The 57,395-nt window shown below is 65.8% G+C and carries 49 protein-coding genes and 2 tRNA genes (1 of these 51 running past the window's edge); 20 read left to right on the top strand and 31 right to left on the bottom strand.

Features of this window, described 5'->3' with window-relative positions; genetic code table 11:
• The 14 genes from ACFPAH_RS10910 to ACFPAH_RS10845 all read left to right on the top strand — a co-directional run.
• A protein-coding gene (locus ACFPAH_RS10910) for a nucleotide sugar dehydrogenase (RefSeq protein WP_379744608.1) crosses the window boundary here: on the top strand, positions 1–1,083 show its 3' portion. It extends 246 nt beyond the left edge of the window; the window shows 1,083 of its 1,329 coding nt (coding positions 247–1,329); its start codon lies off the left edge, out of view; it ends in the stop codon at positions 1,081–1,083.
• Positions 1,084–1,104: 21 nt separating this feature from the next.
• Positions 1,105–2,166, top strand: a complete 1,062-nt coding sequence (locus ACFPAH_RS10905) for a Gfo/Idh/MocA family protein (RefSeq protein WP_379744606.1) — start codon at positions 1,105–1,107, stop codon at positions 2,164–2,166.
• A gap of 2 nt (positions 2,167–2,168) precedes the next feature.
• Positions 2,169–2,774 (top strand): acyltransferase, encoded by a 606-nt coding sequence (locus ACFPAH_RS10900; RefSeq protein WP_379744604.1) that lies wholly within the window; start codon positions 2,169–2,171, stop codon positions 2,772–2,774.
• An 11-nt stretch (positions 2,775–2,785) separates the two neighbouring features.
• The gene (locus ACFPAH_RS10895) at positions 2,786–3,913 is read left to right on the top strand and encodes a DegT/DnrJ/EryC1/StrS family aminotransferase (protein WP_379744602.1); all 1,128 of its coding nucleotides are present in this window, start codon (positions 2,786–2,788) and stop codon (positions 3,911–3,913) included.
• Positions 3,910–5,160, top strand: a complete 1,251-nt coding sequence (locus tag ACFPAH_RS10890; RefSeq protein WP_379744600.1) for a lipopolysaccharide biosynthesis protein — start codon at positions 3,910–3,912, stop codon at positions 5,158–5,160. The genes ACFPAH_RS10895 and ACFPAH_RS10890 overlap by 4 nt, the downstream gene beginning before the upstream one ends.
• A complete protein-coding gene (locus tag ACFPAH_RS10885) occupies positions 5,157–6,428 on the top strand; it encodes a hypothetical protein (protein ID WP_379744598.1) in 1,272 nt (423 codons plus the stop codon). Before ACFPAH_RS10890 ends, ACFPAH_RS10885 begins: the two co-directional genes overlap by 4 nt.
• Entirely contained in the window at positions 6,334–7,434 is a 1,101-nt protein-coding gene (locus tag ACFPAH_RS10880; RefSeq protein ID WP_379744596.1) for a glycosyltransferase family 4 protein, read from the top strand. The genes ACFPAH_RS10885 and ACFPAH_RS10880 overlap by 95 nt, the downstream gene beginning before the upstream one ends.
• A 274-nt stretch (positions 7,435–7,708) precedes the next feature.
• Positions 7,709–8,404 (top strand): hypothetical protein, encoded by a 696-nt coding sequence (locus ACFPAH_RS10875; protein ID WP_379744594.1) that lies wholly within the window; start codon positions 7,709–7,711, stop codon positions 8,402–8,404.
• Positions 8,401–9,183 carry a hypothetical protein gene (locus ACFPAH_RS10870; RefSeq protein WP_379744592.1) on the top strand — a complete coding sequence of 261 codons (783 nt, stop codon included), beginning with the start codon at positions 8,401–8,403 and terminating at the stop codon, positions 9,181–9,183. The genes ACFPAH_RS10875 and ACFPAH_RS10870 overlap by 4 nt, the downstream gene beginning before the upstream one ends.
• On the top strand, positions 9,171–10,415 hold the full coding sequence (locus ACFPAH_RS10865) for a glycosyltransferase family 4 protein (protein ID WP_379744590.1): 1,245 nt from the start codon (positions 9,171–9,173) through the stop codon (positions 10,413–10,415). Before ACFPAH_RS10870 ends, ACFPAH_RS10865 begins: the two co-directional genes overlap by 13 nt.
• Before the next feature lie 3 nt (positions 10,416–10,418).
• Complete coding sequence (locus ACFPAH_RS10860; protein WP_379744588.1) at positions 10,419–11,600, top strand: DegT/DnrJ/EryC1/StrS family aminotransferase; 1,182 nt, start codon at positions 10,419–10,421, stop codon at positions 11,598–11,600.
• Complete coding sequence (locus tag ACFPAH_RS10855; protein ID WP_379744586.1) at positions 11,597–12,187, top strand: sugar transferase; 591 nt, start codon at positions 11,597–11,599, stop codon at positions 12,185–12,187. Before ACFPAH_RS10860 ends, ACFPAH_RS10855 begins: the two co-directional genes overlap by 4 nt.
• A gap of 11 nt (positions 12,188–12,198) precedes the next feature.
• Positions 12,199–12,798, top strand: a complete 600-nt coding sequence (locus ACFPAH_RS10850) for a phosphatase PAP2 family protein (protein WP_379744584.1) — start codon at positions 12,199–12,201, stop codon at positions 12,796–12,798.
• A gap of 39 nt (positions 12,799–12,837) precedes the next feature.
• On the top strand, positions 12,838–14,040 hold the full coding sequence (locus tag ACFPAH_RS10845; protein ID WP_379744582.1) for an acyltransferase family protein: 1,203 nt from the start codon (positions 12,838–12,840) through the stop codon (positions 14,038–14,040).
• A 1,057-nt stretch (positions 14,041–15,097) separates the two neighbouring features.
• On the opposite strand, the gene ACFPAH_RS10840 is transcribed toward ACFPAH_RS10845, so the two are convergent.
• Positions 15,098–17,380, bottom strand: coding sequence for a polysaccharide biosynthesis tyrosine autokinase (locus ACFPAH_RS10840; protein WP_379744580.1), 2,283 nt, complete (start codon positions 17,378–17,380; stop codon positions 15,098–15,100).
• A 25-nt stretch (positions 17,381–17,405) separates the two neighbouring features.
• Positions 17,406–18,398, bottom strand: a complete 993-nt coding sequence (locus tag ACFPAH_RS10835) for a polysaccharide biosynthesis/export family protein (protein ID WP_379744578.1) — start codon at positions 18,396–18,398, stop codon at positions 17,406–17,408.
• Positions 18,399–18,912: 514 nt separating this feature from the next.
• Here ACFPAH_RS10835 and ACFPAH_RS10830 point away from each other — a divergent pair.
• Positions 18,913–20,193 carry a family 1 glycosylhydrolase gene (locus ACFPAH_RS10830; protein ID WP_379744576.1) on the top strand — a complete coding sequence of 427 codons (1,281 nt, stop codon included), beginning with the start codon at positions 18,913–18,915 and terminating at the stop codon, positions 20,191–20,193.
• Between the two features lie 5 nt (positions 20,194–20,198).
• Here ACFPAH_RS10830 and ACFPAH_RS10825 read toward each other — a convergent pair whose 3' ends face one another.
• A complete protein-coding gene (locus ACFPAH_RS10825) occupies positions 20,199–21,155 on the bottom strand; it encodes an MBL fold metallo-hydrolase (RefSeq protein ID WP_379744574.1) in 957 nt (318 codons plus the stop codon).
• Between the two features lie 233 nt (positions 21,156–21,388).
• On the opposite strand from ACFPAH_RS10825, the gene ACFPAH_RS10820 reads away from it, so the two are divergent.
• Positions 21,389–22,495 carry a M28 family peptidase gene (locus ACFPAH_RS10820; RefSeq protein ID WP_379744572.1) on the top strand — a complete coding sequence of 369 codons (1,107 nt, stop codon included), beginning with the start codon at positions 21,389–21,391 and terminating at the stop codon, positions 22,493–22,495.
• Between the two features lie 191 nt (positions 22,496–22,686).
• Positions 22,687–23,136 (top strand): hypothetical protein, encoded by a 450-nt coding sequence (locus ACFPAH_RS10815; RefSeq protein ID WP_379744570.1) that lies wholly within the window; start codon positions 22,687–22,689, stop codon positions 23,134–23,136.
• A gap of 43 nt (positions 23,137–23,179) precedes the next feature.
• On the opposite strand, the gene ACFPAH_RS10810 is transcribed toward ACFPAH_RS10815, so the two are convergent.
• The 6 genes from ACFPAH_RS10810 to ACFPAH_RS10785 form a co-directional block, all read right to left on the bottom strand.
• Positions 23,180–23,256: transfer RNA gene (locus ACFPAH_RS10810), tRNA-Arg, on the bottom strand.
• A gap of 66 nt (positions 23,257–23,322) precedes the next feature.
• A tRNA-Pro gene (locus tag ACFPAH_RS10805) sits at positions 23,323–23,399 on the bottom strand.
• Positions 23,400–23,509: 110 nt separating this feature from the next.
• Positions 23,510–24,847 (bottom strand): phosphoglucosamine mutase, encoded by a 1,338-nt coding sequence (glmM, locus tag ACFPAH_RS10800; protein WP_379744568.1) that lies wholly within the window; start codon positions 24,845–24,847, stop codon positions 23,510–23,512.
• Positions 24,848–24,869: 22 nt separating this feature from the next.
• Positions 24,870–25,706 (bottom strand): dihydropteroate synthase, encoded by an 837-nt coding sequence (gene folP, locus ACFPAH_RS10795; RefSeq protein ID WP_379744566.1) that lies wholly within the window; start codon positions 25,704–25,706, stop codon positions 24,870–24,872.
• A 158-nt stretch (positions 25,707–25,864) separates the two neighbouring features.
• The gene (gene ftsH / locus ACFPAH_RS10790; RefSeq protein WP_379744564.1) at positions 25,865–27,751 is read right to left on the bottom strand and encodes an ATP-dependent zinc metalloprotease FtsH; all 1,887 of its coding nucleotides are present in this window, start codon (positions 27,749–27,751) and stop codon (positions 25,865–25,867) included.
• Between the two features lie 189 nt (positions 27,752–27,940).
• A complete protein-coding gene (locus tag ACFPAH_RS10785; protein WP_379744562.1) occupies positions 27,941–28,627 on the bottom strand; it encodes an RlmE family RNA methyltransferase in 687 nt (228 codons plus the stop codon).
• Positions 28,628–28,669: 42 nt separating this feature from the next.
• On the opposite strand from ACFPAH_RS10785, the gene yhbY reads away from it, so the two are divergent.
• Positions 28,670–29,140: a ribosome assembly RNA-binding protein YhbY gene (yhbY, locus tag ACFPAH_RS10780; RefSeq protein WP_379744560.1), complete on the top strand. Its 471-nt coding sequence runs from the start codon at positions 28,670–28,672 to the stop codon at positions 29,138–29,140.
• A gap of 117 nt (positions 29,141–29,257) precedes the next feature.
• Here yhbY and ACFPAH_RS10775 read toward each other — a convergent pair whose 3' ends face one another.
• The 16 genes from ACFPAH_RS10775 to alr form a co-directional block, all read right to left on the bottom strand.
• Complete coding sequence (locus ACFPAH_RS10775; protein WP_379744558.1) at positions 29,258–29,716, bottom strand: DUF4149 domain-containing protein; 459 nt, start codon at positions 29,714–29,716, stop codon at positions 29,258–29,260.
• Positions 29,716–30,195 carry a transcription elongation factor GreA gene (greA, locus tag ACFPAH_RS10770; RefSeq protein WP_379744556.1) on the bottom strand — a complete coding sequence of 160 codons (480 nt, stop codon included), beginning with the start codon at positions 30,193–30,195 and terminating at the stop codon, positions 29,716–29,718. The genes ACFPAH_RS10775 and greA overlap by 1 nt, the downstream gene beginning before the upstream one ends.
• Before the next feature lie 196 nt (positions 30,196–30,391).
• On the bottom strand, positions 30,392–33,622 hold the full coding sequence (gene carB, locus ACFPAH_RS10765) for a carbamoyl-phosphate synthase large subunit (protein WP_379744554.1): 3,231 nt from the start codon (positions 33,620–33,622) through the stop codon (positions 30,392–30,394).
• Positions 33,615–34,805, bottom strand: coding sequence for a glutamine-hydrolyzing carbamoyl-phosphate synthase small subunit (carA, locus tag ACFPAH_RS10760; RefSeq protein WP_379744552.1), 1,191 nt, complete (start codon positions 34,803–34,805; stop codon positions 33,615–33,617). The genes carB and carA overlap by 8 nt, the downstream gene beginning before the upstream one ends.
• 433 nt (positions 34,806–35,238) lie before the next feature.
• Entirely contained in the window at positions 35,239–35,652 is a 414-nt protein-coding gene (locus tag ACFPAH_RS10755; RefSeq protein WP_379744550.1) for a GlcG/HbpS family heme-binding protein, read from the bottom strand.
• A gap of 18 nt (positions 35,653–35,670) precedes the next feature.
• Positions 35,671–36,576: a patatin-like phospholipase family protein gene (locus ACFPAH_RS10750; RefSeq protein WP_379744548.1), complete on the bottom strand. Its 906-nt coding sequence runs from the start codon at positions 36,574–36,576 to the stop codon at positions 35,671–35,673.
• Between the two features lie 103 nt (positions 36,577–36,679).
• On the bottom strand, positions 36,680–37,972 hold the full coding sequence (gene phoR, locus ACFPAH_RS10745; RefSeq protein ID WP_379744546.1) for a phosphate regulon sensor histidine kinase PhoR: 1,293 nt from the start codon (positions 37,970–37,972) through the stop codon (positions 36,680–36,682).
• Positions 37,973–37,990: 18 nt separating this feature from the next.
• Positions 37,991–38,674 (bottom strand): response regulator, encoded by a 684-nt coding sequence (locus ACFPAH_RS10740; RefSeq protein WP_379744544.1) that lies wholly within the window; start codon positions 38,672–38,674, stop codon positions 37,991–37,993.
• A gap of 5 nt (positions 38,675–38,679) precedes the next feature.
• Positions 38,680–39,372, bottom strand: coding sequence for a phosphate signaling complex protein PhoU (phoU, locus tag ACFPAH_RS10735; protein ID WP_379744542.1), 693 nt, complete (start codon positions 39,370–39,372; stop codon positions 38,680–38,682).
• 26 nt (positions 39,373–39,398) lie between these two features.
• Positions 39,399–40,205 (bottom strand): phosphate ABC transporter ATP-binding protein PstB, encoded by an 807-nt coding sequence (pstB, locus tag ACFPAH_RS10730; protein WP_379745985.1) that lies wholly within the window; start codon positions 40,203–40,205, stop codon positions 39,399–39,401.
• Between the two features lie 63 nt (positions 40,206–40,268).
• Complete coding sequence (gene pstA / locus ACFPAH_RS10725) at positions 40,269–41,126, bottom strand: phosphate ABC transporter permease PstA (protein ID WP_379744540.1); 858 nt, start codon at positions 41,124–41,126, stop codon at positions 40,269–40,271.
• Complete coding sequence (gene pstC / locus ACFPAH_RS10720) at positions 41,123–42,139, bottom strand: phosphate ABC transporter permease subunit PstC (RefSeq protein WP_379744538.1); 1,017 nt, start codon at positions 42,137–42,139, stop codon at positions 41,123–41,125. The genes pstA and pstC overlap by 4 nt, the downstream gene beginning before the upstream one ends.
• A 91-nt stretch (positions 42,140–42,230) precedes the next feature.
• The gene (pstS, locus tag ACFPAH_RS10715) at positions 42,231–43,268 is read right to left on the bottom strand and encodes a phosphate ABC transporter substrate-binding protein PstS (RefSeq protein WP_379744536.1); all 1,038 of its coding nucleotides are present in this window, start codon (positions 43,266–43,268) and stop codon (positions 42,231–42,233) included.
• A 633-nt stretch (positions 43,269–43,901) separates the two neighbouring features.
• Entirely contained in the window at positions 43,902–44,222 is a 321-nt protein-coding gene (locus ACFPAH_RS10710; RefSeq protein WP_379744534.1) for a PilZ domain-containing protein, read from the bottom strand.
• Positions 44,223–44,329: 107 nt separating this feature from the next.
• Positions 44,330–45,709 (bottom strand): DNA repair protein RadA, encoded by a 1,380-nt coding sequence (gene radA / locus ACFPAH_RS10705; protein WP_379744532.1) that lies wholly within the window; start codon positions 45,707–45,709, stop codon positions 44,330–44,332.
• The gene (alr, locus tag ACFPAH_RS10700; RefSeq protein ID WP_379744530.1) at positions 45,702–46,808 is read right to left on the bottom strand and encodes an alanine racemase; all 1,107 of its coding nucleotides are present in this window, start codon (positions 46,806–46,808) and stop codon (positions 45,702–45,704) included. Before alr ends, radA begins: the two co-directional genes overlap by 8 nt.
• Positions 46,809–46,948: 140 nt before the next feature.
• On the opposite strand from alr, the gene lplT reads away from it, so the two are divergent.
• Complete coding sequence (lplT, locus tag ACFPAH_RS10695; protein ID WP_379744528.1) at positions 46,949–48,211, top strand: lysophospholipid transporter LplT; 1,263 nt, start codon at positions 46,949–46,951, stop codon at positions 48,209–48,211.
• A gap of 80 nt (positions 48,212–48,291) precedes the next feature.
• On the opposite strand, the gene ACFPAH_RS10690 is transcribed toward lplT, so the two are convergent.
• The 4 genes from ACFPAH_RS10690 to tsaB are packed head-to-tail and all read right to left on the bottom strand — an operon-like array spanning position 48,292 to position 51,368.
• The gene (locus ACFPAH_RS10690; RefSeq protein WP_379744526.1) at positions 48,292–49,275 is read right to left on the bottom strand and encodes a DUF1853 family protein; all 984 of its coding nucleotides are present in this window, start codon (positions 49,273–49,275) and stop codon (positions 48,292–48,294) included.
• Positions 49,256–50,176, bottom strand: coding sequence for a uracil-DNA glycosylase (locus tag ACFPAH_RS10685; RefSeq protein WP_379744524.1), 921 nt, complete (start codon positions 50,174–50,176; stop codon positions 49,256–49,258). The genes ACFPAH_RS10690 and ACFPAH_RS10685 overlap by 20 nt, the downstream gene beginning before the upstream one ends.
• Positions 50,173–50,646, bottom strand: a complete 474-nt coding sequence (rimI, locus tag ACFPAH_RS10680; protein ID WP_379744522.1) for a ribosomal protein S18-alanine N-acetyltransferase — start codon at positions 50,644–50,646, stop codon at positions 50,173–50,175. Before rimI ends, ACFPAH_RS10685 begins: the two co-directional genes overlap by 4 nt.
• Positions 50,643–51,368 carry a tRNA (adenosine(37)-N6)-threonylcarbamoyltransferase complex dimerization subunit type 1 TsaB gene (tsaB, locus tag ACFPAH_RS10675; protein ID WP_379744520.1) on the bottom strand — a complete coding sequence of 242 codons (726 nt, stop codon included), beginning with the start codon at positions 51,366–51,368 and terminating at the stop codon, positions 50,643–50,645. The genes rimI and tsaB overlap by 4 nt, the downstream gene beginning before the upstream one ends.
• 95 nt (positions 51,369–51,463) lie before the next feature.
• Here tsaB and ACFPAH_RS10670 point away from each other — a divergent pair, with 95 nt between their 5' ends.
• On the top strand, positions 51,464–51,889 hold the full coding sequence (locus tag ACFPAH_RS10670; protein ID WP_379744518.1) for a thioredoxin family protein: 426 nt from the start codon (positions 51,464–51,466) through the stop codon (positions 51,887–51,889).
• Positions 51,890–51,907: 18 nt separating this feature from the next.
• On the opposite strand, the gene ACFPAH_RS10665 is transcribed toward ACFPAH_RS10670, so the two are convergent.
• Both ACFPAH_RS10665 and ACFPAH_RS10660 read right to left on the bottom strand, forming a co-directional pair.
• On the bottom strand, positions 51,908–54,223 hold the full coding sequence (locus ACFPAH_RS10665; RefSeq protein WP_379744516.1) for a xanthine dehydrogenase family protein molybdopterin-binding subunit: 2,316 nt from the start codon (positions 54,221–54,223) through the stop codon (positions 51,908–51,910).
• Complete coding sequence (locus tag ACFPAH_RS10660) at positions 54,189–57,338, bottom strand: EAL domain-containing protein (protein WP_379744514.1); 3,150 nt, start codon at positions 57,336–57,338, stop codon at positions 54,189–54,191. Before ACFPAH_RS10660 ends, ACFPAH_RS10665 begins: the two co-directional genes overlap by 35 nt.
• Between the last annotated feature and the right edge of the window lie 57 nt (positions 57,339–57,395).

Raw genomic sequence — 57,395 nt, 5'->3', positions numbered from 1 at the left:
TTCGAAGCGACCGCCGATTTCACGCGCGCCGGCGAGCCCGACGCGCTCATCATCTGCGTGCCGACGCCACTCAACGCCTACCGCGAGCCGGACCTGTCCTTCGTGCTCGATACCACCGACGCCCTGCTGCCCTTCGTGCGCCCCGGCCAGCTGGTCTCGCTCGAGAGCACCACCTATCCGGGCACCACCGAGGAAGAACTGCGTCCGCGCCTGGAGTCGCGCGGCCTGGTGGTCGGGCGCGAGGTCTTCCTCGTGTTTTCCCCGGAGCGCGAAGACCCGGGCAATCCGCATTTCGACACCCGCACCATCCCGAAGGTGTGCGGCGGCAGCACCGCGGCCTGCCTCGAAGCCGGCGTCGCCCTGTATGGCGCGGCGATCGACCGTGTCGTCCCGGTCAGCTCGACCCGGGCGGCCGAGCTGACCAAGCTGCTCGAAAACATCCACCGCGCAGTGAACATCGGCCTGGTCAACGAAATGAAGATCATTGCCGACAAGATGGAAATCGACATCCACGAAGTCATCCGCGCAGCGGCCACCAAACCCTTCGGTTTCACCCCGTACTACCCGGGGCCCGGGCTGGGCGGGCACTGCATCCCGATCGACCCGTTCTACCTCACCTGGAAGGCGCGCCAGTACGGCGTGCACACCCGCTTCATCGAACTGGCCGGCCAGATCAACAGCGACATGCCGCACTGGGTGATCGGCAAGGTGACCGACGCGCTCAACCAGCGCGGGCGCTCGGTGATGGGCAGCCGCGTCCTGGTGCTGGGCATCGCCTACAAGAAGGACGTCGAGGACATGCGCGAATCGCCCTCGGTCGAACTGATGGAGATCCTGCGCGACAAGGGCGCCCAGGTCGACTATTCGGACCCGCACGTTCCCGTCTTCCCGCGCATGCGCGAGCACCGCTTCGAGCTCTCGAGCGTGACCCTGACGCCCGAGGCGCTCGCCTCCTATGACCTGGTACTGCTGGCCACCAGCCACAGCGCTTTCGACTACGACATGATCCGCCGCTACGCCAACCTGATCGTCGACACCCGCGGCGTGTACCTCGAACGCCTGCCGCACGTCGTCAAGGCCTGAGTTCGTTCACCGGAGAAGATCATGCGTAACTATCCCCCTGCCATTCTCGACCGCAAGATCCGCTTCGCCCTGGTGGGCTGCGGCCGTATCGCCAACAACCACTTCGGCGCGATCCGCCAGCACAGCGAACGCTGCGAGCTGGCCGGCGTCTGCGACATCGACCCGCGCGCGCTGGCCCAGGCCGCCGACAAGACCGGGGCCGAAGCCTATACCAGCCTGGACCAGATGCTGGCGCGCTGCGACGCCGATGCCTTCATCGTCACGACGCCCTCCGGCCTGCACCCCGAACAGGCGGTTCAGATCGCCCGTGCCGGCCGCCATGTGATCACCGAGAAGCCGATGGCCACGCGCTGGGAAGACGGCAAGCGCATGGTGAGCGCCGCCGATGCGGCCGGCGTGCGCCTGTTCGTCGTCAAGCAGAACCGCCGCAACGCCACCCTCCAGCTGCTCAAGAGCGCGGTCGAGAAAAAGCGCTTCGGCCGGATCTACATGGTCAACCTGAACGTGTTCTGGACCCGTCCCGAGGAGTATTACAACAGCGCCAAATGGCGCGGCACCTGGGAATTCGACGGCGGCGCCTTCATGAACCAGGCCAGCCACTACGTCGACCTGATCGACTGGATCGTCGGGCCCGTCGAAAGCCTGCAGGCCTATACGGCCACGCTGGCGCGCAACATCGAAGTCGAGGATACCGGCGTGATCAGTTTGCGCTGGCGCAACGGCGCGCTCGGCTCGATGAACGTCACGATGCTGACCTACCCGCGCAACATGGAAGGCTCGATCACCATCCTCGGCGAGCACGGCACGGTACGCATCGGCGGCGTCGCCGTCAACGAGGTGCAGCAATGGGAGTTTGCCCAGCCCGACCCCGACGACGAGCTGGTGCGCGACGCCAGCTACCAGACCACCTCGGTCTACGGCTTCGGCCATCCGCTCTACTACGACAACGTCATCAAGGTGCTGCGCGGCGAAGCGGAACCGGAAACCGACGGCCGCGAAGGACTCAAGTCGCTCGAGGTCCTGGTGGCGGCCTACATGTCGGCGCGCGACGGCAAGCGCGTGGCCCTGCCGCTGGAGTACTGATCATGGACCGCCACGGCATCGCTGCAACGGTCCACCCCAGCGCCATCGTCGACGAGGGCGCTACCCTCGGCGCCGGCACCCGGGTCTGGCATTTCGCCCATGTCTGCGCCGGCGCCCGGGTCGGCGACGCCTGTTCACTCGGCCAGAACGTTTTCGTCGGTAACGACGTCCGCATCGGCAACCACGTCAAGATCCAGAACAACGTCTCGGTCTACGACGCGGTCACGCTCGAGGACGACGTGTTCTGCGGGCCGAGCATGGTGTTCACCAACGTCCACAATCCGCGCGCTGCCGTCGAACGCAAGAACGAATACCGGCGCACCCTGGTACGGCGCGGCGCGACGATCGGCGCCAATGCCACGATCGTCTGCGGCGTCACGGTCGGCGAATACGCCTTCATCGGCGCCGGCGCGGTCGTCACGCACGACGTTGCGCCCTTTGCCCTGATGGCCGGCGTGCCCGCGCGCCAGATCGGCTGGATGAGCCGCTTCGGCGAGCGCCTGCCCCTGGGCCTGGACGGCAACGGCGAAGCCCTGTGCCCGCATACCGGCGACCTCTACCTGCTGCACGACGGCGCCTGCATGCTCGTTCCCGCAGCTCAACCCTAAAAGTCCCCATCATGGAATTCATCGACCTGAAAGCGCAGTACCGCGCCTCGAGCGAGCTGATCAACAAGCGCATCAACGCGGTGCTCGAGCACGGCCAATACATCCTCGGGCCCGAAGTGGCCGAACTCGAGGCCCGGCTCGCCGCCTATACGGGCGCGCGCCACTGCATCACGGTTGCCTCCGGCACCGAGGCGCTCCTGATCGCGCTGATGGCGCTCGGCCTGCGCCCCGGCGACGAAGTCATCACCACGCCCTTCTCCTTCATCGCCACGGCCGAGGTCATCGTGCTGCTGGGCGCGGTACCGGTGTTCGTCGACATCGACCCGGCCACCTGCAACATCGCCCCCGGCCTGATCGAAGAGCGCATCACCCCGCGGACCCGCGCCATCATGCCGGTCTCGCTCTACGGCCAGCCGGCCGACATGGAAGAAATCAATGCGATCGCCAGCCGCCACAACCTGGCGGTGATCGAAGACGCGGCCCAGAGTTTCGGCGCCACCTACCACGGGCGCAAGAGCTGCAACCTGTCGACGGTCGGCTGCACCAGCTTCTTCCCCAGCAAGCCGCTGGGCTGCTATGGCGACGGCGGCGCCCTCTTCACCAGCGACGATGCGATCGCAAGCGCGGCACGCGAGATCCGCGTGCACGGCCAGTCGCGCCGCTATGTCCACACCCGCATCGGTGTCGGCGGGCGCATGGATACGCTGCAGTGCGCCATCGTCCTCGCCAAGCTCGAGCGCTTCGACTGGGAAATCGCCCAGCGCCAGCGCGCCGCCGACAGCTACGAAGCCTTGCTGTCGGGGCGCGTCCAGCTGGTCGGCCAGGCGCGCGACCGCAGCAATGTCTTCGCTCAGTACACGGTCGTCGTCGAGGAGCGCGAACGCGTGCAGGCCGAGCTGCATGCGGCCGGCATCCCGACCGCCGTCCACTATCCGGTGCCGATGCACCTGCAGCCGGCTTACGCGCACCTGAGCACGGCCGATGCCTGCCCGGTGGCCAGCAGCATGGCGGCGCGCGTCCTCAGCTTGCCGATGGGTCCGTACCTGTCCGACAGCGAGGCGCGCCAGGTGGCGCAGGCCCTGCTGCGCGCCCTGCGTATCCCGATCCCGGCCGCCGACCTGGCTCCTGCAGCCGTATGAAGCTGCGCTTGCCGACCTTCTGGAAGCATGTGATCACGGTGCTGGGCGGCGCGCTCGGGGCCCAGGCCCTGCCGCTGCTGGCCGCACCGCTGATCACGCGCCTGTGCACGCCCGCCGAGATGGGCGCGTTCAGCCTGTGGCTGGCCGTGGTCGCAGTGGCGGCCGTGGGCGCCACGCTGCGCATGGAGACGGCAATGATCCTCGACCACGAAGCCGAACAGCAGCGCACCTGCTTCGGCGTCGTGTTCTATACGGCCACGGTCACGGCCCTGCTCGTAACAAGCCTGGCCGTGCTGGCCCACCTGATCGACCTGCCCGCGGTGCGCCAGCTGTCCTGGCCGGCCCTGCTGACCCTCGGCGTCGGCACCTGGCTGACCGCCAACATGCAGACGACGCTGGCCTATGCCACCTCCCACAACGCGTTCGGCAAGGCCGCGCGCGCGAAGATCTGGGGCGCCGGAACCATCGCCGCCACGCAGTTGCTGTTGCTCGCATGCGGCGCCGACGCCCTGGGCCTGCTGGCGGGCCAGCTGATCGGGCTGGCGACCGGCTTACTGGTCGCACGCCGCCTGCTCGATCCGCCCTCGGTGCGGCTGAGCTTCACCCTCGGACCGGAAGGGCGTAGCTACCTGCTGCGCCACCGCAAGTTCTGGCAGTTCACGCTGCCCTCGAACCTGCTCAACAGCCTGGTCGGCCAATTGCCGCTGATCCTGATCGGCATGCGCCACGGCGCGCTCGCGGCCGGGCTGTTCGCGCTCACCCAGCGCGTGCTGGCCGCGCCGATCTCGCTGCTCGCCGCCTCCGTGCTGGAAGTATTCAAGCGCCAGTCCGTGCACGAATTCCAGTCGGTCGGCAATTGCAAGCAGGCCTACCGCTACACCTTCAAGGTGCTGCTGCTGCTCGGCCTGCTGCCATCGCTGAGCCTGCTGCTGTTCTCGCCGCAACTGTTTGCCTGGGTGTTCGGCCCAGCCTGGCGCGAAGCCGGCGAACTGGCGCAGATCCTGGCGCCGCTGTACTTCCTGAACTTCATCGCCAGCCCGCTCAGCTACGTCTTCTTCGTCACCGGCAAGCAGAACGTCGACATGTGGTGGCAGGTCACCCTGTTCGCCATGACGGTCGCCGTGTTCCTGATGCCGGGTTCGCTGCACGATAACGTGCTCTGGTATGCGATCGGCTACTCGACGCTCTACCTCGTGTACCTGCACATGTCCTGGCAGTGTTCGCAAAACCGGATGGCGACCGCATGAATACCGCACGTTCCAGGGCAGCCTTCCGGCGCGAGCAGGCCATCCTGCTCGCCGCCTTCTTCATGCTGTTCCCCGGATTCTTCTTCTATCACACGCTGCTGGGCACCGGGACCACGGGGGCCTTCCTGGGCGGCTACTTCGCACCGGTGTCGCTGCTGTTCGCGCTGCCGCTGCTGTCCATCTACGTCAACCGGATGCGGCGCGACCCGCGCCGCTTCCACGTGGTCGACCTCCACCTGGGCTTGTTCCTGCTCTACTTCGTCGCGGTGATCGCGGTCAATGCCGTCGCCGGCGCCAACCGGACGATCGTCGGCAACCACATCCTCGGCATCCTGTTCATCTTCAACATGTTCGTGATGGCCAGTTTCCTCGACTTCGACGGCCGGCCCTTCCGCATCGTGGGCCTGCTCAGCCTTGGCGCGATGTCGGCGATCGCCGTGTCGTACTCGGTCGACGGGGTGTTCTATCTCGGTTCGATGGGCATCGCCAAGGACGCCGACGCCCTCGCCACCTACCAGGGCTTTGCCCGCTCCTACCTGATCACCTTCATGCCCGTGATTGCGTTCACGCGCCTGCTGCCGCTGCGCCTGATGCTGCACGCACTGGGCGCCACCACCTTGTTCCTGAACACCGCGCGCAGCGAATTCGCCGCCCTGATGTTCGCGATCCCCATCATCGAGTTCTATTACTCGCGGCACAAGCTGCACTTCCTGCTGTGCGGGCTGATCCTGTTTTTCGTCATCCACCTGTACTTCGACCAGATCCTGGCGGCCCTGCCGGCAAACCGCATCCTCGAGCTGCTCGACCTGTCGCATTCGACCTCGGCCAACATGCGTCACCACCTGACCGTGCACGCGATGCAGACCATCCTGGCGCATCCGCTGCTGGGCGACTACGCAAGCTACAAGCCGGGCTACTACTCGCACAACGTCCTGTCCGCCTGGGTCGACCTCGGGGCGTTCGGGATCGTCTACCTGTCGCTGGTCACCGTCGTGCCCGTCATCCCCATGTTCGTGCGCGAGTACTTCGCGCCGCGCCACTGCGGGATCTTCCTGCTCGGCTTTGCCATGGCCTGCGTCACCGTGCTCCTGCTGCTCACGTCGCACTACTTCACCGACATGCTGATCGGCGCCACCCTTGGGGCCTGCTCCCGATATTTTTATGAGAGGAAATATGCGAAAAATCGCACACCTGACCTCGGCCCATCCGCGTCACGACACCCGAATTTTCGTCAAGCAGTGCCGCAGCCTGGCGGCCCACGGGTATGAGGTCACGCTGGTGGTGGCCGACGGCGCCGGCAACGCCCGGCAGGATGGCGTCAGCATCGTCGACGTCGGCCACCTGTCCGGCCGCGCCAACCGCATGCTGCGTACAACCCGCCGCGTATTCGACGCCGCGCTTGCGCTCGATGCCGAGATTTACCAGTTCCACGACCCGGAACTGATTCCGGTCGGCCTCAGCCTCAAGCGCATGGGCCGCAAGGTGCTCTTCGATTCGCACGAAGACGTGCCTACGCAGCTGCTGGCCAAGCCTTACCTGGGCCGGACCTCGGCGCGTCTACTGTCGAGTTCGTTCGGTGCCTACGAGCGCTATGCCTGCCGCCGTTTCGACGGCGTCATCGCAGCCACGCCCACCATCAGGAACAAGTTTGCGCACATCAATGCCCGTTCGATCGACATCAACAACTACCCCGTGGTGAGCGAGTTCGATGGAGGGGCCAACTGGCGCGACAAGGGCGGTGAAGTCTGCTATGTCGGCAGCATTTCCGCCATCCGCGGGATTCGCGAACTGGTCCACGCCTGCGCGCTGTTACGGTCCGATGCCAGGCTCGCGCTGGCCGGCCAGTTCGCGGAACCGGCCCTGGAAGCCGAAGTGCGCGCCTATCCCGGCTGGGACCGCGTCCTGCGCCACGGCTACCTCGACCGCAACGGCGTGAGCGGCGTCATGCGGCGCGCCGTCGCCGGACTGGTCACGCTGCATCCGGTCGCCAATTACCTGGACGCGCTGCCAGTCAAGATGTTCGAGTACATGGCCGCCGGCATTCCCGTGATCGCCTCGCGCTTCCCGCTGTGGCGCAACATCGTCGAGCGTCACGGCTGCGGCGTGTGCGTCGATCCGGGCGACCCAGCCGCGATTGCCGCCGCGATCGATCACCTGGTCCTGCACCCCGCCCTCGCCGCACGCATGGGCGACAACGGTCGACGCGCCGTCGAACAGCAATACAACTGGGCGCGGGAGTCCGCAAAACTCCTCGCTTTCTATGACAGCTTGTAAGCGCATCGCGTATGCCCTGCACCGGCGGTCCACGCCCCAGGCGCCTTCGCCGGCGTGCTGGCACTGGACCCGTTGCACTTAATACACAAATCAATTTCTCAGGACAAATAAAACAACCCCGACATGGCCGGCGATGGATTTCCACCCAGACATTAATTCGTGCGTAAAACATTAATGTGACAGGCAGCACTTCATTTACTGCAGGGATTTAATCCGCTTCAAGATCAGACCCAGAGATCAGCCTTATCGTATGTTTAAACTTGCCGAGATTAAAATGAACTCCATTTCTCACCACTATCAGCTGCTGTCCGAAATACTGCGCCTGCCGGTGGCGGAATTGCATTTTCTGGAAGCGATCGATCCGGTCGATATCCGCGCTACCTACCGCTATTACACCAAGCCCCACCCGCGCTATAAACTCATCGGCCACAAAACCGTCGGCGCAGCCCTGCTCGACCTCGGCGGATTTACCAGCCATGACCAATACCTCGAGCTTATCAAGGGAAAAAACGCCGGTGCCTACCATGCGAAGCGCGCCAGGAACCGGGGCTACCGCTTGCGCCAGATCGACCGCAATGCCCATGTCGACGCCATCTACGCCATCAACACCTCGCTCGAGGAGCGCCAGGGCCGGCCGATGGACGCCAAATACCTGGAAAAACAATCGCATTTCGAGGCGTTGCGCCATTTTCGTTATTACGGCGTATTCAATCCCGAAGACAAGCTGGTGGCCTATGCAAACGTGGGCCATTACGGCAATTTCGCCGCCTTTTCCCAGCTGATCGGAATTCGCAATAACGACGGCATCATGCACATGATGGTGGTCGATATTGCGTCCGAACTGATCGGCGAGCGTCAGGTGCGTTACCTGATGTACGACACCTTTTTTGGCGCCCATCCGGGAATGCAGACGTTCAAGAAAATCCTGGGTTTTCGTCCCTACCGCGCAAAATACAAGCTTCAATCATGAACCTGCTCCGTCGGCTGTATGCCGATTACCTGATGCCGTCGCGGCTGGGCGAATACGAGAGACTGTTGCGGCAGGCGCGCGACATGGGTTATGCGCAGGTGTCGGTACGCAGCTTCCACCGCGACATCGCCACGGGCGCCACCCCGTTGCGCAAGGTGCTGGTGCACCGGCACGATATCGACAGCGATGTGCGCACCGCGAAAAAGATGTTCGCCCTGGAATGCAAGCACGGCGTCACGTCCAGTTATTACTTCCGGCTGAGCACGCTCGATTTCGGCTTCATGCGCGACATCGAAGCGGCCGGCAGCGAGGCGAGTTACCACTACGAGGAGGTGGCCGATTACGCGAAGCGGCACCGCATCCGCTGCGCCCAGGAGATCCGGCGCCGTTTTCCGGAAATCCGCGAGCAATTCCTCCGCAATTTCAACAGCATTACCGAGCGTCTCGGCCTGAACATGGTGACGGTCGCCAGCCATGGAGATTTCGCCAATCGCCGCCTGCAGGTCATCAATCACGAACTGCTGCTCGACCAGGAACTGCGCCGTCGTTGCGGCATCGAGTGCGAGTCCTACGACGCCGAACTGCTGCGCCATTTCGACGCCTACATCTCTGACCGCGAATATCCGCATTACTACCACCCGATGTCGCCCTTCGAGGCCCTTGGCCGCTTCGAGCGCATCTGCTTCCTGACCCATCCGATTCAATGGGAAACCAACTGGATCGAGACCACCCGCTGCAACGTGCGCCGGGTGGCCGAGGAGATCGCATGGCGCGCCTGAACATCCTCCTGATTAACCATTATGCCGGCTCGGTGCGGCACGGGATGGAGTTCCGCCCGTATTACCTGGCGCGCGAATGGGTCCGGCTGGGGCACCGGGTGCATATCGTCGCCTCCTCGCACTCGCATATCCGCGCCCAGGCACCGGACATGGGCGGCCGCGCGCGGCTTGAGCAGAACATCGACGGCATCGACTACACCTGGTTCGCCACCCCTCCCTACCGCGGCAACGGCGTCGGCCGTATCGCAAACATGCTCAGCTTCGTCCTGCGCCTGTACCGCGAAGGCCGCGCCCTTGTGCGGTCCGTCCAGCCCGACGTCGTCATCGCCTCGAGCACCTACCCGCTCGACATCTGGCCGGCGCACCGGATCGCGCGCCTGGCCGGTGCGCGCCTGCTGTTCGAGCTGCACGACCTGTGGCCGCTGTCGCCGATGGAACTCGGCGGCTATTCGCGCTGGCACCCCTTCATCGTGCTGCTGCAGGCGGCCGAAAACCACGCCTGCCGGCACGCCGACGCCATTGTCTCGATCCTGCCGAAGGTGCGCGAACATCTCGAGGCGCACGGCATGGCGCCGCACAAGCTGCACATCGTTCCGAACGGCGCCGACCCGGCCGAGTGGCAGCTCGACGGTCCGGGCCTTGGGCCACAGGTGGAAAGCGTGCTGGCCGCGGCCCGCGCGCAGGCCGACTGCATCGTCGGCTATGCCGGCACGCACGGCGTCGCCAACGCGCTCGACACCCTGCTCGACGCTGCCTCGCAGCTGCGCGGCAAGCGCATCGCTTTCGTGCTGGCCGGCGGCGGACCGGAGAAGCGCAGGCTGCAGGCGCGCGCCCAGGCGATGGCCCTGTCCAACGTGCACTTCCTCGACCCGGTGCCCAAGCACCAGGTCCCGGCCCTGCTGCGCCGCTTCGACCTGGCCTATATCGGCTGGCAGCGCCAGCCCCTGTACCGCTTCGGCATCGCTCCGAACAAGCTGATCGATTACATGATGGCCGGACGGCCTGTGCTCCACGCGGTCGAGGCCGGCAACGATCCTGTCGCCGAAGCGGGCTGCGGGCTGACGCTGGCGCCGGAAGATCCGCATGCGCTGGCGGACGCCGTCCTGCGCATGGCCGGCAAGAGCGCGGCCGAACGCGAGGCCATGGGCTTGCGCGGCCAGCGCTACGCCCTCGACAACCTGACCTACCCGGTACTCGGGCAACGATTCTTGACTGCATGCGCGGGAGATTGACACATGGATGACCACCAGCTTGCCGAAACAGCCGCTCCACCTTTTCTGCCGTTCGCCCTGCCCGACATCGGCGAGGAAGAAATCGGCGCCGTCGTCGAATGCCTGCGCTCGGGCTGGGTGACCACCGGGCCGGCGACGCGCCGTTTCGAATCGGCCTTCCGCGATTACCTCGGCGCAGACGTGCAGGCCATTTCGGTCAACTCGGCAACGGCCGGGCTGCACCTGGCGCTCGAGAGCCTGGGCATCGGCCCCGGCGACGAAGTCATCGTCCCGACCCTGACCTTCACCGCCACCGCCGAAGTCGTACGCTACCTCGGCGCCCAGCCGGTGCTGGTCGACGTCGATGCGGGAACGCTGAACATGTCCCCTGCCGCGGTCGAGGCAGCCATTACGCCGCGCACCCGCGCCATCGTGCCGGTCCACTACGCGGGCATGGCCTGCGACATGGACGCCATCCTTGCCATCGCGCGCCGGCACGCGCTGCGTGTGGTCGAAGATGCCGCGCACGCCTTCCCTACGCGCTACCGCGGGCGCCTGGTGGGCACGCTCGACAGCGACATCACCGTCTTCAGCTTTTATGCGAACAAGACCATGACCACCGGCGAAGGCGGCATGGTCGTGGTGCGCGACCCGGAGCTGGCCAGGCGCATCCGGCTGATGCGGCTGCACGGGATCAGCCAGGACGCCTTCGACCGCTATGTTTCCAAGACCCCGGCCTGGTTCTACGAAGTCGTGGCGGCAGGCTTCAAGTACAACCTGACCGACATCGCAGCGGCGATCGGCATCGAGCAGTTGCGCAAGATCGACCGCTTCCTGGAACGCCGCGCCACGCTCGCCGCGCGCTACGACGCGGCGCTGGCGGGCCTGCCGCTGGTGCTGCCACCGCGCCCCGAGGGCGACAGCACCCACGCCTGGCACCTGTATGTGGTGCGCTTGACGGCAGCGGCGCCGCTGCGCCGCGACGAGCTGATCGTGCGCCTGTCCCAGCTGGGGATCGGCACCAGCGTGCACTTCATTCCGCTGCACCGGCAGCCGTACTGGCGCGACAACTGCGCGTCGAGCCCGGACAATTTCCCGGTGGCCGAAGGGGCCTTCGACGCCATGCTGACCCTGCCGCTCTACACGCGCATGCGCGATGCCGACCAGGAGCGCGTCATCCAGGGCTTGCGGACACTGCTGTCATGACAAAGCGTGCCTTCGACCTGTGCGCCGCGGCCCTCGGCGTCCTGCTGCTGTCGCCGCTGCTGGCGGCGATCGCGCTCTGGATTCGGCTCGACTCGAAGGGACCGGTGCTGTTTCGCCAGGTCCGGGTAGGCCGCTACGGGGTGCCGTTCGAGATCCTCAAATTCCGTACGATGGCAGCGCAGGCCGACCCGCAACGCTTGCTGACGGTGGGCCGGGACCCTCGCATTACCCGTGCCGGCCATTTCCTGCGCAAATACAAGCTGGACGAATTGCCGCAACTGTTCAATGTCCTGCATGGAACGATGAGCCTGGTCGGCCCGCGTCCGGAGGTGCCGCGCTACGTGGCCTGTTACCCGGCGCGGGCGCGCGAGCTGGTGCTGTCGGTGAAGCCCGGTGTGACCGACTGGGCGTCGATCCTGTACAAGGACGAAAACGCCATCCTCGGCCAGGCGCTCGACCCGGAGCAGGCCTATATCGAGACCATCCTGCCGACCAAGCTCGAGTATTACCTGCGGTATGTGCGCGAACGCAGCCTGTGGGTGGACCTGCGCATCATCGTTGGCACGCTGCGCGCCATCGCGCCCTGACGGGAAATCCCATGTCCTGGGGCACCTTCCTCGAACTCGGCGACCTGACGCTCACCTTGCCGCTGGCCAGTGCCATCACCGCCTGGCTGCTTGCCGCACGCAACTGGCGCGCCGCCGGCTACTGGCTGCTGTTCTTCGCAAGCGCGCTGGCCGTGGTCGGGATGACCAAGGTGGCCTACCTCGGCTGGGGCACCGCCATCCCCGCACTCGGCTACCAAGCCCTGAGCGGCCATGCGGCGGGTGTCACGGCAGTGTTCCCGGTGCTGTTCTACATGCCCCTGCAGCGCCGGCCAAGGCAGGCGATGGCTGCCGCCGCTGCCGGTTTGCTGCTGGGCGCCTGCCTCGCCTGCGCGCTCGTCGCAGCCGGCGAGCATACCGTCGCCGAAGCCTGCTCCGGCTGGATGGTCGGCGCGGCTGCCGCGGCCGGCACGATCCGGATCGCCAGGAACGCGCTGGCGCCGGCGCCACTGACTGGCCTGGCGGGCGGCCTGCTGGCGTTTGCGGCGACCACGTGGGCCATGCAACAGGCACATGTCGGCTACTGGATGATCAAGCTCGCCCTGGCCTTGTCGGGAAATACACATCCATTCGAGTGGGACCGATGTGGCTGAGAACGGTTTTGTCATTTCTTATTGATCAGGAGAACAAACATGCGTGCCCTTTCATTCCATGTGCAGCGACAGAGCCAGCTCAGCGAGGACTCGATGCAATCGTTGCTGATGAACCTGCTCCGGGGTATCGCATCGCTGCAGGTTGCCGCCGCCCACCTGCGCGCCGAAGTCTATCCGGGCCTGCGCGGCCTCGAGGAGCCCGGGATCGCGTATATGGCGCTCGCGTTTTTCACGGGTTTCGCGCACCAGGCCGTGATGGTGTTCTTCCTCATTAGCGGCTGGCTCGTCGGCGGCAGCCTGCTCAACAAGCTCGGCCAGCCCCGAGCCCTGCGCTCCTACGCAATCGATCGCGCCACGCGCCTGTGGACGGTGCTGGTGCCGACCCTGCTCATGATGCTCGGCATCGGACTGGTGACCGGGGCCGTCGTGGCGGAGCCCGCCGGTTTCGGCGCCGGCGCCGGCGAGTTCTCGGCCGGGACCTTCGTCGGCAATGTACTGGGTCTGCAGACAATCCTGGTCGACAAGTTCGGCGGCAATTATCCGCTGTGGAGCCTGGCCAACGAAACCTGGTACTACATCCAGTTCCCGCTACTGGTCTTGATCTTCACCGGGCGCGGCATCCTCCAGCAAGGCGCCTGCGCCATCCTGCTGGGACTCACCGTTGCGTTCCTGCCTTATGTCATGACCTTGTATTTCGCAATTTGGCTGCTGGGCGCGGTCTTTTCGCGTATCCGGGTCGAGACCACCTTCGCCAGCCGCATGGTGCTGCTCGCCCTAGCGGTGGCGGTGTCGGTCTATTACCGGGTCAACGGCAACAATGACGACATCCTGGTGGAATCGTTTGGCCAGGACCTCGCCTGTAGCCTGCCGGTCATCATCCTGCTCGCTTCCATGCATGCACCGACCGATCGCAAGTCGGCCTTCCTGCGCCGGCTCGGAACGTTCGGCAAATGGCTGTCTGAATTCTCCTTCACCCTGTACGTCTTGCACGTGCCCGTCATCTACCTGATGCAGCATATCGGGCGGACGCAGTTTGGCCGCGACAAGCTCGACCCGGCCAGCGCTACGGATTTCGCCCTCTATTTCGGCATGCTCGCGATCCTGATGATCACTGCCTACCTGTCGTATCTCGTCTTCGAGCGCAATACCTACCGCGTGCGCCGTTTTGCCAAGAAAGTCTTGATGACCAACGAGGTCAAGACCCCGGCGGCCGCCGTCTTGTCGAGCAGGGTGGAGTCCTGACGCCACGCGTTCTGGTGCCTCCGCCCAGCCGAGCTGCCTGGCTCGGCAAGTGGCTTTGCATCAGCGCCATCAGGCCTTGCGCCCGATTGTCCGATACGGTACCGGCAATCCGCCGACCGGTCAGGGGCGCGCTTCGGTCAATATGCCGGGCTGGCGGCGCAGGCGGTCCCGCCCGCGCGCCGAGACGATGCAAGCTCGAGCAGCCGCCGGCGCCCGCTGCTCGGGCGCTTCCCAATCTCCCAGCATGCCCCCGCCACTTCCGGGGTGCGCACTCCGCACCGAATCGATACCTGATTACTGCGTGAGTTGTCAGTCTCATCGAAATGCGTGCCCGCTAATGTCGAAGTTCGCACTTTCACCGAATCCTTTCACGGCTAATGCCGAAGTTCGGACTTTCACCGAATCCTTGCCCGGTTACTACCGGAGCTCGCGCACTCACTGAATCCTTGCACGGGTGACTACCCTCGCGAATCGGCCTGCGGCGAGCACATGCTCTCGGGCAGCACCGTCCGATGGGTTCGGGGATTCGCCCTGACTCCTGGCGCTCGAGACCGATGGCAAGGACGTAATTGCCTGTGCCGGCGCAGCGCGCTCCTTGCCCGGCGCGGATGCCGCAGCGGCGGCTGGCGGCCCTCGGCTAGGCCGTTATGACTGGATGGCGATGGGCCAGCGGAAATCGATATGGCGGCGGTTTAGGAACGGGTTCAGCACCGTGCACGATGCCCGCTGATTACAGTTATCCGATGGTCGCGAAAACGCTGCCAGCGGATACCAGCGGATACCAGCGCATGGATATGGATGAGGCGGCCTGGCGCCCGCATATGGATGAGGCGGCCTGGCGCCCGGACATGGATGAGGCAGCCCGAGATTTCCTGGCACCGTAGCCGAGGGGCCGACTTCCGGCGTACGGGCGGCCCGTCCTTGATCACCGATGGTGGCGCTGCCCCGGTCCCGCAGCGCCAGCACCCTGGTCCGTCGACGCCTTGCCCTCGCCCCGCGCCTGTCGAACGCGCCTGTCGAACGCTCCTGACGGACCTCGAACCAGGGTCAGCCCAGCTCAAGCGACATAGCCGATCTGCGCCGCAGTGGAACCGTACTGGGCGGCCGAGGACCCGAGCCGCAAGGCCATGTCGTTGAACAGTACTCCCTGCGGCGAGATCCCCGCGTGGTTGAGGCGCTTGACCGACTCGTTGATCTGTCCTTCGGTGGTCATGCCCGAGCGCGCGACGATGAACACGGCACCGACGTGGGCGCCGATGATGAGGGCGTCGGCGACGGCAAGGATCGGCGGCGGATCGAGCAAGACCAGGTCGTACTGGCTGCTGACGGACTCGAGCAACGCTCCGAAGTTGAGGTGCAGCAGGAACTCGGACCGGTTGGGAGGCAGCTCGCCAGTCGGGATGAAGTCGAGGTTTTCCATCACATCATGATGGATGATGTCCTCTACCGGCATCGACCCGATGATGGAGCGCGACAGGCCACGTTCGCGCCCGACGCCGAAATAGCGGTGCAGGTGACCGTTGCGCAGGTCGGCATCGATCAGCAGCACGCGCTTGCCGCTCGAGGCCATGACTGCCGCGAAGTTGGCAGCAATGAAGGACTTGCCCAGGGAGCGGGTCGGGCCGGCGAACATCACGATGTTGTTCTTGAAGTGGGGCATGGCAAATTGCAAGGCCGCGCGGAAGCTGCGCAGGCTTTCGATCGCCGGATCTTCCGGCATGATCTGGGCAAGTAGCGGCAAGGTCGAGGTCTCGCCGCGCGACTTGCGCAGCAGCTTGTCCTGGTTGCTGCTGTGCGGGATGGAAGCGTAGACGACCCGGGCATTGAGCAGGCGTTCGATCTTCTGCGGGTCGTCGATGCCGCCCTGCAGTGCCTTGCGCGCGAACGCCAGCAGCGTTCCGAGGAACAGCCCGGTAATCACCGCAAGCGCGACGATCAGCGGGCGGTTCGGCTTGAGCGGCTTTTCCGGCGCGATCGGGGCGTCGACGAGGCGTACGTTGCTGACCCGTCCGACGGAAATGAGCCGCAGTTGCTGTGCCGTGTTCGACAGCGCCGTGTACAGGTCGGTGTTGACCTTGATGTCGCGCGTCAGACGCGCCTCGTCCTGCTCGAGCACGGGCAAGGTCTTGATGCGCGCCGCGATGTCCTCGATCTCGGCCTCGACCTCCTTGCGCTGGCGATTGATGGCGGCCACGACCGGGTGGTCTTCGGTGAAGCGCGCCAGCAGCTCGGTTTTCTTCTGCATCAGGTCGATCCGGCGCGCGCGCGCCGCCGTCGCCTGGGCCAGGCTCACGCGCGCTTCCTCGCGCAGGTCGACCGTGCCGTGCGAATTACGGAACTGGTTGTAGCGGTCTTCGGACTGTTCCAGCTGGCGCTTCAGGATCGGCAACTGCTTGTTCAGGAAGGCCAGGGACTTTTCCGCTTCCTCTGTCTTGCGGGCCAGGTTCTGGCGCATGTATTCGCGGCCGATCTCGCTGAGCAAGGCGTTGATGCGCTTCGCGTTTTCGCCTTGCAGCTTCACTTCGATCACGCCGGACTGCTTGCCCTGCTCGGTAATGACCATGGCGGTCTGGATCGCCTGGATCGTGCCGAGGCGCGACTTGCGCTTCAGGCGAAAGCGCGCACCGGGATTCGCGTACATCCGGTCGACCTTGATCTCCATCATCCCTTCCGGAGTAGGCACGCGATAGCGCTGGCCCACGGTGCCGTCAAAGGCGAGCCGCTGGCCCCCGCCGGAGAAATGGTAGCGGTTCACGCCGCGCGCAGTCAGGGTGAAGTCGCGGTTGAGCCAGCCCTCGGGCACGTCGAACACCGTGACCTCGGCTTTTTCGCCGCCCCAGACATAGCCGCCGTAGCCGAACAGACCGGGGTTCGACAGCGTCCCGCCATTCTGGTTGGCGAACCAGAACCCGACCACCGGGAAATACTTGGGCTGCACTTCTATGTAGAGCTGCAGGTTGTCGACCGCCTGCGACACCACCATGCGCGAACGCAGCAGCTCCATCTCGGCGATGGCCGCCTTCTTGGTTTCGAACAGCGACGATGCTTCGCTCAGGATGTTTTTCGAGGCATTCGGGCTCTCTTCCTCGACGTGGATCATCAGGTTTGCTTCGTACACGGGCTTGGCGACGAGCGCGTACAGCACCGCGATGAGGGTGATCAGGGCGGTGATGCCGCCGATCAGCCAGCGGCTGTCGTAGAGGGTATTGAAATGCCCTTTGAGGTCGACCGTCGGCTCGTCGGCGGCGGAGAGCGGCGGGCGCGGGTCGAACGGAACACTGAGCACCGGCGGGCTGTGCACCACATGGGTCAACTGATGGTGGTCGGCAGGTTTGGTCATGGTGGCTCCGGTCGCTCAGGGACGCTTAGGGACGATTCGTGACACCGACGGCGGAGGTGAGCGCCCCCGGGAACAGCAGGCTCAAGTTCCTGTTCCAGTTCGCCAGCGGCGAGGCGGCAACGTAGACGACGTCCTTCGGGCGCAGCTCGAAGGACTCGGCCATCGCCAGCGAGCCGGTCAGGCGCGCGTCGAGCTGGAACACGCGGGTGCCCTCGGGCGTCTTGCGCACGACGTAGATCTGGCGCGCGTCGCCGCTCAGCGGGCTGATGCCGCCCGTTTCACCGAGTGCCTCGTTGAGCGTGAGGCGGCCGTTGTGCATGGTGAGTGCGCGCGGGGTCACGACTTCGCCGGAGACGAAGACCTTGCTTTCGTCGCGCGAATGCACGCGTACGACGTCGCCGGGCGCGAGCATGATATTGCCGGGATTGATGCCTTTCTGGACGAGGTCGCGCAGGTTGATGCGGTAGCGCGCTTCGCCCCGTTCGAGCGCGATGCGGCTCTGGTCGGCCGTCGGCAGCAGCCCGCCGGCCCGGTTCAGTGCTTCGACCAGCGTCATCGGGATGTCGTTGATCGCCTGCAGGCCGGGCTGTTTCACCTCGCCGTCGATGTAGACCCGCTTGCTGCGGTAGGCCTGTACGCGCAGGGTGATGTTCGGGTTCTGGATGTAACGCGCCAGCTTTTGCGCCAGCAGCGCGCGCGCACCCTCCTCGGTCAGTCCCTCGACCGGCAGCAGGCCGGCGAAGGGGAACTGGATGCGGCCCTGGTGGTCGACGACGAAGCCGGGCTGCGGCGCATTCGCAGCGACCGCCGCGTTCGTCCCGGCGGCGTCGGCCGCGGCGGTGGCGGCCGTCATCCCGCCGCCGGCGAGCTCGGGGTGGTCCCAGACGACGATCGAGAGGACGTCGCCGCGCCCGATGGCATAGGGCGGCGGATTCGAGACGAACAGCTTCGATAAATCCTGCTCGCCCTGCTGCGCCATCGCCTGCTTCTCGGCCGCGATCAGGCGCTCAGTGATCATTTCGGTCGGCGGCGGTGGCGGCTCCGCCGCATCGCTGCCTTGGGAGCGGAACTGCAGACCGGTGGCGCACCCGGCCAGCGCCAGTGAACATGCCGCGGCGATCAAGCCACGACGCAAAATTTCTGTTGGAAAATTCATGAGCTTGCCTGTGAAAAGGGCTGCCGTTTTACGGCTGACCAAGCCAGCGTACGGCGTCCGCCGGGTGCGGCTTTGGCGTAAATCAAATGGCAAGCTCAGGCTGATTGCGCGCGCACCCAGGGGCGGCGAGCGCCTTTGTTATTCATTTCCCAACGTAAAAAAACCGTCCGATTTACTCGCCCGGCAGCGTCAAGGCGCCATGCGGCCACCGGCAAAGTCAGGGCGCGTGCGGTCGGACGGGACCGGTCGCCATGCGGGCTGGGCCGGTATGGATGCGTTCGCAGCTCTGGCTTGCCGGAGAAGCGCGCGCCCGCTGGTAATCCGGGCGCGCGTGGACAATACTAATAAAGCCGTTGGCGTCTTCGGAGGTATCGACATGCATCCAGGCTTCATTTTCGCGACCGGGATCGAGAACAGCAACCCGACGATCGAAGGCGGCCGCATCCGCATGGATGAGCTGGAGAAATGCGGCCACTACCGCCATTGGCAGCTCGACTTTGCCCTGGTACAGGAGCTTGGCCTGCGCGTACTGCGCTATGGCCCGCCGCTGCACCGGACCCTGCTCGGGCCGGGCCGCCACGACTGGGAGTTTACCGACCTGGCATTTCGGGACCTGCACCGCCGCAATATTGCGCCCATCGTCGACCTGTGCCACTTCGGCGTGCCCGACTGGATCGGCAATTTCCAGAACCCGGACTTTCCCCAGCTCTTCGCCGATTACGCCGCCGCTTTCGCCCACCGCTATCCGTGGGTGCAGATGTACACGCCGATCAACGAAATGTGGATCTGCGCCGTGTTTTCCACGCTCTACGGCTGGTGGAACGAACAGCTGCGCACCGATGCCGCTTTCGTGACCGCCATCAAGCACCTGGTCAAGGCCAATGTGCTGGCAATGCACGCGATCCTGCAGGTGCGCCCGGACGCCCTCTTCATCCAGAGCGAGTCGACCGAATACTTCCACGCAGAGTCGCCCGACGCGATCGGCCCCGCCGAGATCCACAACGCGCGCCGCTTCCTCGCGCTCGACCTGAACTACGGACGCCGTGTCGATTCGGACATGTACGAATACTTGCTCGACAACGGCATGACGCGCGACGAATACCATTTTTTCCTGAGCCATAACCTGAAGCACCGTTGCATCATGGGCAACGATTATTACCAGACCAACGAGCACTACGTGTCGGCCGACGGGATGACGCGTTCCGCCGGCGAAATTTTTGGTTACGCGGTCATTACCCACCAGTACTACAACCGCTACCGTTTGCCGGTCATGCACACCGAGACCAACCTGTGCCAGGGACCGCGTGGCGACGAGGCCGTGCACTGGCTGAAGAAAGAATGGGCGAACGTGCTACGGGTCCGCAACAATGGCGTTCCCCTGATTGGCTTTACCTGGTATTCGCTGATCGACCAGGTGGACTGGGACAGCGCACTGCGCGCCGACAACGGCAACGTCAACTGCCTCGGCTTGTTCGATCTCGACCGCCATATCCGCCCGGTCGGCACCGCCTACCGGGAACTCGTCAAGGCCTGGGAAACCGTACTGCCGACCAGGAGCATCTGCCTGCAGGTGCCGGTAGTGATGCCGCACGAATTCGGCGGCGAGATCACCTCCGTCGACCCCGAGTCCCCCGTGGGCGGCGCAATCCAGGCTTGAGCGGATTACTCGTTTGCGCTCTTGCGCGGCGTGAACGTATAGGTGTCGCCGTGCGTCAGGTACACGACGCTGTCGTCGAGCCCGGCCGCCTTGACCTCGCGCGCGAAATCGGCAAGCGGCGACTTGAACACGTCGTAATCGTTGTAATGGATCGGGATTGTCTTCTTGGGCTTGACGATCTGCATCATCTGCACCCCATCCTTGCCGTCCATGGTGACCTTGAACACGCCCAGGATGCGGGTGCCGCCCAGGTGCAGCAAGGCCAGGTCGATGCCCGGGAAACGCTGCGGGATGCTGCGGATGTCGTCGTAGACCAGGGTGTCGCCGCTGATATACATGCGGTAGTCCGGCGCATCGGCGTTGCTGCCGAAATCGAGCACGCTGCCCATCACTTTCGGCAACAGGATCGACACGCCGGCCGCACCGTGGCGTCCCGGCACGGAGGTCACGCGCAGGCGGGTACTGCCCTTCGTCACTTCCAGGCGGTCCCATTCGCTCAGGGCGAAACGCTGCCTGAATCCGAGGCGCTTGAGCTTTTCGCCCGCCTCGACCGTTGTGACGATCGGCGTGTTGCGGTTCAGGCGTTCCTGGACCAGCTTGTCGAAGTGGTCCTCGTGCATGTGCGAGAGGATGACGAGATCGATCGGCGGCAGCTTGTCGAATTCGATGGCGGGATTGGTCTGGCGCTGCGAGGTCAGGCCGTAGCCGAGGTGGACGTGGTCGCCCTTGTGCAGGAAGTTGGGGTCGGTGAGGATGGTCAGGCCGGCGTAGCGGATCAACACCGTGGCAGTGCCGATGAACTGCACTGTGCCGGACTCGGCCGCAGTCGCCGTCTCGCCCCCTGCCAGCTTGAGCGTATAGGTATCTCCCGGCGGGGCCGCCTGGGCCAGGGCATGCCCCATGGACGACATACCGAGCGCGGCAAGCAGCGCCGCGCCTCCCAGCCAACGATGAACACGCATACTTACTCCGTTATGGTCGAGCCCGCCTGGCGGGACTTCTTTGATATCAGAACATTATCATGCACGCCGGACGGGCGGCGTTCATTTGCAAAGAGACAATCCCGAGCTGGCCTGGCCCGGGCGTTTCGCCGCCGTCGGGTCGGCGACATGCACCACGTCAACTGCCGCGGCTGGCGATATACTTGGCACGCTTTGTCACTCGATTAACTATTCCAACGCGTAAGCGAATGCCCATGCCCCTCACCCGACCTTCCCTGCCCCGCACCATCCTGCTCGGCCTGTCCCTGGCCCTGCCCCTCGCCTGCAGCGCCGCTGCCGTCCCGCCCGAAGCGGCCCCGGTGCTCGACCGCATCTCGGCCGCTTCGATGCGCGGCAACTTGTCCTTCCTGGCCTCGGATGCGCTGGAGGGCCGCGGCACGCCTTCGCGTGGCCTCGACATTGCCGCCGAGTTCATCGCATCGCAGTTCCGCGGCGCGGGGCTCGAGCCGCTCGGCGACGACGGTTATTTCCAGACCGCCGACTGGAACCTGATCGATCCGAAGCGCAACAAGACGGCCGCTACGGCCCAGGCGACCGCGCAGGCGCCTGCTCAGGCACCCATCAAAGTGCGCAACGTGGTCGGCATCCTGCGCGGCTCCGACCCGGTGCTCAAGGACACCTATATCCTGGTCACCGCGCACTACGACCACGTGGGCCTGAAACCGGGCCAGGGCGACGGCATCTTCAACGGCGCCAACGACGACGGCAGCGGCACGGTGTCGGTCATCGAGCTGGCGAAGGCGTTTGCCGCGAACCCGGTGCGGCCCAAGCGCAGCATCGTGTTCATGACCGTCTTCGGCGAGGAGCATGGCCTGGTCGGCTCGCGCTATTACGGCGCCAATCCGCTGGTGCCGATCGAGAAGACGATTGCCGGCATCAACCTCGAGCAGGTCGGCCGCACCGACGACAACGAAGGCGCGCAGGTACGCGCTTTCGGCGTCACCGGCTTCGATTTCTCGGACGTGGGCGCGATCCTGAAGGCGGCGGGCGACGACACCGGCATCCGGGTCTGGAAGCACCCGGTCAACAGCGACAAGTATTTCGCGCACAGCGACAACCAGGCCCTGGCCGACCGCGGCATTCCCTCGCATACCGTGAGCGTGGCCTACGCGTTCCCGGACTACCACGGCGCCGGCGACCACTGGGACAAGATCGACTACGAAAACATGGCGCTGGTCGACCGCACAGTCGCCCTGGCGATCTGGAAAATCGCCAACGGCGCGGACACGCCGAAGTGGAACGTGCAGAATCCGAAGGCGGCCAAATACCTCGGCATCTGGCAGCAACGCAGCGTGAAATAGAGTGAATCGAAGGCGTCCCGGCGGCGGCTCCCGGCGCCGGGCTCCGTACCCTGCGGCACGCCCGCCCCCGCTGCCGCACCGCCCATGCAGGCCGCATAATCTTCACGAACTGCGGTCTGGCGAACGGAACAAACCTTGGAAGCCATCGAAAATAGGAGAAACGAACCAAGGCGAGGCGCAGGATGACGACCGTGAGACTGACATTCAAGACCGAAGTACCCGCACCGGCGGCCGACGTGTGGGCATGGTCGACTTCCATCCGCGGCATCAAATCCGAGATGTGGCCTATCCTGAAAATCACTTTTCCAAAGGGAATGACCGGCATCGACAAGGATACGACCCTGCAAAAGCCCTTGTGCCGCTGCCAGTTCCTGCTGCTGGGTTTGGTCCCGATCGACATGTCGAAGCTGACCTTCGTCGAATTCGAACCCGGCCGCCGCTTCGTCGAGCAGTCTCCGCTGCTGTCGATGCGCTCCTGGCGCCACGAGCGCGTCGTCACGCCCAGCACCGACGGCACGGCCGGGACGCTCGTCACCGACAACCTGGAGTTCTCGCCCCGCTTCGGGGCACCGATGGTGCGATTTTTCGTGAAGAAGTTCTTCGAGCACCGGCATGAGGTGCTGGCGCGCTCGTTTCGCTAGGCCCGGCGCCGGAGGCTGACGGAAGGATGCGGCGCGCTGCTCGTGGCCTGCCCAGCTGGGTTCGAACCAGCGACCCTCAGCTTAGAAGGCTGATGCTCTATCCAACTGAGCTATGGGCAGTCGATGCAGGCGGAATCGCCGGCAGAATTGAAAACGGGCCGTCGAAGACGGCCCGTTTGTAATGCTTGGTCGGAGTACAAGGATTCGAACCTTGGACCCCCTGGTCCCAAACCAGGTGCGCTACCGGGCTGCGCTACACTCCGAATACCTTCATCATACTCGCCAGGCGGGTGCGCGTCAATGTGCGCCGGCGGAGAACTGTCCCGGCAGGCGCGCTAGCCGCGACGCCTCCTGCCGGGATCGCGACAGCAGCTCAGGCCGCGAGCTTGTCGGCGATGCGGCGCGCCATGCTGTCGGCCAGTTCCGCGTCCTTGGCCTCGACCATCACGCGGATCAGCGGCTCGGTACCCGAGGCGCGGATCAGGACCCGGCCCGTGTCGCCCAGTTCGCGCTCGACCGCCTCTTTCTCGGCTACCATCGCCGAGTCGCGGGTCCAGTCGAAACCGGGCGTCACACGCTTGTTGATCAGGGTCTGCGGATACAGCGTCAGCTCGCTGCAGCAGGCTTCGAGCGACTTGCCGCTGCGCTTGAGCGCCGACAGCACCTGCAGCGCCGAGACGATGCCGTCGCCGGTGGTGTGCTTGTCGAGTGCCAGCAGGTGGCCGGAGCCCTCGCCGCCGAACAGCCAGCCGCGCTCCTGCATCACTTCGAGCACGTAGCGGTCACCCACCTTGGCGCGCGCGAAACCGATGCCCATTTCCTTGAACGCCACTTCGAGCGCCATGTTGGTCATCAGGGTCCCGACTGCGCCGGCGACCGGGCCGGTAGCCATGCGGTCGCGCACCATCACGTACAGCAGCTCGTCGCCGTTGTAGACGCGGCCGGTGGCGTCGACCATGATCAGGCGGTCGGCGTCGCCGTCGAGCGCGATGCCGAGGTCGGCCTTGTGTTCGACGACGGCGGCCGACAGCGCCTTCGGGGCGGTCGCGCCGAAGCCGGCGTTGATGTTAAAGCCGTCCGGCGTGGCGCCGATCGAGATCACTTCAGCGCCGAGCTCGTGGAACACGTGCGGAGCGATGTTGTAGGCGGCGCCATGGGCGCTGTCGACGACGATCTTCAGGCCACGCAGGTCGAGTTCGTTCGGGAAGGTGCTCTTGCAGAATTCGATGTAGCGGCCCTGGGCGTCGCGCAGGCGGGTTGCACGGCCGAGCTTGTCCGATGAAACGCAATCCATCGGCTGGTCGATCGCTTCCTCGATCGACAGCTCCACGCTGTCGGGCAGCTTGGTGCCGTGCTCGGAAAAGAACTTGATGCCGTTGTCCTGGAACGGGTTGTGCGACGCCGAAATGACGACGCCGGCCTGCAGGCGCAGCGCGCGCGTCAGGTAGGCGATCGCCGGGGTCGGCATCGGGCCGGCCAGCATCACGTCGACGCCGGCGGCGGAAAAGCCCGCCTCGAGCGCGGCTTCCAGCATGTAGCCGGAAATACGGGTGTCCTTGCCGATCAGGACGGTCGGACGGGTGGCGGAGGCGTTGTCCTTGGCCAGCACTTTGCCGGCCGCGTAACCGAGGCGCATCACGAAGTCAGGCGTGATCGGCGCCATGCCGACCTGACCGCGAATGCCGTCCGTACCGAAATATTTACGTGCCATGCTTCTTCTCTTTGTTGTGGGTTTAATCAATGGTGGCCGCGCGCCAGACCTTCAGCGCGTCGACCGTCTCTGCAACATCATGCACTCGTACAATTTTAGCGCCATGCGCAAAAGCAGCCAACGCGCCTGCGATGCTGCCCGGCAAGCGGTCTTCCACGGGACGCCCGGTTACCGCCCCGATCATCGATTTACGCGACAGGCCGATCAGCACCGGCAAGCCGAGTTCGTCGCGAATCCGGCCCGTGGCACGCAGCAAGGCGTAGTTGTGCTCGACGGTCTTGCCGAAGCCGAGCCCGGGATCGACGCAGATGCGCTCGCGCTCGATGCCGGCCGCGGTCAAGGTCTCGACCCGCTCGCGCAGGAAGGCGATGACTTCGGCCACCACGTCGGTATAGGCCACCCTGGCCTGCATGTCCTGCGGCGTGCCCTGCATGTGCATGACGCACAGGCCGCAGTCGCTGCCCTGCACTGCCTCGATCGCCCCCGGCGCCCGGAAGCCGTTGATGTCGTTGATCATGTCGGCGCCGGCAATGATCGCCTCGCGCATCACCTCGGGTTTGCACGTATCGACCGACAGCGCCCGGCCCAGTCCCTGCAGGGCGTACAGGGCCGGCATCACGCGGCGCAGTTCCTCTTCGACCGGGACGCTCGGCGAGCCGGGACGGGTCGATTCGCCACCGATATCGATCAGGTCGACGCCGTCCAGCACCATTTGCTCGGCATGCGAGACAGCGAATTCAAGGGCGCCATAGCGGCCGCCATCGGAAAAGGAGTCGGGCGTGACGTTCAGGATGCCCATGACGAGCGCTTGCTGCTCCAGCCTGAAGCTGAAACGTCCGCATTGCAGGAGTTGACGCATAAATAGGAAGCTTTGAAAGGTAAGGCAGGCGCCCGGTGCAGTGTCGCGGCGTGTGTTAACGAGCAAAAGGCATCCGCGGATGCCTTTTGCTAGGGATGGGCTAAACGACCAAGATAGGCCAGACCAGGCGTGTCAAACGAACAGGACGCGCCAAGCGATCAGGCCGGTGCCGGAGCGTTGGTGGCGACACCGCCGGAACCGCTGTCGCCAGGCGGCGTGCGCTTGGTGAGCAGGCCCGCTTTCGGCGGACGCGGCTCGCGGCCGGCCATGATGTCGTTGATCTGCTCGGAATCGATGGTTTCCCACTCGAGCAGCGCCTTGGTCATCATTTCGACCTTGTCGCGGTTCTCTTCCAGCAGGCGGCGCGCCAGCGCGTACTGCGTGTCGAGGATGGCGCGGATTTCGGCGTCGACCTTTTGCTGGGTCGCTTCCGAAATGGTCTTGGTGGCGCCGCCGAAGAAGCCTTCGTTCTCGCTGTCTTCGTAGACCATCACGCCCATGCTCTCGGACATGCCGAAACGGGTCACCATCGAGCGCGCCAGCTTGGTGGCACGCGAGAAGTCGTTCGAGGCGCCGGTCGACATCTGGCCGACGAAGATCTCTTCGGCGATACGGCCGCCGAACAGGATCGAGATTTCTTCGAGCATCTTGTCCTTGTAGCCCGACAGCGCGTCGTGCTCAGGCAGCTGCCAGGTCAGGCCGAGCGCGAAACCGCGCGGCATGATCGTGACCTTGTGCACCGGGTCCGCCTTCGGCAGCAGCTTGGCGATCACCGCGTGGCCCGACTCGTGGTAAGCCGTGTTGCGGCGCTCTTCCTCGCGCATGACCATCGACTTGCGCTCCGGACCCATGTAGATCTTGTCCTTGGCGTCCTCGAAGTCGCCCATCTCGACCAGGCGCTTGTTGCGGCGCGCCGCGAACAGGGCTGCCTCGTTCACCAGGTTGGCGAGGTCGGCGCCCGAGAAGCCCGGGGTGCCGCGCGCCAGGATGTCGGCCTTGACGTCGGCGCCGATCGGCACCTTGCGCATGTGCACGTTCAGGATCTGCTCGCGGCCGCGGATGTCCGGCAGGCCCACCATCACCTGGCGGTCGAAACGGCCCGGACGCAGCAGCGCCTTGTCGAGCACGTCGGCGCGGTTGGTCGCGGCAATCACGATGACACCGGAGGTGGCTTCGAAACCGTCCATCTCGACCAGCAGCTGGTTCAGCGTCTGCTCGCGTTCGTCGTTGCCGCCGCCCATGCCGGCGCCACGGTGACGGCCGACCGCGTCGATCTCGTCGATGAAGATGATGCAGGGCGAATGCTTTTTCGCGTTCTCGAACATGTCGCGCACACGCGACGCACCGACGCCGACGAACATTTCAACGAAGTCGGAACCGGAGATCGAGAAGAACGGCACTTTCGCTTCGCCGGCGATGGCGCGCGCCAGCAGGGTTTTACCGGTACCCGGAGGACCGACCATCAGCACGCCGCGCGGGATGCGGCCGCCCAGCTTCTGGAACTTGGTCGGGTCTTTCAGGAAGTCGACGATTTCGCTGACTTCTTCTTTCGCCTCGTCGCAACCGGCGACGTCGGCGAAGGTGACGCTGTTGTTCGTTTCATCGAGCATGCGCGCCTTGGACTTGCCGAACGAGAACGCCCCGCCCTTGCCGCCGCCCTGCATCTGGCGCATGAAGAAGACCCAGACGCCGATCAGGAGCAGCATCGGGAACCAGGAGATGAAGACTTGTTGCAGGAAGGATGGCTCTTCCGGCGGCTTGACGTCGAAACGCACGCCGTTCTCGCGCAGGTCGCCGATCAGGCCGCGGTCGAGCATGGTGGCGGTGGCGCGCACCTTGGTGTCGTCGGCGCGGGTGGCCGTGATGTTCTGACCCTCGATGACGACATCCTTGACGCGACGCGCTTTCACATCGTCGAGCAGCTCGGAATAAGCGATGGTCTTGCTGCCACCGGCAGGGCTATGGTTGTCGAACTGCTTGAACAGCATGAACAACAGCAGTGCGACCACCACCCAGATGGCAGATTTGGAAAACATATTATTCACGAAAACTCCTCCGATGCGATTCGCACCAATACCGATTTGAGACTGCCGATTTTACTCGCAATAAGCGGGCCGTGCTACGCACAGGCCGACATGATGCCATATTGCCACTCTTTACCCCTATTCGGGATGTGCTCGCGACAATTCGAACCATGTCGACGGGCATCACGCGGTGCATGTGCGGCTATGATCTCAAATATCAAGGGCTGCGTCGGAATCCGACGCCGATTTATACTCCACCGGATTCTTGAGACCACGTCCAAGCAGGAAAATTTCCGACGACTTGTCGCGGCTTGCTTTCGGCTTGATTTGCTTGACCGTCTTGAACTCGGTGCGGAACTTCTCGACGATTTGCGTAAAGCCCATATCCTTGAAGCACTTAACCAACAATGCCCCTGGCGCCTTCAGATGCATTTGAGAAAACTCAATCGCGAGGTCGATCAGGTGTTCCATGCGCGCCGCGTCGGCGGTCGGGATGCCCGACAGGTTGGGTGCCATGTCCGACAGCACGAGGTCGACCTTGCGGCCCTCGAGCACGCCTGCCAGCTGGTCGAGCACGACGTCCTCGCGGAAGTCGCCCTGGATGTACATGACGTCGGCCACCGGTTCCATCGGCAGGATGTCGAGGCCGATGATGGTGCCGTTGATGCCGCCGCCTTCCTTGCCGGCGAGTTTGCGCCGCGTGTACTGGGCCCAGCTGCCCGGCGTGCAGCCGAGGTCGACGATGACCTGGCCCGGCTTGATGAGCTTTTCGCTCTCGTCGATTTCCTTGAGTTTGTAGGCGGCGCGTGCCCGGAACCCGTCTTTTTGCGCCTGTTTCACGTACGGGTCGTTAATATGGTCGTGTAACCAGTTTTTGTTTAATTTGTTCTTGGCCATTCGCGTAGAATACTGCTTTTATAGGTACATCAAAAAATTATTATGCTTACACTTACACCCGTCGAGCGCAGCGCACTGCGCGCGGAAGCCCATGGCCTCAAGCCTGTGGTCATGATCGGCGAATCGGGCCTGACTGAGTCCGTGATGAAGGAAATCGCGGCCAGCCTCGACGCGCACGGCCTGATCAAGGTCCGCGTGTTCGGCGACGACCGCGAAGCGCGCGTCGCCATGTACGAACAGATCTGCGAAGAACTCGACTGTGCCCCGATCCAGCACATCGGCAAGCTGCTGGTCCTGTACCGCCCGAAAAAGGAAGTGGCTAAGGAACGCAGCAGCAAGGCCGGCAAGGGCATGCGCGAAGTCACCATCGTCAAGGCCAGCGCCAGCGGCACCAAGAAACCGAGCGTCACCAAGGTCATGATCAAGGGAAACGAGCGGGTCACCGCCGGCGGCAACATCAAGCGCGCCAAACCGCGCCAGGCCAGCACCAAGAAGCATGCACTGAACAAGTGATCGAAAAAACCGGAGGATGTCTCCGGTTTTTTTTCACCTGTGGATTGCGCCGGCGTTGTGCGGCGGATTCGGACGTTTCGTGGATGCGTACGGTGTAACGCGTGCGCAGGGCCCACCCTACCGGGACTTCAGCACCAGGATTGCCGCCAGCACGCCCTCGATCACGTGGAACAGCTGCGACACGCCATGCATCACGGCAAAGCGCGTCCACAGGGGCGAGGCGCGGATGCCTTCGGGTCCAGCCGCTTCGCGCAGCTGGGCCATCGCAGGCTGCAGGCCGACGTACATCGCCAGCGCACAGGCCAGCATCGCCAGCACCAGCAGGTTCAGCGAGCGCTTGCGCGCATCAAGGAGGTCGGGCGAGAAGCGCACCAGCACCAGCATCAGCGCCGCACAGGCAAAGCTGATCCAGGCCAGGCGGCGCAGGAAGGCGCCGACGATATCGCCCGCCAGCGGACCGCTGACGGTCGCGAACACGGCCGGCGCGGCGATGTAGCCGAGCACCCACAGCGCGCCGGCCCAGAACACCGCCACCAGCAGCCTGGCGGCCGGCAAGCGGCCCTGGATGCGCGTCATCAGACGTAACGGACTTCGAGGATTTCGTATTCGCGCGGGCCGGACGGGGCCTGCACTTCGACCACGTCGCCGGCATACTTGCCGATCAGGGCGCGCGCGATCGGCGACGTCACCGATACCTTGTTGAGCTTCAGGTCCGCTTCGTCGAGGCCGACGATCTGGTAGCTCACCTTCGCGCCCGTCTCCAGGTCTTCGAGGTCGACGGTCGAGGCGAACACCACGCGCCCTTCGGCGTCCAGCGTGGCCGGGTCGATGATCTGGGCGGCACTGAGCTTGCCTTCGAGTTCGGCGATGCGGCCTTCGACGAAGGCCTGGCGCTCCTTGGCGGCGTCGTATTCGGCGTTCTCCGAGAGGTCGCCGTGCGAGCGCGCTTCGGCGATCGCGTCGATGACGATGCGGCGCTCCTTGGTCTTGAGCTGGTGCAGTTCTTCTTTCAGGAGTTCGGCGCCATATTTGGTCAATGGGATCGTATTGTTCATGTCTCTGATTCTGCAAAATGAAATCTGCCGCAGGCAGCCGTGTGCGGCCTGCGGCAGATTTACTTGGTTGTTCGTATAGATACTGAGCGTGTAGGTACCCGGCGTGGCCTTACCAAGCGAAAACCACAGAGGCGCACGACGCAAGCCGCGCGAGCTCTGTGGTTTGACGGGTACTGCTTAGTGCCTGATGCTGCGCTTAGTTTAAGGTTTTATGCAGCCCTTGTAAATCATAGACACGAATCGCGTCCAGGTGGCGCATGCCCTCGATCGCCGCTTCGGCGCCGGCAATCGTCGTGAACGTCACCACGCGCGCGGCCAGGGCCGAGGTGCGGATGGTGCGCGAGTCGACGATCGCGCTGCGCTTTTCCTCGACGGTGTTGATCACCATCTCGATCTCGTGGTTCTTGATCATGTCCACGATGTGCGGACGGCCTTCGATCACCTTGTTCACCGCCAGCACCGGCAGGCCGGCCGCTTCGATCACGGCCGCCGTGCCCTTGGTCGCCGCCAGCGTGAAGCCCATCGCGACCAGGTCGCGCGCCACCTGCACCGCGCGCGGCTTGTCCGATGCCTTCACCGACAGGAAGACGCGGCCCGAGGTCGGCAGCTTGACGCCGGCGCCGATCTGCGACTTCACGAACGCTTCGCCGAAGGTCTCGCCCACGCCCATCACCTCGCCGGTGGACTTCATCTCCGGGCCCAGGATGGTGTCGACGCCCGGGAACTTCACGAACGGGAACACGGCTTCCTTGACGCTGTAGAACGGCGGCGTCACTTCCTTCGTGATGCCCTGCGAAGCCAGGCTCTGGCCGACCATGCAGCGCGCCGCGACTTTCGCCAGCTGGATGCCGGTGGCTTTCGAGACGAAGGGCACGGTGCGCGAGGCGCGCGGGTTCACTTCGAGCACGAACACCGTGTCGACGGTCTTGCCGCCCTCTTCCCTCTGCTGGATCGCGAACTGCACGTTCATCAGGCCGACCACGTTCAGGCCTTTCGCCATCAGCGCGGTCTGGCGCTTGAGCTCATCGATCGTCTCTTGCGAGAGCGAATACGGCGGCAGCGAGCAGGCCGAGTCGCCCGAGTGCACGCCGGCCTGTTCGATGTGTTCCATCACGCCGCCGATGAAGGTGGTCTCGCCGTCCGAGATGCAGTCGACGTCGACTTCGATCGCGTCGTTCAGGAAGCGGTCGAGCAGCACCGGCGAATCGTTCGAGACCTTGACCGCTTCGCGCATGTAGCGCTCGAGGTCGCGCTGCTCGTGGACGATTTCCATCGCGCGGCCGCCCAGCACGTAGGACGGGCGCACGACCAGCGGATAGCCGATTTCCTGGGCCAGTTCGAGCGCCTCGGCTTCGGTGCGCGCGGTGCGGTTCGGCGGCTGGCGCAGGTTCAGTTGCTGCAGCATCTGCTGGAAGCGCTCGCGGTCTTCGGCGGCGTCGATCATGTCCGGCGAGGTGCCGACGATCGGCACGCCGTTCGCTTCGAGGTCCAGCGCCAGTTTCAGCGGGGTCTGGCCGCCGTACTGGACGATCACGCCGACCGGCTTTTCCAGGTCGACGATTTCCAGCACGTCTTCCAGCGTCAGCGATTCGAAGTACAGGCGGTCCGAGGTGTCGTAGTCGGTCGACACGGTCTCGGGGTTGCAGTTGACCATGATGGTCTCGTAGCCGTCTTCGCGCATCGCGAGGGCCGCGTGCACGCAGCAGTAGTCGAACTCGATGCCCTGGCCGATACGGTTCGGGCCACCGCCCAGCACCATGATCTTCTTCTTGTCGGTCGGCGCGGCCTCGCATTCCTCGTCGTAGGTCGAGTACATGTAGGCGGTGTTCGTCGAGAACTCGGCGGCGCAGGTGTCGACCCGCTTGTAGACCGGACGGATGCCCAGCGCGTGGCGGCGCTCGCGCACCGCGGCCTGCGTGGTGTGCATCAGGAAGGCCATGCGCGCGTCCGAGAAGCCCTTCTGCTTGAGCTTGTACAGCGTCGGCTTGTCCAGGCTTTCCAGCTTCTGGTGATCCAGCCACAGCTCGATGTCGACGATTTCCTTGATCTGGATGAGGAACCACGGATCGATCTTGGTCAGCGCATGCACTTCTTCCAGCGTGAAGCCCTGGGCAAAGGCGTCGCCCACGTACCAGATGCGCTCAGGACCCGGCTCGCCGAGCTCTTCCTCGATGACTTCGCGGTCGCGCGTCTTCTCGTTCAGGCCGTCCACGCCGACTTCCAGGCCGCGCAGGGCCTTCTGGAAGGATTCCTGGAAGGTGCGGCCCATCGCCATGACCTCGCCGACCGATTTCATCTGGGTCGTCAGGTGCTTGTCGGCAGCCGGGAACTTCTCGAAGGCGAAGCGCGGGATCTTGGTGACCACGTAGTCGATCGAGGGCTCGAACGAGGCCGGGGTCGCGCCGCCGGTGATCTCGTTGCGCAATTCGTCCAGCGTAAAGCCGACGGCCAGCTTGGCAGCGACTTTCGCGATCGGGAAACCGGTCGCTTTCGAGGCCAGTGCCGAGGAACGCGACACGCGCGGATTCATCTCGATGACGATCATGCGGCCGTCGTTCGGGTTGATCGCGAACTGCACGTTCGAGCCGCCGGTGTCGACGCCGATCTCGCGCAGCACCGCGATCGAGGCGTTGCGCATGATCTGGTATTCCTTGTCCGTCAGCGTCTGCGCCGGCGCGACCGTGATCGAGTCGCCGGTGTGCACGCCCATCGGATCGAGGTTTTCGATCGAGCAGATGATGATGCAGTTGTCGGCCTTGTCGCGCACGACTTCCATCTCGTACTCTTTCCAGCCCAGCAGCGATTCTTCGATCAGCAACTCGGAGGTCGGCGAGGCTTCCAGGCCGCGCTTGCAGATGGTCTCGAATTCTTCTTCGTTGTAGGCGATGCCGCCGCCGCTGCCGCCCATCGTGAACGACGGCCGGATGATGGTCGGGAAGCCCAGCTCGCGCTGCACGGCGCGCGCTTCGTCCATGCTGTGCGCGACGCCCGAGCGTGCCGAACCGAGGCCGATCTTGGTCATCGCGTCCTTGAACTTGGAGCGGTCCTCGGCCTTGTCGATCGCTTCCGGCGAAGCGCCGATCAGTTCGACCTTGTATTTTTCGAGGACGCCGTGGCGGTGCAGGTCGAGCGCGCAGTTGAGCGCGGTCTGGCCGCCCATGGTCGGCAGGATCGCGTCGGGGCGCTCCTTCTCGATGATCGCTTCGACGACTTTCCAGGTGATCGGCTCGATGTAGGTGACGTCGGCCATTTCCGGGTCGGTCATGATCGTCGCCGGGTTGCTGTTCACCAGCACGACCTTGTAGCCCTCGTCGCGCAGCGCCTTGCAGGCCTGGGCGCCGGAGTAATCGAATTCGGCCGCCTGGCCGATGATGATCGGGCCTGCGCCGATGATCAGGATGGTGTGGATATCACTACGCTTAGGCATTTACTTCTTCTCCTGCATTCTCTTTTTTTCCGCTCGCTTGCATCAGGCCGATGAAGCGGTCAAACAGGTAGGCGACGTCGGTCGGTCCCGGCGAGGCTTCCGGGTGTCCCTGGAAGCAGAAGGCCGGCTTGTCGGTGCGGGCAAAGCCCTGCAGCGACCCGTCGAACAGCGACACGTGCGTGACGCGGCAGTTGGCAGGCAGGGTCTCGGGGTCGACCGCGAAACCGTGGTTCTGCGAGGTGATCAGGACCTTCTTCGAATCGAGGTCCTGCACCGGGTGGTTGGCGCCGTGGTGGCCGAACTTCATCTTCAGCGTCTTCGCGCCGGAAGCCAGCGCCATGATCTGGTGGCCGAGGCAGATGCCGAAGGTCGGGATACCCTTCTCGATCAGTTCCGCGGTCGCCTTGATGGCGTAGTCGCACGGTTCCGGGTCGCCGGGACCGTTGGCCAGGAAGATGCCGTCCGGGTTCAGGGCCAGCGCGTCCTGGGCCGTGGCCTGGGCCGGCAGCACGGTGACCTTGCAGCCGCGCTCGGCCAGCATGCGCAGGATGTTGCGCTTGACGCCATAGTCGAAGGCGACCACGTGGTACTGGGGATTGTCCTGCTTGCCGAAGCCTTCGCCGAGCTTCCATTCGGTCTCGGTGAACACGTACGGCTCCTTGACCGAGACGACCTTGGCCAGGTCCATGCCTGCCAGGCCCGGGAACGAGCGCGCCAGTTCCAGCGCCTGCGCCTCCGAAGGCTGGTTGCCCTGGGTGCCGGTCAGGATGGCGCCGGCCTGGGCGCCCTTCTCGCGCAGCAGGCGGGTCAGCTTGCGGGTATCGATGCCCGAGATGGCGACGATGTTTTCGGCCTTCAGGTAGTCGGACAGCGATTGGGTCGAGCGGAAGTTCGATGCGATCAGCGGCAGGTCGCGGATGATCAGGCCTGCGGCGTGGACTTTGCTCGCTTCGACGTCGGCGGCGTTGACGCCGTAGTTGCCGATGTGCGGGTACGTCAGGGTAACGATCTGACGCGAGTAGCTGGGGTCGGTCAGGATTTCCTGGTAGCCGGTAATGGCGGTATTGAACACTACCTCACCGGTCGTATGGCCGGCGGCACCGATGGAAACACCTCTGAAAATCGTTCCGTCTGCGAGGGCCAGGATGGCCGGGACGGCTGGGCCAGAAAAAAATGGCGGCAAGGGTAACTCCCAATAAAGTTACCGTAGCGGCGCCACGTCAGACCGGCATCCAAAACCTGCGGACGAGCCTGTCGTGTCCGGGAATTGGAAGGAGTGTGAGAGAGGAATGAAGGGTAGGCGCTACGGCAAGTAAGTGAATGGCTAAACCCCTCAATTATAGCGCGGATCCGCCTTCGCGGCAATGCACCATCGGCGCATAACGGGGCTACACGGCCATTTTTTCTTACGGCTGAGCGGCTATTTTTCTCTGCTCAAGCGACGTAGGGTGGGCGGCTGCACCTCGACGTCCGCCCACCTGAAACGTTTGGGCCGCCCACGCGTTCAACGGACAGTTGAGGCGACGCAACGTTTCCCGAACTGGTTGAACGCGTGGGCGGCGTCCACGTTCCGTGTGATTGGCGGCCGAGGTGCAGCCGCCCACCCTACCTCATTCTTACGGCTTGCCGACCAGCGCCGCGATCCCCGCCTTGGCGATCTGCGCATCCTCGTTCGACTTCACGCCCGACACGCCCACCGCGCCGATCACGTGGCCGTCGACGACGACGGGCACGCCGCCTTCGAGCATGCCCTGCAGTTGCGGCGCCGACAGGAAGGACATGCGCCCGCCGTTGATGACATCTTCATACACCTTCGATTCGCGGCGGCCGAGCGCGGCCGTGTGCGCCTTACTCGGCGCGATGTGGGCCGACACCGGCGGCGCGCCGTCCAGGCGCTGCAGCCACAGCAGGTGGCCGCCGTCGTCGACGATGGCAACGGTCACCGCCCAGTTGTTCTTGAGCGCCTCGGCTTCGGCAGCGGCCGCGATGGTCTTGACGTCGTCAAGGGTCAGCATCGGTTTGGTCTTCATGGGTGTCCTCTTGGGTTGTTATGGTTGCTGCTTCGCTTTGAGTTTCGCTTTGATCTGCGGCATGACGGCGGCGGCCGCCTGCTCGCCCGCCAGGACCGCCAGGTTGCGGCCGGCGAAATCGGCGCTGCCCATCTTGCCCAGTGCCGGCGTGATGACGATGTCGGCTTCCTTCAGTTCGAAGTGGTTGATGCGCTGGCCCATGATGCTGAAGGTCTGCATCAGCACGTCGAGCGAGCTGTTGGTCGCCTGGGTGTCGGCCTGGGTCGAGATGTTGACGGCGATGATGAAGTCGGCGCCCATCTCGCGCGTGAACTTGACCGGCACCGGCGCCACCAGGCCGCCGTCGACATAGGTCTTGGCGCCGATCTTGACGGGCTGGAACACGCTCGGCACGCTCGACGAGGCGCGCACGGCCAGGCCCGCGTTGCCCTTGTTGAACAGGACCGACTCGCCGGTCTTGAGGTCGGTCGCCACCGCCCCGAAGCGCTTCTTGAAGCGTTCCATCGGCACGTTGTTGACTGCCTTGTTCACGTAGTTCTGCAGCGCCTCGCCCTTGAGCAGGCCCGAGGATTTGGAAAACAGCGGCAGCGCCCAGTCGGAAATCGTCGCCTCGTCCATTTCCATGGCCGTGCGCTGCAGGGCGAAGCCGTCGTAGCCGGATGCGTACAGGGCGCCGACCACCGAGCCGGCGCTGGTGCCGACCACGATCTCGGGCACGATGCCTTGCGCCTCGAGCGCCTTGATGACGCCGATGTGGGCGAAGCCGCGCGCGGCGCCGCCGCCGAGGGCGAGGCCGATCCGGACTTTCTTGGGAGGCGGCGGGGGCTGGACCGCGGCCGGGGCGGGCGCCGGCGGCGGGGTGCTGCCGCAACCGGCGAGGGCCAATGCGGCCAGGGCGATGAGCGAAGTGCGTCGAGAGAACATAAGCAGGAATGGATGGACAATCCCCGATTGTAACGCGGCGCGATGCGCCGTGGATGAGGCGGGGCTTATGGCGATTTTCGCAACGCGCTCCCGCGCCATGGATTTATTTCGGCAGCGAGGTATTCGGCAAGGAGGCCGTAAACGTACTCCCCTGCCCCGGCTTCGAATCGATCTTCAGGCGCCCGCCATGGCGCAGCAGCACGTGCTTGACGATCGCCAGGCCCAGGCCCGTGCCCTGGGTGTCGCGCGAGCGGCTCTTGTCGACCCGGTAGAAACGCTCGGTCAGGCGCGAGAGGTGCTGGGGGTCGATGCCGATGCCGCTGTCGGTCACCGCGAATTGCAGCTCGCCCTCCCCGCGCCGCCAGGCGAGCGTGATGCGCCCGCCGTCCGGCGAGTAGCGCACCGCGTTCGAGGCCAGGTTGGCAAAGGCGCTGCGCAGCTCTTCCACGCTGCCCATCACGTCCGGTCCGTCGACCAGCACCTCGATCTCGTGGCGCCCGCCCGACAGCGCGCGCGCCTCGCTCGCCACCGATTCGATCACGGCCGCGACGTCGACGCGCTCGCGCCGCAGCGGGAATTCGTCGGACTCCAGGCGCGACAGGGTCAACATGTCGCCGATCAGGCGCTGCATGCGCTGGCCCTGTTCCGTCATGAGCTTCAAATGGGCCAGGCGGGTCGCCGCGTCCATGCCCGGGTCGGACATCGCGATCTCGAGGAAGCCGACGATGACGGTCAGCGGGGTGCGCAGTTCGTGCGAGGCGTTGGCGATGAAGTCGCGCCGCATCGCCTCGATCCGCTCGGTGTCGGTGGCGTCGTGCGTCACCAGGATCTGGCGCCGGTTCTCGAACGGGATGATGCGGCACTCGATCCTGCGCCCGCGCAGCGACAGGCTCAAAGGCTGCTCGTAGCGCCCCAGGATGATGTAGTCGATGAAGTCCGGATGGCGCACCAGGTTCGTTACGCGTAGCCCCTTGTCGCGGTCGAGCGTGAGGCCGAGGTGGCGCTCGGCGGCCGGGTTGCACCACTCGAGGAAGAGCACGTCGTCCATGATCGCCACGCCCTCGGGCAGCAGGCGCATCGCCTGGCGGAAGCGCGCCAGCCATTCGGTCAGTTCGTTCTGGTTGCGCTCGTCCTCGCGGCGCAGGCGGTACAGGCGCGCGAAGACGTCGGTCCAGGCGCCCCAGCCGTCGGGCAGGCGGGTCGCGCCCGGGTCGTCCAGCCATTGCCCCAGCTGGTGCAGGTAGGACAACTGGACGAACAGGGCGACCACGGCGCCGGCCAGGGCCAGGGCCAGGCCGGCGATCGGCCCCGCCAGCCACCAGGCAAAGGCGGCCGCCACGAACACGGTGGCCAGGCGCAGCAGCGCCGGCACCCAGAACAGCAGCTTGGGATTCATCGGACTTGTCTCTTTGTCTTATTTTTCGGAGAGCATGTAACCGACGCTGCGCACGGTGCGGATCAGGCCTTCGGCGCCCTTCAGGGCTTTCCTCAGCCGCAGCACGTGCACGTCCACCGTGCGCTCTTCGATGACGGCGTGGTCGCCCCACACCTTGTCGAGCAGCTGGGCGCGCGAGAACACGCGCTCGCGGTGCGCCAGCAGGAATTTCAGGAGCTTGTATTCGGCGTTGCCGATGTCGATGCCCTTGCCCTCGATCGTCACCGTGCAGCTGGTCGGATCGAGCACCACGCTGCCGGCGTGCAGCGGCGCCTCGGCCAGGTGCGGGCTCTTGCGGCGCAACAGCGCGCGCGACCTGGCCAGCAGTTCGCGCGGCGAGAACGGCTTGGTGATGTAGTCGTCCGCGCCCGTGTTCAGGCCGGCCAGCTTGTCTTCTTCCATGCTCTTTGCGGTCAGCATGATGACCGGAATGTCCTGGAAGTCGCGGTCCGCGCGCAGGCGCGACAGCAGGCGCAGGCCGCTCTGGTCGGGCAGCATCCAGTCCAGCAGCAGCAGGTCGGGCCGGGCCTGGCTGATGCTGTCCCAGGCCGCCGCCGTGCTGTCGACCGAGTCGATGCCCCAGCCCGCCTCGCGCAGCGAATACGTCACCAGCTCGACGATCGCCGGCTCGTCTTCCACCACCAGTACGCGCGTCGTGTGCATCGGGCTCAGCCCTCCTGCGCGGTGGGCTTGCTGTGGCGGATGTCGCGTCCTTCGACCACGTAGATCACGTATTCCGCGATGTTTTTCGCGTGGTCGCCGATGCGCTCGATGGCCTTGGCCACCCACAGCGTGTCGAGCGCCGACGAGATCGTGCGCGGATCTTCCATCATGAAGGTGATCAGGTTGCGCAGGATGGTGCGGAACTCGTGGTCGATGATCTCGTCGGCGGCGATGATCTGCATCGCCTGCTTGCCGTCCAGGCGCGCAAAGGCGTCGAGGGCGTCATGCAGCAGGTTGGAGGTGCCCTTGCCGATCGAGCGGATGATGTCGTAGTGGGCGAAATTGGTCGCGCCGCGCTCGTGCAGGCTCTTCGCGGTGCGCGCAATCTTGCTGGCCTCGTCGCCGATGCGTTCGAGGTCGGTGATGACCTTGATGGTGGCCATCACGGTGCGCAGGTCGTTGGCGGCCGGCTGGCGGCGCACGATCAGGTGACTGCAATCGTCGTCGAGCTGCACTTCGAGCTGGTTCACCGCGTGGTCGTCGGCCATGACCTTGTCGGCCTTGGCCACATCGCCCACGCGGAAGCAGTTCAGCGCCTCCTCGAACTGGGTTTCCACCATGCCGCCCATCAGGAGCACCTTCGAGCGGATTGCTTCGAGTTCGTTGTCGTACTGTTTGCTTGAGTGTTCCCCGATCATACAACCTCCCTAGTTTTCTTTTTTAATTAGCCGAAGCGCCCAGTGATGTAGTCCTGGGTCTCTTTTTTGGATGGATTCATGAACAGCTGGTCGGTCTCGCCGAATTCCACCAGTTCGCCCAGGTACATGTAGGCAGTGTAATCCGAGCAGCGCGCCGCCTGCTGCATGTTGTGGGTCACGATGGTGATCGTGTAATCCTGCTTCAGCTCGCTGATCAGTTCCTCGATCTTGGCCGTCGAGATCGGGTCGAGCGCCGAGGTCGGCTCGTCCAGCAGCAGCACGTCGGGCTTGACCGCCACGCCGCGCGCGATGCACAGGCGCTGCTGCTGGCCGCCGGACAGCGACAGGCCGCTCTTGTTCAGCTTGTCCTTGGCCTCTTCCCACAGCGCCGCCTTTTTCAAGGCCCACTCGACGCGCTCGTCCATCTCGCCTTTCGACAGGTTTTCGTAGAGGCGCACGCCGAAGGCGATGTTGTCGTAGATCGACATCGGGAACGGCGTCGGCTTCTGGAACACCATGCCGATCTTCGCGCGCAGCATGTTAACGTCGACGCCAGGCTCGAGGATGTTGCGGCCGCGGTAGATGATCGAACCCTCGGCGCGCTGGCCGGGATACAGGTCGTACATGCGGTTCAGGGTGCGCAGCAGGGTCGACTTGCCGCAGCCGGAGGGGCCGATGAAGGCCGTCACCTGCTTCTCGTGGACGTCGAGCGAGACCTTCTTCAGGCTTTGCGTCTTGCCGTAGTAGAAATCGAGGCCGGAGATCTCGATGGTCTTGGTCTTGCTCTTGCTCGCGGCGGGCGTCGCCGCCGCGGCCGGGCCGAGGCTGCTCATGGACTGGGTCATGGACGGGGTCATGGTCTGGATCATGGACTGGGTCTGCTTCGTCAGTATGGATTAACGCGGGGTCTTCTGGGTGAAGACGGTGCGCGACAGGATGTTCAGGAACAACACGGCAGCGGTGACCAGCAGCGCGCCGCCCCAGGCCAGCGAGCGCCAGTCGTCGTAGGGGCTCATTGCATAGGTGTAGATCACGACCGGCAGGTTGGCGATCGGCGCGTTCATGTCGGTGCTGAAGAACTGGTTGTTGAGCGAGGTGAACAGCAGCGGCGCGGTCTCGCCCGAGATGCGGGCCAGGGCCAGCAGCACGCCGGTCACGACCCCGGCCTTGACGGCGCGCAGGCGCACCAGCATGGCCACCTTCCAGCGCGGGGCGCCGAGGGCGAATGCCGCCTCCAGCAAGCTGTTCGGCACCAGGCGCAGCATGTTGTCGGTCGAGCGCACCACCACCGGCACCGCGATCAGCGACAGCGCGATGCTGCCGGCCCAGCCGGAGAAGTGGCCGACGTTGGCGACGTACAGGGCGTAGACGAACAGGCCGATCACGATCGACGGCGCCGACAGCATGATGTCGGTAACAAAACGCGTCACCTGGGCGAAGCGGTTGCCCTCGCCGTACTCGGCCAGGTAGATGCCGGCCAGGATGCCGACCGGGGTGCTGATCAGGGTCGACAGGCCGACCATCAGCAGGCTGCCGACGATCGCGTTGCGCAGGCCGCCGGGGCTGCCGGGCGCCGGGGTGTCGGCGCTGAACATCGAGCCGGACAAGGCGCCGAAGCCGTTGATGAGCAGGGTCGACAGGATCCAGGCCAGGAAGATCAGGCCGATCGCCATCGCCACCACCGACAGCACGATGCCGATGCGGTGCGCCAGCAGGCGCCGGCGGTAAACCGGGTTTTTAACCTCGCCCTTCATTTCACACCTTCCTTGCGGGACATGCCCAGCAACATCAATTTGGCAGCCGCCAGCACCACCAGGGTGATCGCGAACAGGATCAGGCCGAGGGCGAACAGCGAGGACGAATGCAGGCCCGGCGCCGCTTCGGCGAATTCGTTGGCCAGGGTCGAGGAGATCGAGTTGCCCGGCATGAAGAGCGAGGACGACAGCTCGTGCGCATTGCCGATCACGAAGGTGACGGCCATGGTCTCGCCCAGCGCCCGGCCCAGGCCCAGCATCACGCCACCGACCACGCCATTGCGGGTGTACGGCAGCACGACCTTGCGCACGACTTCCCATTTGGTGCAGCCGAGGCCATAGGCCGATTCCTTGAGCACGGCCGGCACGATCTCGAACACGTCGCGCATCACCGACGAGATGAAGGGGATGATCATCACGGCCAGGATCAGGCCGGCGGTGAGGATGCCCATGCCCATCATCGGGCCCTGGAACAGCTGGCCGATGATCGGCAGCTCGCCGAGGGTGCTTTGCAGCAACGGCTGCACGTGGTCGGCGAACAGGGGCGCGAACACGAACAGGCCCCACATGCCGTAGATGATCGACGGTACGCCGGCCAGCAGCTCGACCGCGGTGCCCATCGGGCGGCGCAGCCAGCCGGGGCAGATTTCGGTGAGGAACAGCGCGATGCCGAAGCTGATCGGGAAGGCGACGATCAGGGCGATCACCGAGGTGGCGACCGTGCCCCAGATGGCGATCAGGGCGCCGTAGCGGTCTTCGACCGGATCCCATTCGGCGCTGGTGAGGAAACCGAGGCCGAACTCCTTGAAGGCAGGCGCCGCGCCGATGGCCAGCGACACGATGATGCCGACCAGCGCCAGCAGCACGGTGAGGGCGAACAGCAGCGTGACTTTATGGAAGAGGAAGTCCTGGATGCGCTGGTTGCGCATGGTCTTGCGCAAGGCGGCCTGGCTGGGGTCAAGCACGGCCGCGCTGGCCGGTTCCTTGATGACGACGGAGGGATGTGCGCTCATGTGGTGTTCTTATCGTGTGTGCTGCGTGTTCTGCCGCCCCTGCGGCAGGGCGGCCGGAACCGGGTTCCGGCCGCCCTCTTTCATCTGCTGCTTACCAGATCGGCTTGCCGGCGCCATCCTTCAGGTTGGCGCGCCATGCGTCCTGGACCAGCTTGGTGACGTTGTCGGGCATCGGCACGTAGTCGAGCTCGGCCGCGGCGGCGTCGCCGCTCTTGTAGGCCCAGTCGAAGAACTTCAGCACTTCCTTGCCCTTGGCGGCATCGCCTTGCACCTTGTGCACGATGATGTAGGAGGCGCCCGTGATCGGCCAGCTGGCCTTGCCCGGCTGGTCGGTCAGCACGACCGCAAAGCCCGGCGCCTTGGCCCAGTCGGCGCTGGCGGCGGCGGCCTTGAAGGCGGCGTCGTCAGGCTGCAGGAAAGCGCCTTCGCGGTTCTGCATCTGGGTGTGCGCCATGCGGTTCTTCTTGGCGTAGGCCCACTCGACATAGCCGATCGAACCCTTGATGCGCTGCACGTAGGCGGCCACGCCCTCGTTGCCCTTGCCGCCGACGCCGGTCGGCCACTTGACCGAGGTGCCGGCGCCGATCTTCAACTTCCAGTCCGGGCTGGCTTTCGACAGGTAGTCGGTGAACAGGAAGGAGGTGCCCGAGCTGTCGGCGCGGCGCACGACGGTGATGTTGTCGGCCGGGAGCTTGACGCCCGGGTTCAGCGCGGCGATCGGCTGCGCATTCCACTTGGTGATCTTGCCCATGAAGATATCGGCCAGCACGGCGCCGCTCAGCTTGACCTGGCCCGGGGTGACGCCCGGCAGGTTCACCACCGGCACCACGCCGCCCACGATGGCCGGGAACTGGAACAGGCCCGACTGGTTCAGGTCATTCGCCGCCAGCGGCATGTCGGAAGCGCCGAAGTCGACGGTCTTGGCCTTGATCTGCTTGATGCCCGCGCCCGAACCGACCGACTGGTAGTTCAGGCCGTTGCCGGTGGCGGCCTTGTACATTTCCGCCCATTTGGCGTAGATCGGATACGGGAAGGTCGCGCCGGCGCCGGTCATGTTGACGGCCTGGGCGCTCGCTGCGAAGGTCGTTGCTGCAGCTGCGATCGAAATGAACAAGTGCTTCATACGCATGTCTGATCCTTTCAAAAGGTGTGCGCCAGGTGGGCGCTGCGGGTTTCCCCGACGAATGAGGCGGAGTCTAACGGCCGAATATGACAAGTTGATGACATTGCCGGTTGGCATGTCATCAATTCGATGACAGGGGCTGGACTGCCTGTCACACGACTGTTTCAACTGCATGAAGGCCACATGACCCGGCGTACGGCGCATGCATCCTGTATCGACTGGTGGCGCCATAGTGCCGCGATGCCATGAAGAAGGGCACACGATTGATTCCTGCGGGCAGACCTGGACGGTGGCGGCTGGGCCTTGGCAACTGCCGGCTGCCGGGCGAACCCGGTCGCAAAAAAGCGAACCGCAGCGCTTGTAAATACAGTGCCGACTGCTATGCTCAAATAGCAGTCATTGCATGGAGGGGATGTTGAAAAGCGTCTGACTATTATGTTCAATCTGTTTGCATTTGCCATCCTGAGTGGCATCGCCGGGCTGATCGCCTACGAAATTTTCCAGGAAGTGGGCGGCAGTTCAGGCGCCCTGCACGACCGCTATCACGAATAGCGAACCGCCCGTTCTTTGCGGGCATATGAAAAAAGCGGCGAGGCCCCAGGGCGCTCGCCGCTTCGTTTTTGGGCCTCGCCTGCGTTGCTAGCGCAGGAAACGCGCCAGCGCCGTCATCATCCCCAGCTCCAGGCTCAGGAACTGCAGGCCGACCTTGAATTCGCCGCCGCTGAGGATGCAGTAGAGCGTCTTGCCGCGTGTGTTGACGGGAACGACCGCGCCTTCCACCAGCATATCGAAACGCACTTGCACCGTCTGCCCGCTGGGCACGGGATGCGGCACGGTCAAGCTGACGCCGCTGGCGCTGATGTCGGTGGTGCGCCCGAGCAGGGGCGCCCCGCCCTCGGGCGCGAGCATGGCCCTGGTCTTGAATACCTTGCGCGGGGATTGCCTTTGTTCTGTTTGCACGATCGTACTGCCAAGTAAAACGAGCAGTGATTATATGCAATATGGCTGCATCCGGCTGGCGCGCGCCAAGACGCCGGGCAAGCAGCGGCCTTGCCCAGCGCTGCGCCTCAGTCGAGTTCGCGCAGCTTGGTAAACGCCTGGTCGATGCGCTCGACCGCGATGATGGTCATTCCTTCAATCTTTTGCTTCGGGGCATTTCCCTTCGGGACCAGGGCGATCGAGAAGCCGAGCTTGGCCGCTTCCTTGAGGCGCTCCTGGCCGCGTGGCGCCGGGCGGATCTCGCCAGCCAGGCCGACCTCGCCGAACACGACCAACCCGCGCGGCAAGGGCTTGTTCCGCATCGACGAGTTAATTGCCAGCAACACCGCGAGGTCGGCCGCCGGTTCGGCGATTTTCACGCCGCCCACCGCGTTGATGAAGACGTCCTGGTCGAAGGCGGCGATTCCCGCGTGCCGGTGCAGCACGGCGAGCAGCATCGCCAGCCGGTTTTGCTCCAGGCCGACGGACAGCCGGCGCGCGTTCGGCAGGTGGCTGGCGTCGACCAGGGCCTGGATTTCCACCAGCAGCGGGCGCGTGCCCTCCTGGGTCACCATCACGCAGGAACCCGGCACCTGGTTGTCGTGCTGCGACAGGAACAGGGCCGATGGATTCGAGACGCCCTTCAGGCCCTTCTCCGTCATCGCGAACACACCGAGCTCGTTGACGGCGCCGAAGCGGTTCTTGATCGCCCGCACCAGGCGGAAGCTGGACTGGGTATCGCCCTCGAAATACAGCACGGTGTCGACGATGTGTTCGAGCACGCGCGGGCCGGCCAGCGCGCCCTCCTTCGTGACGTGGCCGACCAGGATGATGGTCACGCCGGTCTGCTTGGCCACCCGCGTCAGCTGGGCCGCGCACTCGCGCACCTGCGACACCGAGCCCGGCGCCGCCGTCAGCGCGTCCGAATACAGGGTCTGGATCGAGTCGATCACCGCCACTTCGGGCTTGAGGTCGGCCAGGGTGCCGAGGATTTTCTCGAGCTGGATCTCGGCCTGCAACTTGAGGTCCTTGGCGTCGACCATCAGGCGCCGCGCGCGCAGCGCGATCTGGGCGCCGGATTCCTCGCCGCTGACATATAAGGTACTGCGCGTCGCGGCGAGGTTCGCCAGCGCCTGCAGCAGCAGGGTCGACTTGCCGATGCCGGGATCGCCGCCGATCAGCACCACGCCGCCGGCGACCAGGCCGCCGCCCAGCACGCGGTCGAATTCCTCGATGCCGGTGCCGAAGCGCGGCACGTCGACCGCCTCGATGTCGGCGAGCGAGAGCACCGGCGCCGTTTGCGCCAGCGCCTTGTGGTTGACGGTCTGCGACATGCGGTTCACGCCGGCCGTCTCGACGACGCTCTCGACCATCGTGTTCCAGGCCTTGCAATCGGCGCACTGGCCGGTCCAGCGGCTGGCGACGCTGCCGCACTCGCTGCAGACGAACTGGGTCTTTGCTTTAGCCATTTGTCCCTAACCGTCCTTCCGTGACGCGCACGCGCGGCGCGAGTGCGCACATCAATTCATAGCCGATGGTGCCCGACGCGGCGGCCACCTCGTCGATCGGCAGGCCGTCGCCCCAGAGCGTGACCTTGCTGCCGATGCGGGCATTCGGGATCGGGGTCAGGTCGACCGTCATCATGTCCATCGACACCCGCCCGACGACGGTGGTGCGCACGCCGTCGACGATCACCGGGGTGCCGTGCGGCGCGTGGCGCGGGTAGCCGTCGGCATAGCCGCAGGCGACCACGCCCACCTGCATCGGCCCGCTCGCTTCGAAGCGGCTGCCGTAGCCGACGGTGTCGCCGGCCACCAGGTCCTGGATCGCGATGATTTCCGAGGACAGGGTCATGGTCGGGCGCAGGCCGAACTCCGCGGCGCTACGCCCGCCCGGGGTGCCGCCGTAGAGCATGATGCCGGGGCGGACCCAGTCGTTCTGCAGCTCGGCCTGGAGCACGGCCTGGTGCAGCACGCCGCCGGAATTGGACAGGCTGCGTTCGCCCTCGAGGCCCTCGGCGCCGGCGCAGAAGCGGCGCACCTGCTCGGGAATCGCCAGGCGCGGGTGTTCGAGCTCGTCGGCATTCGCGAAGTGGGTCATCAGGGTGATGTGGCGCACGCCGGGAATCGCGCGCAAGCGCTTGTACGCGGCCGCATACGCTTCAGGCTTGAAGCCGAGCCGGTTCATGCCGGTGTTCATCTTGAGGTGGACGTCGATCGGGCGGTAGAGCTGGGTGTACTCGAGCATCTTGATCTGCTCCAGGGAGTGCACGGTGCTGTTGATATTGTGCTCGGCCAGCAGCGACACGTCGCTGGCGTCGAAGATCCCCTCGAGCAGCAGGATCGGTTTCACCCAGCCGAGTTCGCGCAGGCGCAGCGCGTTCTCGGTCTCGATCAGGGCCAGGCCGTCGGCCTGGGCGAAGCCGCGCATGCCGCGTTCGAGCCCGTGGCCGTAGGCGTTGGCCTTGACGACGGCCCAGACCTTGGCGTCAAGCGTGCAGGCGCGCGCGCGCCCCAGGTTGTGCTGCATCGAATCGAGATGAATGGTGGCGCAGAGCGGGCGTGGCATGGGCGATAAAGAATAAAAAAAACGGTTCAGGCGGAAGCCGCCATTTTACCGGACCGCCCCGCATCCTGCGCGGCCGTTTCTTTGGGCGTGCCGACCTTTCATGGTATAAAGCAACCCACACAAGTTTCCTGGCTCTTCGAATGAATCGTGGTTTCTATACCATCATGGCGGCGCAATTCTTCTCGTCGCTGGCAGACAATGCGCTGCTTTTTGTAGCCATTGACGTGCTGGTGAGGATGAACGCCCCCGCTTCGCTGACTCCCTTGCTGAAGCTGTCGTTCGTCTTGTTCTATGTGCTGCTGGCCGCATTCGTGGGCGCCTTTGCCGATTCGCTGCCGAAAGGCCGGGTCATGTTCATCGCCAACCTGATCAAGATCCTCGGTTGCGCCCTGATGTTCCTCACCGTGCACCCGCTGCTTGCCTATGCCGTCGTCGGCTTCGGCGCCGCCGTCTATTCGCCCGCCAAATACGGCATCCTGACCGAGCTGCTGCCGCCCGAAAAACTGGTCGTCGCGAACGGCTGGATCGAAGGCCTGACCGTGATGTCGATCATCTTCGGCACGGTGCTCGGCGGCGCGCTGGTCAGCAACGCGGGTTCCGAACTGCTGCTCAGCCTCGACCTCCCCCTGCTGGGAACCGGCATCGATACCACCAGCGAAGCGGCCATGACCGTGGTCGCGGGAATCTACGTGCTGGCGTCCCTGTTCAACCTGCGCATCCCCGATACCGGCGCCCGCTACGAGCACCAGGAACGCAACCCGGCCAAGCTGATCGCCGACTTCGCGAACTGCTCGGCCACCCTCTGGAAGGACAAGCTGGGCCAGATCTCGCTGGCCGTGACGACCCTGTTCTGGGGCGCCGGCGCGACCCTGCAGCTGATCGTCCTGAAGTGGGCCGAGCGCTCGCTGGGCATGACCCTCGACAAGGCCACCGGCCTGATCGGCGTGGTGGCGGTGGGCGTCGCGCTCGGCGCGGTGCTGGCCGCGCGCATGATCCCGCTGCGCAAATCGCTGACCGTGATCCCGATGGGGATCTTCATGGGCTTCGTCGTGACCATCATGGTGTTCGTGCACGACGTGATCATCGCCTACCCGCTGCTGGCCCTGATCGGCTTCCTGTCGGGCTTCTTCGTGGTGCCGATGAACGCGCTGCTGCAGCACCGCGGCCACGTGCTCATGAGCGCCGGCCACTCGATCGCGGTCCAGAACTTCAACGAGAACCTGTCGATCCTGACCATGCTGGCGCTGTACGCGATCATGATCACCCTGAACCTCGACCTGGACATCATCATCGTGCTGTTCGGCCTGTCGATCGCGGGCATCACCTGGCTCATCCTCAAGCGGCACCAGGCGAACCAGAAGCAGCACGATTCGCTGGCGCTGATCGGGGAACACAAGCACTGATTGGCGTCCGACCTTCGACGGCGCCGCAACGTAGGGTGGGCACGTGTGCCCACCCTACGATATTTGCAAAAACTGCAATATCACCAAATAATATTTCGCCCCAACTCCTGGCTGCGCTTGGCTTCGGCCCGCTCGCGCCAGTCGTTCGGCACGATGAATCCCCGCTCCACCTCTTCCACCAACCCCGGCGTCTCGCGCACCACGGCCACCAGCACCGGCGCGGCATTGGTCTCGAACTGCGCCTCGAGTTCCGCGTGCAGCTGCGCGCGGTTGAGCAGCCAGGACGCCTGCGCCGCGCGGAACGGCGCCAGCCACTGCAGCTTGGGCAGGATCAGGAAGGCGTCGGCGCCGAGCGTGTCGAGCTCGCCGAGCGCGCACCAGAAGCCGCGGCAGTGGCCGGCCGTGATGCCGCTCATCGCCGGCCAGCTGCCGGCCGGATAGAACAGCCAGCCCTTGACCAGCGCGTGCGCCGCCACCACCGGCCGCGGCAGCTGGCTTTGCGCGGCCGGGTGCGTCCCCAGTGCGAGCTGGCGCTCGAAGATCTTGCGCATCTTCGCGCCCAGGCTGTCGGCCAGGTTGGGGCCCACGAGGGTATCGAACTGCTGGGCATCGGAGGCGGCGCCGGCCTCCCCTTGCAGCAGGTAGAACTTGGTCGCGAATTCGATGTGCTCGACGAAGTCCGGACCGGCATCGAGCAGGAAGTCGAACTCGCCGACCGTGTCGTTGCGGTTGGCGCGGATCTGCAGGCCGTGCGCGACCAGCCTGCCCTGGTGCTGGTAATAGAAGGCCATCAGCTTTTCGGCATACAGCCCGAGACGGGTGTAGACGCGGGTGCCCAGCGCGGCGTCGAGCGGGGCCGGGTCGTGGTCGAGGTCCGCCAGCCAGCGCGCGACCTCCGGCGTCACCGGCCCGGTGGAGGCGATGCGGCCCTGCCAGTGGGGCGCGGCGGCGTCGAGCAGGTCGGGCGAATCGAGCAGCCAGGCCAGGGCGCGCACCCGGGCGCGCCGCAGGTGGCCCCAGCGGCGGTGGAAGGCGAGCTGGTAGCTATCGGTCCCGTCGCGCATCGGGCTCGTCCCGCCCATCGGAGCGCGCCTGCGCGCGGGCGCGGCACAGGTCGGCCCAGGCGAGCGCCTTGTCCAGGCCGCGCCGCAGCAGCTCGCCCGGGTGCAGGGTCGCCACCAGCGCCGTGTTGCCGAAGGCATGCACGCTGCCGCGGCTGCCGGCGAGCGGCGCCGAGAGCGGCTTGCCAAGCAGGCCATTGGCGGCGATCTGGCCCAGGGTCAGCACGGTCGACGCACCGCAGAGGGCCAGTTCGCGCTCGAGGAAGGGGCGGCAGGCGGCCGCCTCGTCGGCGGTCGGCGCGCGGTCGCCGCCGTTGGCGCTCGCCGGGCGGCACTTGACCAGCTGGGTCACGTAGACATCGGTCTCGCGCGACAGCCCGCCGGCGGCCAGCATGTTGTCGAACAGCTTGCCCGCGTCGCCCGTCAGCGGCTGCCCGGCCTGCTCGTCGGCCGCGCTCGGGGCGCCGGCGGCGACGAACCAGCGCGCCTCGCGGCTGCCCGCGCCATACACCGGCTTGCGTCCGGCGCAGGAGCCGCAGCGCTCGCAGCGCGCAATGGCCGCGTGCAGCTCGTCCCAATCCATGGCGGCGATGGCCTCCAGGCTGTCGGCCGGTTCGGGTTCCTCGACCGGAGCGGGCGCCGGCGGCGTCCATGGCGCCGGGGCCGGCGCCGAGGTGCGCGGAATCTCGCCCCAGGCCGGATCGCGCGGCGGCGGCGGCACGAAGCCTTCGTTGGCCGGCGCCGGGGCAACCGGGGCCGGGGATGGCGCCTCGGCAGGCTGCGCTTCCTGCTGGGTCGGCTCGGCCTGCTCCGCGCCTTCTGCTTCGGCAGGCGGCTGGCGGCGCAGGCGCCACAGCGGCGCAATGCCCATCTCGGCGAGGAATACCTCGTCGCGCTCGTTCATAATGTGTGCCTCATCACGATGGCATCCTCGCGCTTGCCTTCATGGGCAGGATAATACCCCTTGCGGCGCCCGATCTCGGCAAAGCCGAAACGTCCGTACACGGCCAGCGCGCGTTCGTTACTCGGGCGCACCTCGAGCAGCACGGAAGTCGCGCCCATCTCGCGGGCGCGCGCGCACAGGGTCTCGATCAGGTAGCGCCCCAGTCCGGTGCCATGGCGCTCGCCGGCCACCGCGACGTCGAGCAGGTGTGCCTCGTCGAGCGCATACATCAGCACGAAGTAGCCGGCCAGCTTGCCGGCCCGGTCGCGCAGCAGCCAGGCGTCGTAGCCGGCCTCGAGCGAGTCGGCGAAGTTGGCGCGGCTCCACGGGTGCGGAAACACGCTGCATTCGAGCGCATGCACCTCGTCGACGTCGGCGGGCGTCATCGGCACGAGCGCCAGGCCTGCGCCGGCAGGCGCGTTCATCATCATGGTTCCGTCCCGGCAGCCGCCTTGGCACGATTGATTGCCTGACGCTCGGCGCTGGTGAACGCGACCTTGTTGCGCAGGTACAGCGGCTGGGCCTGGGCTGGCGGCACGCCCAGCCCCGCCGCCAGCGCGCGGGCGCCGATGACGGCCATGTCGCGCGCGTGCGGCACGATCGAGGCATCGGCCCCGGCGGCAAAGCCGGCGCCGGCAAAGGCGTCGGGATAGGCGGCAAAGCCGTTGCCGCAGGCGGCCAGGCCGTCGCGAGCTTGCGGCTGGACCGCGCCCGGCGCGGACAGGGTCGGTTCGATCAGCGCCTGCCAGGCGCCGCCGGCATACCGGTATTGCGCCCAATAGACTTCGCCCATGCGCGCGTCGAGCACGGCCAGCACCTCGGTCGCGCCGCTGCGCGCGCGGCAGCTTTCCGCCATCGCTTCGAGGGTAACCAGCGGCAGCACCGGCAGGCCGGCGCCGAAGGCCAGCCCCTGGGCCACGCCGCAGGCAGTGCGCACGCCGGTAAACGAACCGGGACCTGCGCCGAAGGCGATCGCGTCGACGTCCGGCAAGGCGATGCCTGCTTCGCGCAGCAGCTCCTGCACCATCGGCAGCACCGACTGGGAATGGGTGCGCACGCCGCTTGAATCGCGCGAGATGACGGTGGCGTCGCCGGACGACAGCGCGCACGAGGCGAGTTCCGACGAGGTTTCGATGGCAAGGATGATAGACATACCGTATTTTAACCCGGCGCGCGCCCTCCGATCCATGGCCAGGCGCGCAGCAAGGCCGTGGTGACGCGGCCCCGGCCAGGAGGTAGAATGCGCCCATGCATAGCCTAACGCTCGAGTCAGACAACCGGGACGCGATCCAGGCCGCCTTCGACGGCGGCCGCTGGATCGTCGCCTGCCTGTGCGCCGCCTGGTGCGGCACCTGCGGCTCCTACCGCGCCGCCTTCGACGCCCTGGCGGCGCGCCATCCGGACAAGACCTTCGTCTGGATCGACGTCGAAGACCAGGCCGACGTCGTCGGCGACCTCGATGTCGAGAATTTCCCGACGCTGCTGGTGCAGCAGGGCGATACGGTCGCCTTCTTCGGCCCCATGCTGCCCGACGCCGCCGTCGCCGAGCGCCTGCTGCAGGCGCAGGCCGAGATGGCGCCGGAGGAACTGGCGCGCCTGGCCGCGTCGAACGAGGAGCGGCGCGGCTGGCAGCGCGACTGCAACCTGCGCGTCCTGCTGCGCGACGCGCAGTAAAGGTTCAGCCTGGCTTGACTAGGCCAGCCGCAGGGGTAAGCTGCGCAGCCTCTGCCCGGTCAGCTTGAACACGGCCGCGGCCACCGCCGGCGCCACCGGCGGCACGCCCGGCTCGCCCACCCCTTCCGGCGCCTCGGCGCTCTTGATGATGACGGTCTCGACCACGGGCGCGCGGTCCATGCGCAACACCGGATAGTCGCCGAAGTTCGACTGCTGCACGCGCCCGTCCCTGATCGTGATCTCGCCGCCCAGCGCGGCCGACAGCCCGAACACCACGGCCGACTCCATCTGCTGGGCCACGATGTTCGGATTGACGACGATGCCGCAATCGATGGCGCACACGACCCGGTGAACGCGGATCTCCGTTCCCGCGACCGAGACTTCCGCCACCTGGGCCACGATGCTGCCGAAGGACTGGTGCAGCGCGACGCCGTGGGCGCGTCCGGCGGGCGCCGCGCCGGCCGCCTCGACGGCGGCATCGAGCACCGCCAGGTGGCGCGGGTGTTCCTGCAGCAGGGCGCGCCGGTAACGCACGCCGTCCTGCCCCGCCGCATGCGCGACCTCGTCGAGGAAGCCTTCCTTGAAAAACGCATTGTGCGAGTGGCCGACCGAGCGCCAGTAGCCGAGCGGCACCGCGCTGTCGACGATCACGTGGGCGACGCGCTGGTTGGCGATCTCGTACTGCATGTCGTATTCGCCCTCGGCCGTGGTCTTGTCCGGTCCCATGCCCGGCAGGCCAAGGTTGCGCGGGTAGTACTGGTGGCCGATGGCGCCGCTGGCGGACCTGTTGTTCCAGGCCAGCAGCCGGCCCTGCCCATCAAGGCTGGCGGAAAAGCGCGCCAGCGCGGCCGGCCGGTACACGTCGTGGCGGGTGTCGTCCTCGCGGGTCCAGATCAGCTGCACGGGCTGGCCGCCGCTACGCAGCGCCACCGCCACCGCCTGCGCCACCATGTCGCCCTCCAGCCGGCGCCCGAAACCGCCACCCAGCAGCATGACCTCGATCGCGACGTCCTCGCGCGCCACCCCGGCGACCTTGGCAGCGATGTCGACGGCGATGCTCGGCACCTGGGTCGAGAGCCACAGGCGCACCTTGCCGTCCGCGACCTGGGCGGTACAGTTGACCGGCTCCATCGCCGCGTGCGCGAGGAAGGGCGCGCGGTATTCGGCGCGCACGATCTGCGCCACGCCCTCGACGTCCTGGGTGCCGGATTCGAAATAGGCGTAGCCGGCCTCCTCGTCGAGCGCGGCTTCGAGGCCGGCGAAGATGGCGTCGCTCGACAAGTGCGCCCCGCCGTTCTCGTGCCAGCGTACCAGCAGCGCGCCGGCGGCCGTCTTCGCCTGCCACCAGCTGCGGGCGACCACGGCCAGGCCGGCCCCGGCGCCCGCATACGGTCCCAGCGCGGACGAAAAATCGACGACGCCGGTCACCCCCGGCATGGCCCTGGCCTCGGCCGCATCGAAGTAGGCGACCGTGCCGCCGATCACGGGCGACATCCTGACCGCCGCATACAGCAGGCCCGGCGGCCGGGCGTCGATGCCGAACAGCGCCGAGCCGTCGCTCTTGGCGGGCGTGTCGCGGCGCGGCGCCGGCTGGCCGATCAGGCGGAAGGCGCCGGGTTCCTTCAGGCGCACGTCGGCGATGCCGATCCCCGCGCCTACCTGCGCCGCGCGCGCGGCCAGGCTGCCGTAGGAAGCGCGCCGGCCGTCCCGGTGGATCACGAAGCCGTCTTCGGTGCGGCAATCGGCCACCGCGCATGTCCACTGCGCGGCGGCGGCCTTGACCAGCATCGCGCGCGCCACGGCGCCGGCTTCGCGCATCGGCTGCCAGGCATCCTTGACGCTGGTCGAGCCGCCCGTGAACATGATGCCCAGTTCGCGCCCGATCTTCCCCAGCATCCACTGGGCGCCGTCTTTCACGTTGCCGCGCTCGTCCGGGTGGAAAGGCAGGTTCTCGCGCAGTACCGCCAGGTTGCCGAAGATCTTGTCGATCGGCGCCGCCATGATGGACACGGCCGCGAGCGGCGCGTCGAGCTCCTCGGCCACCAGCATCGGCAGCGCCGTGTGCACGCCCTGCCCCATTTCGCTGCGCGGCACCACCACCGATACCTGGCCGTCGGGCCCGATCGCGACCCAGCCGTTGAGGGCGACCACGCCTGGCGCGACCGCCAGCGGCGCGCCGCTGTGCAGGCGCTGGCGCGGCGGGCGCGTGCCCCAGCCCACCAGCAGGGCGCCGCCGGCGGCCAGGCCGCCGAGCAGGAAGCGACGCCGTCGCGGCGAGCCTGGCAGCGCCGGGCCGGTGTCAATGGGTGCTGTCGCTTCGTTCGTGTCTCTCATTGCCTGTCCATTCTTGCAGCAGCTCGCCCGGCGCCGCCGGCCGGCCGTACAGGTAACCCTGCGCGCGCGTGCAGCCGTGGCGCAGCAGAAAGGCTGCCTGTTCTTCCGTTTCCACCCCTTCGGCGATCACCGAAAGGTTCATGCTTTTCCCGAGCTGGATGATGGCGATCGCGATCGCTTCGTCGTTCGAGTCGAGCGCGATGTCCTTGATGAAGCTGCGGTCGATCTTGAGCACGTCCACCGGCAGCTGCTTGAGGTAGGCCAGCGAGGAGTAGCCGGTGCCGAAATCGTCGATCGCCAGGCCCACGCCCATCGCGTGCAGGTCGTGCACGAAGGCCAGCGCGTCGCCGGTGTCCATGATCACCGATTCGGTCACTTCCAGCTGCAGGCGCTGCGGCGCCAGCCGGGTTTCCGCGAGCGCCCGCGCCACCTGCGGCGCCATCGCCCCGCGCTGGACCTGGCGCACCGACAGGTTGACCGCCATCTTCGGCACCGCCAGGCCGGCCTCGTCCCAGCGCACCATCTGGCGGCAGGCTTCGAGCAGCACCCATTCGCCGATCTGGTGGATGAAGCCGGTGTCCTCGGCCATCGGGATGAAGCGCGCCGGGCTGACCGATCCCAGCTCGGCATTGTGCCAGCGCACCAGCGCCTCGACCCCGATCAGGCGCCCGCTGCCGATCTCGATCTGGGGCTGGTAGTGCAGGAAGATCTCGTCTCGTTCGATCGCGCGGCGCAGCAGCGCTTCCATGCGCAGGCGCTCGACGCCTTCGCCGTCCATCTCGCGCGCATAGAACTGGTAGCCGTTGCGCCCGCGCGACTTGGCCTGGTACGTGGCGACGTCGGCATTCCTCACCAGCAGGTTGGCGTCGACGCCGTCGTCGGGGTACAAGGCAATCCCGATGCTGCCGGTGACGAACAGCTCGTGGCCGGCCACCGTGAAGGGCTGCTCGAACATGCCGATCAGCTTGTCGGCCACCTGGCGCGCGCCGAAGCGGCCGCTGACGTTCTCGAGCAGCACGACGAACTCGTCGCCGCCGAGGCGCGCCAGCGTGTCGCCTTCGCGCAGGCGCGCGCCGAGCGCGGCGGCCACCTGCTTGAGCAGTTCGTCGCCGACGTGGTGGCCGAGCGTGTCGTTGACGTTCTTGAAGCGGTCGAGGTCGATGAACACGACCGCCAGCTGCTGGCTTTCGCGGGCGGCGCGGCCGATCGCGTGCAGCAGGCGGTCCTGGAACAGCAGGCGGTTGGGCAGGCCGGTCAGCGGGTCGTGGTGGGCCAGGTAGTCGAGCTTGTCCTGCGACTCCTTCAGGCGGGTGATGTCGCTGAAGACGCCGACATAATGGGAGACCGCGCCGGCAGCGTTGCGCACGGTCGATACGGTCAGCCACTCGCGATAGGTTTCCCCGTCCTTGCGCGCCCTCAGCAGCTCGCCGCGCCAGATGCCGGTCGCGCTGAGCTGGCGCCACATGTTCCAGCCCAGCTCCTGGTCCGCGCGGTCCGTGCTCATCACATCCCAGGGGCGGCCGACGACTTCGTCGCTGGACCAGCCGGTGATGTGGGTGAAAGCCTGGTTGACGGTCACGATCGTGCCCTGCGCGTCGGTCACCATCACGCCGTCGGCGATATGCTCGAGCACGGTGGCGGACAGGCGCAGCTTTTCCTCGGCTTCCTTGCGCTCGGAGATGTCGGCGAACACCCAGATATTGCCCGCCTCCGGACGGCCGGGTTCGATCGCGCTGCCGCTGACCAGGCACCACAGCAGGCTGCCGTCGCGGCGCCGGAAGCGGCGCTCGTGGCTGGGGTCGCCCCCTTCGGCCAGGATCGCGACGAAGCGCGCTTCGGCGGCGGCATGCTCCGCCTTGCTGGTAAACAAGATCGATGGCGGCTGGCCGACCAGGCTGCCGCCGCGGTAGCCGAACAGCTCCTCGGAGCGGCGGTTGACCGACACGATGCGCCCCGCGCGCGTGAAGACGACGCCGAACATGACGTTGTCGAGGATCGCGCCCTGCTCGGCCAGCAAGGCGGCGATACGCATTTCGTTGTGCTTGCGCTCGCCGATGTCGGAAATGATGCCGTCGACCCAGTAGCCCTCTTCCCCCGGCACCCGCTGCGGCTGTCCGCTTTCGAGCACCCAGCGCTCGCGCCCTTCGGCGTCGCGGATCCGGTATTCGATTGCGTAGCTGCGGCCGGCCAGGATCGCCTCGCGCGTCGCCTGGCGCTGCGCGGCCCGGTCCTCGGCAACGACCAGGCGTGCCCAGTCGCCCGTGGTGCCGCGCATGAACCGGGCTGCCGGCACGCCCGAGATGTCTTCGATGGCATCGCTGACGAAATCGATGGCGCCGCCGGGGCGGGCGCGGAACACGGCGCCGGGCACCTGGGTGACGATGGTGCGGAACTGTTCCTCGCGCCGGGCGACGTCGACGAACAGCTCGCGGATCGCCCCGCGCATGCGTTCCATCTGGGTACCGAGTCGCCCGAGTTCGCCGGGGGCTTCGAGCACCAGCGGCGTGTCGAAGTCGCCGCGCGAAAGGCGGTCGGAAAAGCCCGACAGCGTCTGCAGGGGTGCGCGCAGGCGCCGGCGCAGGAATGTAAGGATCAGCGCCAGCGATATGCATACCTGCACCGCCAGCACCAGCGCGTAGTTGCGCTGCTTGCGGTGCAGGGCCTGTTCGCTCAGCAGGTCGTCCATCTCGATCCGGACCTCGCCGATGCGCTCGTCCTGGACGGCGATCGCGCGCGTGGCCTGCACCACCCTGCCCAGCGGCCGGGGTGCGGCGCGCCTGTCGATGACGCCCGTGTCGCCGACCCCGATCACCTGGATCCGGACCACCGACGGGTCGCGCATGACGGCATCGACCAGCGAGCGGGCGGCGTCGGTATTCATGTCCCACAGGGATTCCTGCATGCCCAGCGCGAGGACGTCGGCATTGCGCTGCAGCGTGTCGTTGAGGTCGGCGACGGCCGACTCGCGTTCCTGCACCACCAGCAGGAAGTAGCCCGCCACAAGCACCGGAATGACCAGGCCGCCGACGATGACGATGAGCATGGTGCCGTACACGGACCTGGCATACAGCCTGGTCAGTCTCGACATCCTGGCGCGCAGGTCAATCCGGGGCATAGTCTGGGCCGCAATGGTTGGTGTTGCCGCTGCCGGCCCGTGCAGGATGCCTGCACA

This window comes from Massilia sp. GCM10023247, assembly GCF_042653325.1.
Lineage (GTDB): Bacteria > Pseudomonadota > Gammaproteobacteria > Burkholderiales > Burkholderiaceae_D > Telluria.
This window is presented reverse-complemented; position numbering and strand designations above follow the sequence as displayed.

Bases quoted from the DNA above. Each gene is read 5' to 3' on its own strand.
- ACFPAH_RS10905 (WP_379744606.1), top strand. From the start codon at position 1,105: ATGCGTAACTATCCCCCTGCCATTCTCGACCGCAAGATCCGCTTCGCC.
- ACFPAH_RS10900 (WP_379744604.1), top strand. From the start codon at position 2,169: ATGGACCGCCACGGCATCGCTGCAACGGTCCACCCCAGCGCCATCGTC.
- ACFPAH_RS10895 (WP_379744602.1), top strand. From the start codon at position 2,786: ATGGAATTCATCGACCTGAAAGCGCAGTACCGCGCCTCGAGCGAGCTG.
- ACFPAH_RS10890 (WP_379744600.1), top strand. From the start codon at position 3,910: ATGAAGCTGCGCTTGCCGACCTTCTGGAAGCATGTGATCACGGTGCTG.
- ACFPAH_RS10885 (WP_379744598.1), top strand. From the start codon at position 5,157: ATGAATACCGCACGTTCCAGGGCAGCCTTCCGGCGCGAGCAGGCCATC.
- ACFPAH_RS10880 (WP_379744596.1), top strand. From the start codon at position 6,334: ATGCGAAAAATCGCACACCTGACCTCGGCCCATCCGCGTCACGACACC.
- ACFPAH_RS10875 (WP_379744594.1), top strand. From the start codon at position 7,709: ATGAACTCCATTTCTCACCACTATCAGCTGCTGTCCGAAATACTGCGC.
- ACFPAH_RS10870 (WP_379744592.1), top strand. From the start codon at position 8,401: ATGAACCTGCTCCGTCGGCTGTATGCCGATTACCTGATGCCGTCGCGG.
- ACFPAH_RS10865 (WP_379744590.1), top strand. From the start codon at position 9,171: ATGGCGCGCCTGAACATCCTCCTGATTAACCATTATGCCGGCTCGGTG.
- ACFPAH_RS10860 (WP_379744588.1), top strand. From the start codon at position 10,419: ATGGATGACCACCAGCTTGCCGAAACAGCCGCTCCACCTTTTCTGCCG.
- ACFPAH_RS10855 (WP_379744586.1), top strand. From the start codon at position 11,597: ATGACAAAGCGTGCCTTCGACCTGTGCGCCGCGGCCCTCGGCGTCCTG.
- ACFPAH_RS10850 (WP_379744584.1), top strand. From the start codon at position 12,199: ATGTCCTGGGGCACCTTCCTCGAACTCGGCGACCTGACGCTCACCTTG.
- ACFPAH_RS10845 (WP_379744582.1), top strand. From the start codon at position 12,838: ATGCGTGCCCTTTCATTCCATGTGCAGCGACAGAGCCAGCTCAGCGAG.
- ACFPAH_RS10840 (WP_379744580.1), bottom strand. From the start codon at position 17,380: ATGACCAAACCTGCCGACCACCATCAGTTGACCCATGTGGTGCACAGC.
- ACFPAH_RS10835 (WP_379744578.1), bottom strand. From the start codon at position 18,398: ATGATCACTGAGCGCCTGATCGCGGCCGAGAAGCAGGCGATGGCGCAG.
- ACFPAH_RS10830 (WP_379744576.1), top strand. From the start codon at position 18,913: ATGCATCCAGGCTTCATTTTCGCGACCGGGATCGAGAACAGCAACCCG.
- ACFPAH_RS10825 (WP_379744574.1), bottom strand. From the start codon at position 21,155: ATGCGTGTTCATCGTTGGCTGGGAGGCGCGGCGCTGCTTGCCGCGCTC.
- ACFPAH_RS10820 (WP_379744572.1), top strand. From the start codon at position 21,389: ATGCCCCTCACCCGACCTTCCCTGCCCCGCACCATCCTGCTCGGCCTG.
- glmM (WP_379744568.1), bottom strand. From the start codon at position 24,847: ATGGCACGTAAATATTTCGGTACGGACGGCATTCGCGGTCAGGTCGGC.
- folP (WP_379744566.1), bottom strand. From the start codon at position 25,706: ATGCGTCAACTCCTGCAATGCGGACGTTTCAGCTTCAGGCTGGAGCAG.
- ACFPAH_RS10785 (WP_379744562.1), bottom strand. From the start codon at position 28,627: ATGGCCAAGAACAAATTAAACAAAAACTGGTTACACGACCATATTAAC.
- yhbY (WP_379744560.1), top strand. From the start codon at position 28,670: ATGCTTACACTTACACCCGTCGAGCGCAGCGCACTGCGCGCGGAAGCC.
- ACFPAH_RS10775 (WP_379744558.1), bottom strand. From the start codon at position 29,716: ATGACGCGCATCCAGGGCCGCTTGCCGGCCGCCAGGCTGCTGGTGGCG.
- greA (WP_379744556.1), bottom strand. From the start codon at position 30,195: ATGAACAATACGATCCCATTGACCAAATATGGCGCCGAACTCCTGAAA.
- carB (WP_379744554.1), bottom strand. From the start codon at position 33,622: ATGCCTAAGCGTAGTGATATCCACACCATCCTGATCATCGGCGCAGGC.
- ACFPAH_RS10755 (WP_379744550.1), bottom strand. From the start codon at position 35,652: ATGAAGACCAAACCGATGCTGACCCTTGACGACGTCAAGACCATCGCG.
- ACFPAH_RS10750 (WP_379744548.1), bottom strand. From the start codon at position 36,576: ATGTTCTCTCGACGCACTTCGCTCATCGCCCTGGCCGCATTGGCCCTC.
- phoR (WP_379744546.1), bottom strand. From the start codon at position 37,972: ATGAATCCCAAGCTGCTGTTCTGGGTGCCGGCGCTGCTGCGCCTGGCC.
- ACFPAH_RS10740 (WP_379744544.1), bottom strand. From the start codon at position 38,674: ATGCACACGACGCGCGTACTGGTGGTGGAAGACGAGCCGGCGATCGTC.
- phoU (WP_379744542.1), bottom strand. From the start codon at position 39,372: ATGATCGGGGAACACTCAAGCAAACAGTACGACAACGAACTCGAAGCA.
- pstB (WP_379745985.1), bottom strand. From the start codon at position 40,205: ATGAGCAGCCTCGGCCCGGCCGCGGCGGCGACGCCCGCCGCGAGCAAG.
- pstA (WP_379744540.1), bottom strand. From the start codon at position 41,126: ATGAAGGGCGAGGTTAAAAACCCGGTTTACCGCCGGCGCCTGCTGGCG.
- pstC (WP_379744538.1), bottom strand. From the start codon at position 42,139: ATGAGCGCACATCCCTCCGTCGTCATCAAGGAACCGGCCAGCGCGGCC.
- pstS (WP_379744536.1), bottom strand. From the start codon at position 43,268: ATGCGTATGAAGCACTTGTTCATTTCGATCGCAGCTGCAGCAACGACC.
- radA (WP_379744532.1), bottom strand. From the start codon at position 45,709: ATGGCTAAAGCAAAGACCCAGTTCGTCTGCAGCGAGTGCGGCAGCGTC.
- alr (WP_379744530.1), bottom strand. From the start codon at position 46,808: ATGCCACGCCCGCTCTGCGCCACCATTCATCTCGATTCGATGCAGCAC.
- lplT (WP_379744528.1), top strand. From the start codon at position 46,949: ATGAATCGTGGTTTCTATACCATCATGGCGGCGCAATTCTTCTCGTCG.
- ACFPAH_RS10690 (WP_379744526.1), bottom strand. From the start codon at position 49,275: ATGCGCGACGGGACCGATAGCTACCAGCTCGCCTTCCACCGCCGCTGG.
- ACFPAH_RS10685 (WP_379744524.1), bottom strand. From the start codon at position 50,176: ATGAACGAGCGCGACGAGGTATTCCTCGCCGAGATGGGCATTGCGCCG.
- rimI (WP_379744522.1), bottom strand. From the start codon at position 50,646: ATGATGATGAACGCGCCTGCCGGCGCAGGCCTGGCGCTCGTGCCGATG.
- tsaB (WP_379744520.1), bottom strand. From the start codon at position 51,368: ATGTCTATCATCCTTGCCATCGAAACCTCGTCGGAACTCGCCTCGTGC.
- ACFPAH_RS10670 (WP_379744518.1), top strand. From the start codon at position 51,464: ATGCATAGCCTAACGCTCGAGTCAGACAACCGGGACGCGATCCAGGCC.
- ACFPAH_RS10665 (WP_379744516.1), bottom strand. From the start codon at position 54,223: ATGAGAGACACGAACGAAGCGACAGCACCCATTGACACCGGCCCGGCG.
- ACFPAH_RS10660 (WP_379744514.1), bottom strand. From the start codon at position 57,338: ATGCCCCGGATTGACCTGCGCGCCAGGATGTCGAGACTGACCAGGCTG.